The following is a 56,577-nucleotide window of genomic DNA, read 5'->3' as shown; positions in this document are numbered from 1 at the left end:
TTACAAATAACGATGAAGCGCTTCATATGGTTGAAAAAACGCTTATTCAAATGCGTAAGGGAGGTATTTTTGACCAAATAGGCTGCGGCTTTTCAAGATATTCAACTGATAACCTCTATCTGACGCCTCATTTTGAAAAAATGCTTTACGACAACGCTTTGATGATTATTTCATATTCAGCAGTATATAGCATAACAAAAAATAATATTTATCTTAACACTGCTGAAAAAACAGCGGATTATGTACTAAGAGAAATGACGTCTACCGAAGGAGGATTTTACAGCGCGCAGGATGCCGACAGCGAGGGTGTGGAAGGAAAATATTATACGTTTTCTTTAAAAGAAATTTTATCTGTGTTAGGTGAAGAAGGCGGCAGAAAATTCGCCGGTTTATTTGATATTACAGAAGCCGGCAATTTTGAATCTGGGAATATTCCAAATCTTCTTAAAAGCAACGATTTGACAACAGACCTCAGCGAAGAAATCAAAAAGCTTTACAATTACCGTAAAAACCGTATGAAGCTGCGCATTGACGATAAAATTCTGGTTTCATGGAACTCTATGATGATTTCTGCTTTATCTATTCTTTACAGAATATCCGGTAATGAAAAATATCTGAACGCAGCGAAAATATCCCAAAAATTTATAGAAAACAATTTATGTAAAAATAAAAGGATATATACAAGCTTTCGCAACGGAAACCGTTCCGGCAAAAGCTTTCTTGACGATTACGCTTATTATATTTCGGCGCTGACAGAGCTTTACAACTCAACTTTAAACAAAGATTATCTTAATAAAGCAGAATTTTTCTGCTCAGAAGCCGTAAAGCTTTTTGCAGATAATAAAAACGGAGGATTTTATCTCAGTGAAATAAATAACTGTGAACTCTTTATTAATCCAAAGGAGACCTTTGACGGAGCAGTTCCCAGCGGTAATTCGATTATGGCATACAACTTTGTCAGATTATATCAACTGACAGAAAAAGATATTTACAGAGATTTAATTGAACGTCAAAATAAATTCATGTCCGTATCCTCCCGGAATTATCCCGCAGGTCACTGTATGTTTTTACTTGCTAAGCTTATTTACGAAAATCCTCCGGAGCATATTATCGCTGTTGTGAAGGAAATGCAAGATATCGAAAAAATTAAAAAAATCCCTAAACTCCTTATCAATATAATACCAATAACTGAATGTGAAAATTATCCATTATTAAATGACAAAACGACCTACTATATATGCAAAAACCATGTTTGCCGCCCGCCTTCCAACCAAATTGACCATTGACACAAGAAACTGCTCGTCAGGTAATTAAATAAATGATTTTCCGGTCGCTTATAAAATATAAAAACGCTTACAAAAGAGCTGAATACTCCTTTGTAAGCGTTTATTAGTTTACTGTGGTTTTACCAATATACAATATACTATTTATACCTATAGCTTTTTTAAATATTTTCACTGCTTGATTTTTCGTCAAATCCGTAGCCTTCAGCCGGAGGAGTTACGTTGTCGAACGATCCGCCGTTAGGAGGCGTCATCCCTTCGGGATGAGTAAAACCGTTATCAGGCATTTCACCGTTTTCAGGATCAAAACTTCCGTTATTACCTGGCATACCTCCGCGGCCAATTCCCCCCATTTGACCAAAAGTTCCTGTTCCCGCTTGAGTTACGGCTGATTCGGCTGTAACAGTTTCAAGCAATGTTCCGCCTGAATATTCTCCTCCGCTGTAAAGACCGTCTTTTGCAGTTCCGCTGCTGCTTCCTCCGTAATAAATACTGTAACTCTCGCCTTGTATTATATCCGGAGAGCTTATTATCACAGACGAAAATTTCTTAGACGGAGAATACGTTATTATATTTTCACCGTTTTTATTCTGAACGCAAACTATCGTCCCTGCGTCCAATGATTGTTCGAACCCTACGACAAGAGACGGCTGAGTTGACGTGTCGGACGGAAACTCCGCCATACCCGAGCTTCCGGCAGCTATTAAAATGCCCCCGCTGACATTTATTTCCGTACCTGAATCAAGCGCGCCGTTTCCATCGTTTACCGGTCCGTCAACAATGACGGTTCCACCGCTTATATTCATAACGCCGTTTGAATCAAGACCGTCTCCGCCTGCGTTAACATAAATATAACCGCCGTTTATGTTTAAAATACAATTTTCAGACACGTCGCCGAAGCCTTTGCCGATATTCTGACCGCTGCTTTCAGCGTCATCATCAGAAGATCCCTCGCTCGCGTTAAATCCATCGTCGCTGGCAGTTACGCTGATATTACCGTCGTTTATAGTAATAACCGTTCCCTCCAGTCCCTCGTAGGACTTCAATACAGAAATCTCGCCCCCGTTGACAGTCAGTTCTCCGTCAGCATGTATACCGTCGTCACCGGAAGAAAGATTCAACGTACCGCCGTTTATTTCTATATTTCCGTTGGAATGCACTGTATCGTCCGTACAGTCGGCTGTAATTGTTCCATCGTTTATAATAAGCTTATTTCCTGCTTTAACACCCTTTTCACTGTCCTCGGTTTTATTGGAATTTCCTTCAGACGCTCTTCCGAAACCTCCGCCTATCTGATCGAACGAAGCCGCGTTAGTATCTCCTGAGCCGTTACCTGTTTTTATATCAAACGTTCCTCCGTTTATAATAAGCTCCGTTTCAGCCTGTATAGCGTCCGAAACGGCAGTTATATTAAATTCCCCGCTTTCTATAGCGATATACCCTTTTCCGTCTTCTTCGGCATTTGAGGATTTCAGACCGTCGCTCTGCGACTGAGCATTTATCTTAGCTTCCATGATCGCAAGGGAATCCTTTCCCTTAATTGAATTTCCTACAGATGTTATATTTATTACCGAATCCTTAATACGCAGATCATTTTTGCTTGTAATTCCTTCATTGTAATTAGCGGTTATATTCAAAGTTCCCCCGCCGTTTACAGAAAGATCGTCCTTACTGTATATAACCGCGTCCGGCTCATTTTCCTCGCTGTTATCATATACATAATCGGCAGCGTCGCTTAAATTATTCTCACTGCCTTCTGCAACTGTTATGACCGCTTTATCCGCATTTTCTATATATACCGCAGACGAAACGGAATTAGATATTTTTACTCCGTTAAAAACCAGATGAACCTTATCCTTAGTATTTACATAAATCTGTCCGTCGTAAAGCGTACCGGAAAATAAAAATGTCCCTCCGCTTTCTATAATTATTCTACCGTCTGAGAATTCTGAACCGCCGCCGTTTATATCTGCGCTGTCTCCTGTAAATGATATGACGGCCGTTATATCATCATATGTATCGTTCAAATCATCGCTGTCAAAATACTCCGAGCCGGTTTCCTTATTATTGCTTTCTGCGGACAACGCAGAAGCATTTTCCGCAGAAAGTACGGAATCCGCTTCAGAAACAGAGCTTTGACCGCTGCCGCCTTCTTCACATCCGGTCATCGAAAACGCGCAAATAATAAGCGTTGAAATCACTATCGCCAGTTTTTTTAAATTGTTCATAAAATCACACCCTAAAATATTATATAATAATATTCCCCCTGTGATTTATCTTTATCTGTATTTATTTTCACATATAATTGTGGTTATTATGTGAAATAAACAAGTATAAATACGGAAAATATACCGGGAGAGCCGCCGAAGCTTATTAAATTGTTTCTAAACTTGACAATTCTCAGATTATATGTTATATTATATTTTGAAAAACAATTGTATTTCATTGGTGGACTGATTAAATTATATTATACGTTCAATAGGAGTTATAATGAATAAATCTCATTTGATAGTTGTTGATTCTTCAGTATTGCCTGAGGTTATTTTAAAGGTTCTTCAAGTCAAAAAAATCATGGCTAATAAAGAGGCTAAAAGCTCAGCCGCCGCCTGCAAGCTGGTAGGGGTATCCAGAAGCGCTTATTACAAATACCGCGACTGCGTTTATTCCTATGAGGAAAAGCTTATGCAGAAAATTATCACTCTTTATATGCTATTAAAGGACGAACCCGGAGTACTTTCAAGCGTATTGGTTTCACTGCACAACCTCAGCGCAAATATACTGACTGTCAATCAAAGCATTCCTATTGACGGCGTCGCAACAGTTACAATATCCCTAAGGCTAAACGAAAGCTTTGAGGAAGCGGTCGCTATGAAATCAATTATCTCTGAATTAAGAGGCGTTGTAGATATACAGCTTCTTTCAGGCGAGTAAATATTATTGGAGGGTACTATGTTAAAATTTGCAGTTTTAGGTTACGGCGTTGTCGGATCAGGTGTAGTGGAGTTGTTCTATAAAAACAAAAGCAAAATAGAAAAAAAAGCCGGTCGTCCAATGGACGTAAAATACATTCTTGACATAAGGGAATTCCCTGATAGTCCATACAAAAATAAATTTGTTAAAACCATAGATGAAATTATAAACGATAATGAAATAAAAGCTGTGGCTGAATGTATGGGCGGAGTAGAGCCCGCCTATACATTTTCAAAAAAATGCCTTGAAAGAGGCATAAGCGTTTCAACTTCAAACAAAGAACTGGTTGCCGCAAAGGGAGACGAGCTTCTGGCAATCGCAAGAGCAAATAACTGCAATTATTTCTTTGAAGCAAGCGTTGGCGGCGCTATTCCGATTATAAGACCTCTTCATAAATGCCTTGCCGCAAACGACATTGACAGCGTCGCAGGAATACTAAACGGAACCACAAATTTTATTCTCTCAAAGATGATTTACGACGGTATGAAGTTTGAGGACGCACTCAGACTGGCGCAGAAGCTTGGATATGCTGAAAAGGATCCGACCGCAGACGTAGAAGGCCATGACGCATGCCGCAAAATATGCATTATATCGTCTCTTGTCTACGGAAAGCACGTATATCCTGACAGCGTTCATACTGAAGGCATATCTGATATTAAGCTTGAAGATGTTCAAATCGTCAACAAATGGGGTGGCTCAATCAAGCTTATTGCAAAGGTATCCGCTGTCGGCAATGGAAAAATACTTCCGATTGTAATGCCCATGATTGTTCCGTTCGACAATCTTATTTCAAGAGTGGACGACGTTTTCAATGCTGTATTGGTAAGCGGCGACGCAATAGACAAAACGCTGTTCTACGGCAGAGGCGCAGGTAAGCTGCCTACCGCCAGCGCCGTTTTAGGCGACGTTATAGATTCGGTCAAACATGATAAAACCGTATTCTCTCAGTCATGGGAACCGGCAGAGGACAATTCCTTTATAGAGGATTGGCATAACTTTAAGGCTCCGGTTTATTTCAGAGTTGAAAAACCTGAAAATATACTTGATATAATTAAGAATTTTGAAAAAATAAACGGTATAGCCGGTCAGACAAGCTTTATCACCTCAGAAATGACGCTGAATCATGCCTATGAATTAAAGGAAAAGCTTGAAGCAAATGGAGCGGACGTTGTATCAATGATACCTGTCCTAAAATAATAATGTAATAATTTTATAACGGCACCGTCTGAAAAGCGGTGTCGTTTAATTTAACAATAAAGGAAAGATAAAATGAAACGTATAGTAGCCGGTATACTTGCTCATGTTGATTCAGGTAAAACCACTCTTTCAGAGGCCATGCTCTACCATACAGGAACTATAAGAAAGCCCGGACGTGTAGACCACAGGAATACCTATTTAGACACCGACCGTATTGAAAGAGAACGAGGGATCACTATATTTTCAAAGCAGGCAATTATAAAGCTTGACAACGCCGAAATAACCTTGCTCGATACTCCCGGACATGCTGATTTTTCAACGGAAACCGAAAGAGTTCTCCAGATACTTGATTGTGCGATACTTGTCATCAGCGGCACGGACGGTGTTCAGAGTCATACTGAAACCTTATGGCGCCTTCTTACACGTTATAGCATACCTGTATTTATTTTTATAAACAAGACCGATATGCCGGGAATAGACCGTAAAAATATAATAATCGATCTGAAAAATAAGCTGGATTATAGGTGCGTCGATTTTGAAAATTCTGATAAAAACCGCCTCTATGAAGAACTTGCCGAATGCGACGAAAGTATTATGCAATACTATCTTGACAATGGAAATGTCAGAGAAGAGGACATTTTAAACGCTGTCAGAAGTAGAGAGCTTTTTCCATGCTGCTTCGGCTCAGCTCTTAAATTGAACGGAATCGAAAGCTTTATGGAAATATTCTGCCGATATGCGCCATCCTCCCCCAACTCTGAAAGCTTCGGAGCCAAGGTGTTCAAAATAACCGAAGACGAATCCGGAAACCGTCTTACACACCTTAAAATAACCGGAGGAAGTCTTAAAGTTAGATCGGCCGTTCACGGAGTTTCTCAGGACAAAAAGGATTGGGAGGAAAAAATTAACCAGATACGCATTTACTCCGGAGAAAAGTTTATAACCGCAAATGAAGTTTACAGCGGAACAGTCTGTGCAGTTACCGGACTTACCAAAACATATTCCGGGGAGGGCCTGGGCATGGAAGCTGATTCCGACGATCCCCTGCTCGAGCCTGTGCTTACATATTCTGTAAAACTGCCGGACGGAACAGATCCTCATGCAGTTATAAAAAAGCTGAGAAAGCTTGAAGAAGAGGATCCCCAGCTTCATATAATCTGGAACGAACAGCATAAGGAAATACATATACAGCTTATGGGCGAAATTCAGCTTGAAATCCTTAAAAACATTATTTACGAAAGATTCGATATAAACGTGCAATTCGGTCCTGGAAGTATTGCGTATAAAGAAACTATCGCAAATAAAGTTGAAGGCGTTGGGCACTACGAACCGCTGCGTCACTATGCTGAAGTACATCTCATTTTGGAGCCTCTTAAAAGAGGAAGCGGACTTATTTTTTCAACAGACTGCCGTGAGGATTTACTGGATAAGAATTGGCAAAGACTTATTATTTCACATCTTAAAGAAAAAACGCATATAGGAGTATTAACAGGATCGCCTATAACAGACATGAGAATAACCCTGGTTTCCGGACGGGCTCATGCCAAGCATACTGAAGGCGGAGATTTCAGGCAAGCAACCTACCGTGCAGTACGTCACGGTCTTAAATGCGCGGAAAGTATTCTTCTTGAGCCCTGGTACAGTTTTAAAATCGAGCTTCCCTCCGAAAATACCGGACGGGCTCTTTCAGACATTCAGCAAATGAACGGCAGTTTTGAAACGCCGGCTTCTAACGGGGAATTAACTGTAATATCCGGCAGCGCTCCGGTAGCTTCAATAAGAGATTATCAAAACGAAATAAAAGCATATACCCGTGGAAAAGGAAAGATTTATTTATCTTTCAAAGGCTATGAGCCGTGCGTAAACTCCGAAAGGGTAATTGATGAAATCGGCTACAACAGCGATTCTGACACTGAAAACACTGCGGATTCTGTTTTCTGCTCTCACGGCTCCGGACATGTCGTAAAGTGGAATGAGGTTTATGATAATATGCACCTTGAACGTTACCTTAAAATACATGACAGCTCTTCAGACATAGATATTTTGAAAAAAACGGAAACCTACTATTCACGTATTACAGACGACAAAGAGCTTATGGAAATCTTTGAGCGAACCTACGGTCCCGTACGCAGGGATAAAATACAAGCGTTCAAGCGCAGAAGAAAAAATACTGCGGAAACGGATAACAAGAAAATAAAGCCTGTTCTCAAAGGACCGGAATATCTGCTTGTTGACGGCTATAATATTATTTTTGCATGGGATAATTTAAAGGGTATCGCAAAAAATAATCTTGACCTTGCAAGAAGTCAGCTTATCAATATCCTATGCAATTATCAGGCGTTTAAGCAATGTGAGCTTATATTGGTTTTTGACGCCTATAAGGTCAAAGGCAATACCGGTGAAATAGAAAAAATCCATAATACAAGCGTTGTCTATACAAAGGAAGCGGAAACAGCCGATATGTATATACAAAAGGCGACAAGTCAGATAGGAAAAGACAGGAAGGTAAGAGTTGCAACGTCAGACGGTATGGAGCAGCTTATTATTCTGGGAAACGGAGCCTACCGAGTTTCCGCATCTGAATTTTATGAGGAAGTAAAAACTGTGGACAAAGCGATCAGGGATTTTATTGAAAACCAGAAGTGACTTAGGCGAATTTTACAGATTCTACAGTGTGAACTATCCGTATTAATATAAATAATACAATCTTTGCCGAAAGCTATTGACAACATATTTGAATATGGTACAATAAGGATAAACTAATTTAAAACATAAAAACAAATATGGAGGCAGCAGAATGACCAAAAGGAAAAAAATAGCTATTATATCCGCAATAACTATTGCTTTAATTACCTTAATAATTATCATTTTAATAGTAGCTTTTAAAAAGGACGACGACGGCAAAGGAACGGCATATGTAACTTCCGTATCCGAATGCAATACCGCGTCTGCCTTTTCAATACCCGGTAATCGTTTTGCCGGAGTTGTTGAGGCGCAGAGAGCCGAGGAAATTAAAGTTGATTCTGAAAAAACAGTAAAGGAAATATTTGTTAAAGAAGGCGATTCCGTTGAGGAAGGAGACGATCTTTTTAAATACGACTCTGAAGCTATGAAGCTTGAGCTTGAGGAAGGTCAGATAGAAGTTGAGCGCATGGAAAATGATATCGCTTCTTACAATAAACAGATCAAGGACTTGGAGAACGAGAAAAAAAATGCCGGAGCCGACGCCCAGGTTTCTTACACTACGCAGATACAGGCATTACAGACGGATATCGCAAAAACGGAATACGATATAAAGGTAAAGAATATTTCTCTTGAAAAGCTTAAAAATTCAATTGAAAATTCTGCCGTTAAAGCTACGTCCTCCGGAACTGTTAAATCGCTAAAAACAACAGAAGAGCTTCAGGAGTCCGGCGCAGACGTTATAATGACTATAACCGCGTCGGGCAGCTTCAGAATAAAGGGCAAATTCAATGAGCAGAATATGGGAACTATTACTCAAGGACAGGCTGTAATAATAAGATCAAGATTAGACGATTCCATTACATGGAACGGTTCGGTATCGGAAGTGTCAAATGAACCTGAAGCTAATAACAGCGGCGTAATTGTCGAAGGCGGATCGGATAGTGAAACAGCCTCCTCAAATTATGCTTTTTATATTGATCCTGAAAATACTGACGGACTTGTTTTAGGTCAGCATGTTCTTATTGAAATTGATTACGGTCAAAGCAATGCGGTTGAAAAATCGGGTATATGGCTTTACAGCGATTTTATTGTTGATTATGATACCGACAAGCCTTATGTATGGGCGGCAGACAAGGATAAAAGGCTTGAGAAAAGGTTTATAAAAACAGGACAGACAGATGAAATAAACGGAGACTGTGAAATAGTTTCCGGACTGGGAGAAAATGATTATATAGCTTATCCTTCCGACGATCTTGAAGAAGGAATGAGGGCAGTTACAAATATAGATGATGTAGATAATTCCTGGGACGCCGATCCCGGAGATGAAAATGCTGTAGAACCAGAGGTCGGCGACGGTATTGACGATGGCTTCAACGTTCCCGACGCGGACGCAGAGGGTGAAAGAGCTGACGACGCAGACGACGCTGTTGACAAAATCGCAGAATAGGCGGTGTTTTTATGATTTTAGAGTTGCAGAGTATTTATAAGGACTATTTGCAGGGAAAAGACGCCGTTTCGGTTTTAAAGGATATCTGTCTGTGCGTCGACGAAGAAGAATATGTCGCTATAATGGGACCGTCAGGCTCGGGCAAATCTACGCTTATGAACATTATTGGATGTCTTGACAAACAGACCTCCGGTATATTCTTATTTGACGATATAGATATTGCTGAATGCAGCGATAAAGAGCTGTCTGAAATCCGTAACAGAAAAATAGGATTCGTTTTTCAAAACTTTAATCTTCTGCCAAGAGAATCGGCTATTGAAAATGTAGAGCTTCCTCTTTTATATGCCGGAATCAAGAAAAAGGAACGTCGTGAATTAGCCGAACAAGCGCTTATAAAAGTAGGACTTAAAGACAGAATGACGTTCAGACCGACTCAGCTTTCCGGCGGTCAGAAGCAAAGAGTAGCAATTGCAAGGGCAATTGTAAATAACCCAAGATTACTTCTGGCAGACGAGCCTACCGGAGCGCTGGATACAAAATCCGGCGAACAGGTAATGGAAATTTTCAGAGAGCTTAATTCAGAAGGCGTCACAATAGTTATGATAACTCATGAACGTGAAATAGCCGAGCACGCCAGACGAATAATGACCATACGCGACGGAGAAATCTATAACGACAGCAATGGGGGTGGAGTAAAATGAAAACTGCCGAAAAGGTCATTATTGCAGCCGTTTGCGCAGCAGTCGCCGCAAGCGGTACATTCGGAGGATATAAATACAATCAGATAAGAAAGAAAAATAAAGCGATAGTTGACGTTACACCCGTAAGCAATATGTCAAACAGCTACTGGGGAGATAATCTCGAACTACAAGGAACTGTCAGCTCAGGAGACGTACAGAAAATCATGCAGGACGAATCGCAGCTTGTCGACAGTATACTTGTTAAAAAAGGCGACGCTGTAAAAAAAGGCGACACGATTTTAAAATATGACATGACGCTGCTTGAGCTTGACGCGGCGCAAAAGAAAAACGATCTTGCCGTAATAGACGATAATATAAATCAAGCTAATAAGGAAATCAGACGTCTTCAGAATCTTAAGCCTTCCGAAGCAATTCCTCCCATGCCGGAGCCCACCGAACCTCCTACACAGCCGCGTCCGACAGTTCAAACCGTCAAAGCCATTAAAGATACATCAAATGTGATATCCGGAAACGGAAGCGCTGATGATCCGTTTATCTTTAATTGTTCCGGCGACACTGTCGTATCCGCCTCTTTTCTTAATCATCTTAGATCGTCAAAATCATACGCAGATTTTTATATATATGAAAACGACATTCTTATATATGCTTGGAAAGTAAATGGCAGCGATATAACAGAGGAACAAACGGAAGACTGGACAGTTGGAAAAAACGTTATTGTAAACGGCAACGGCAGTATAACAGTTGATTTTTCCAAAAAGGTATTCGGTACTCTTCAAACCTATTCTACCGAAGACGATTACCCACAAGAACAATTTGACAACAGCATTTCACAGAGTGATTACGAGCAAAGCTATATAAAATCCGGTTCAGATGATTACATTTATTCAAAGGCTGAAATAGCAAAAATGATTTCTGATAAACAGGACGAAATAAAGAAATTAGAGCTTGATAAAAAGTCGGCTGATATAGCGTACCGTCAGGCTCTTAATAAAAAGGAAAGCGGACAGGTAAAAAGCAGTATTGACGGAATCGTTACAGAAGTCAATATGGGTACGGAAAATGCCGATTCTACTTCTCCCCTGGTAGTCATTCAAGGCAGCGCAGGCTTAAGCGTTACTATTTCAATAGGCGAGCTGAATCTCGATAAGATAGCAGTCGGAGATATAGTCAATATTACCTCCTACGATACCGGCGCTATGGCAGAAGCAGAAATAACATCTATAGATATGACGCCGGTTTCATATACGTCGGAAAACTGGAATGAAAACCCTAACAGCAGCACATATAGCTTTAAAGCAAAAATCACAGAAGATACCGAGGGCTTCAGCGTTGGAAACTGGGTAGGGGCAACAATTTCAGAAGCCGAAGAAAACGGCAGTCTATATATCCCACTGCACTATACCCGTGAATTAGACGGAAAGTATTACGTAATGAAATCCGATGACAACGGCAAACTTAAAAAGCAGTATATTAAAACGGGTAAAATTATTTACGGTAACGAAATAGAAATAAAAGGCGGACTTTCAAACGACGATACAATATGCTTCCCATACGGCAAAAACGTCAAGGAAGGCGTTAAAACCCGTGTAATCGACGAAGTAAAGTGGTAAGGAGGCAAAATATATGTTTGAAAATATCAGATTATCATTTAAAGGGATTTTTTCTCATAAAATACGTTCTCTGCTGACCATGCTTGGTATAATCATTGGAATTGCCGCTATTATAGCAATTGTATCTACAATAAAGGGAACGAACGAGCAAATTAAAAACAATCTGATCGGCTCAGGAAATAATACAGTTAAGGTTCAGCTTTATCAGGGAGATAGTGTTTTTGATTTTCAATATCAGGAAATTCCCGCCGGCATACCGGTAATCGAAAGTGAAACTAAGGAAAAGCTTAAAAAGCTTGACGAAGTAGAAAAAGTTACTTTGTACAGACAAAGACAATACTGCGACAGCATTTTTTATCTTAACAATCAGCTTTCAGGCGGAACTGTAATAGGGGTAGACGAAGACTATTTTTCAACAATAGGATTAAGAATAAAATCCGGTAAGGGATTTTCTGTGAAAGACCATAGCCAAAATCAAAAGGTCGCTATAATTGATACTAATGCTGAAAAAAGCTTATTTCTGGGAGAAGATCCGATAGGCAAATCAATAGATATAAGCGGAGAGCCCTTTACTGTAATCGGCGTAGCGGTTCAGAGCAGCAAATTTGAGCCTGTTATAAATTCAATTGAGGATTATTACACATATATGACTAATTCAAGCGGCCAGGTATTTATTCCCTCGCAATCATGGCCGATTACCTTTGGTTACGACGAACCTCAAAGCTGTGTTGCAAAGGCTTCCGATACGGACAGTATGACGGCAGCAGGTAAAAAAACCGCCGATATTCTCAATGCAAATCTAACAGTAAACAGTGAATCTAATATAAAATACAAAAGCGAAAGCCTTCTTGAACAGGCAAAATCCATGCAGGATTTAAGCTCTTCAACCAACAGCATGCTTATTTGGATAGCAAGCATTTCATTGCTGGTAGGAGGAATTGGAGTTATGAATATCATGCTGGTTTCCGTAACGGAAAGAACCAGGGAAATCGGATTAAAAAAAGCTCTCGGTGCAAGAAAGCGCCGAATACTCGGACAATTCCTGACAGAGGCCTCGGTGCTGACAAGCATAGGAGGAATAATAGGGGTCGGAGCCGGTATAGGCCTGGCTCAGATAGTATCAAAATTTGCAGAAGTACCTGTCGCAATAAGCGGCGTTTCCATTGTTATTTCAGTAGTATTTTCAATGGCTGTGGGTATAGTTTTCGGTCTTATTCCATCTGTAAAAGCGGCAAATCTTAATCCTATAGACGCTTTGAGGTATGAATAAATAAAACTATCTGAACGCCGATATCAGTACAATTAGCTTTATAATTATAAAAATAGCTTCACAATTATAAAATTGTGAAGCTATTTTTATTACATTATCAATATACTCCAGCCCGTCTATGCCAATTCCAGCCGGACGTGGTCGTGCTGGATATTATACTGCCCTCCACAGCCTCTCTGCCGTTAATACTTTTCGAATTTCACATAAATCCCTCTTAACTTAACGCTTTTTCACCAAATCGGCAATGTCATTTTCATCGTCAACCTGCAAGATTCTATTCTCCATTTTTTCACTTGCTTTCTTCGAATTCTCGCCTAAAAACGAATCGTCACCTTTTCTTGCGGAGCTTTAGCTCAATATTTGCCATTTCCGCTGCTTCCTGAATCAATCCTGCGGCAAAAGCGCTTTTCTCTTTAAGCGTTCGCGTTCTCATTTCAGAATTACTTTCGAGCCGTTCGATCACATTGCGCAGCTCCTGTAATTCCAAGAGGTTTACAGCCACACAAAAGAGCGTCTTTTTCCGGCCGTCATTATATCCAGACAGGAGAATGTTCAGTATTTTTACTTTCTCTGCCTGCTCTGCATTGTAGGCGTCTATTCCAATCTGCCTGGCCTTTGCCAGATCATTTTTCCGGCGACGGGCAGTAATAAATGAGTCATAATCCTCTATATGCTCATATCTCCCGCAAGGGTATTTGCCGCATTGAAAACAATATTCTACGCCGCCATGCTCCATACTGCACCTTGCAATTTTACAAGACTGGTTTCCCTCCCCGCCACCGCAGCCCGGACAATGTTTACTCAAAAACATAGGGCACAGCCCGCAATTCAATCCGCAGAGGGACAGTAATTGATTTTGTCTGTTAAATCCCTTCATAATACCTCATGCGCCTCCATTTAACTAAATATCTTGTCCAAACGCCCGAAATTGCTTATGCCATGACGAAAAATAACAATCTATGTAAAAACTATATTTTTAGATTTACTAATGCTTCAGAATTGTTTTCAATTATTTTTCCGACTATTTGACATTGCTTTATATTTTCACAGTCTCCACAAGTTTCAACGCCTTTGTCAAGCGCACATTTTCTTATCGGACATAAACTACTGCAAAACGGCGTTTTAACGTCGTCTGTACGGCAGCCCATGCAATTAATCATATCGGCGGTAATCGCGACTCCGTTTAATTCGCTCCAAAGTTTTGCGGTTTTTTCACGCAGTTCATGATTATCCTTCAGCGTTGCAAGCCTTGCGTCGCACTTTTCACAGTCAAGTCCGCAGTAAGCGATAAGTTTTCTCATTTTTGTTTCCTCCAAACGTTATTGTAAATACATATCTGAGACTTATATTTTATAAATTTATCTGACGGAATCATTTTCGCCGTATTTTTCTTTTACCGTCAGAAAATATATACCGTGCTTCAGCTTACCCTACAGATTGTAGAAAATTAACACTACCCGTTCTCCTCAGTTATTGATCAGAATAGTCGTTAACGCTTTGTGCGGCTGCCCGATAAATAAGAATCTGTCAAATTATAAAGTTGGCAATTCCATATATTAAATGGCAAACTGTAAAAATTGAAATTGGAATAATTGCTATTTTATTCTTTCTGTCAATAGCATACGCTAAAAATGCCAAACATGGAGGAACGGTCAAGCCTAATATAACAAACGCATTTACAACACCAATATAATAAACAATCCAACTTATAAAATACATAAAACAGCAAATGATTCCAGTTATAATTAACGGTGATATACAGATTTTTTTACATTCTCTATTTCTAAAAACACACAGAATAGTAATCATCAATACTTGGCATATTGAAGCCACTGAATCAAGTGTTTCCGTAATTGAATCCATTCTCAATACATCGTTTGGCGCCGGAGCAGCAAACCAAATAAAATTAGGTATCATGATAATTAAGAATAGCAATAAGCAACCAACGTCAAAACCGAACTCATATTTTTTTAGCATCTAAATACCTCGAAGCCTTCGATTTCTATATTAAAATTAATTTATTATTTCATTTGCAGGTTCGCCATAAACCTGCTCCAACAGCATCCGCCAACAACGCAAGATTATCTTCTTCCGCAAGCCAAGGGGGTAAAGTCAAATGCCTTCATTCGGCCAAACCTTTCGTAAGTCTTTTATTTCTTTTAATTCTCCTAAATTTACCATAGTACTATTCCTCCATTTTCAATATTCACTTTTGTACTTTTGACATCAATACTACGGTCTCCACATGGCTCGACAGTACACTCTGTACGTCATATCTGCCACGTGCACTTTATAACGTTTGTTTTTTTCTATCGTTAATTTATGTGTACTGTGAAAAAGTGTACACGAACTCGTTTGTCAGTTCTCTTTAAAATTGTCTGTACATGCTTTATCTCAGTATAATCTGTATCCACGTCTACTATATCAGTTTCACGTAAATAAGGAAACTCATACTCGTTTAAATATTTGATAAACTTCTTGTGAAATTCATCAAAACCTGCCATTGTAGCATAAACCAAAATAACAGCATATGGGCAACCATTAGGATCATAGTTTTTCAGTACCTTGTCAATATGTATGCTCAGCTCATTCTGATCTAACGATGATAATTTTAATGCTTCAATCATAACAACTGGCATCCCATCTTTAAGAAGCTGAATGTCAATAGAACCTGCATCTTTTCCGCTAACTGAATCACCTTGTCTAGTTTGGTCTACCTTCTCATACTTCATACCAAGCATGTCGCGAATAAAATCATTCATCTCATTTTCTTTACTTGTATGTGTATATGTATGATTTTTCTGAAGGTTAACAACACTCATCAATATATCTTTAACCAGCGCTTCCTCATCAATTCTTACATCGCTAATCTCTTTTTCAATAACTGTGGGTTTATATTCATCAAGCTTTTTGTCCAGTGCTAGTAACTTAGACTCAACATCATCGAATTTCTTCTTATCTCCGAGTCCTGTAAAGTGTTGTAGTTTGTGAATTATTTCCGCAACAATTGTTTCCTCTCTCAACGCAGACAATTCAATAATAAGCTCATCACGCCATCTAATAAATTTGGAATCCTTATAAATCATCTCTACACCCATCGAGGCATTAGTTCTCTTACGTTCTCGAAAATCATATCCTGAAAAAAAGGTAATATCTTCATTTGAAAATCTCGACCTTATCTCTGGGATTTGATTAATTAATTCTCTTATTTTATCCGGTTCAAACATGCAACTCCTTCTTTCTGGAAATCTTAATAAATTTCACGTTTCAATCTTTCAATCAAAGTGATGTCTGCTGGAAGCCATTGTACGCTATCTAACTCATCCTTACTTAACCATTTAGCATCTTCTGCCTCTTTAAGAACAAGTTTTCCTTCAATCACCTCGCACCAGAAACAATCCATAGACAAGTGGAAAGCAGGATAATCATATTCGATGGTACCAATCAATTCTCCAACCTTAATGTCAGTTTCCAGTTCTTCTTTTATTTCTCTGACGAGGGCCTGCTGAGGTGTCTCGCCGGGTTCTATTTTTCCACCCGGAAACTCCCACTGGCCCTTAAATTCACCATAACCTCTGGCTGTGGCAAATATTTTATCTTCACAACGGATAACCGCCGCTACAACTCTAATTGTTTTCATCATTGCCTCATTAAATAAACTCTAATAGCTTATTGTTCATACAGAATTCATAACCCATCTTCTTAACGCCAACCTTATCAAATTCCACAGCAATTGAGGCCCCTTCAATAGCAGTAATAACACCAACTCCGAAGGTTTTATGTTTTACCTGTTTTCCAACAATATCCGCTGGAATAACCACAGGTGGCTTTGGTTCAGGCTTAGGAATGACGGGCTGTACGACAACCGGTACTTTTCCTTTATTCTTTTTCTTATCTGCCACCATTTTCGCATATTCTGCATCTACATTTTTACCACGAGACTTATAGTCCTCCATATCCTTAAAGACAAACATCTGTGGCTTCTTAACATCATTATCCGGCACAGGACGAACAGGGAACATCCAAACTCTTCTGTCATTTCCATCTTCACCAGGCTGAATTTCAGTATAAGGTTTACCTACAAGCTCTATTCTGCCGCAATAAACATATTCGCCAGCGTCCATAACCTCAAACAGGTGAACATCAACACCATTTCTTCCGCACTCAGCTAATGTTGCATTCTGGGCCCAGTTAATATCCTGGTCACCGGATTTTCCCATACCTGTGTAATGAAGAACTCCTCCGATCCACTTATCGTGGTAGATTCCCTTTGTATAATCAGAGACGATAACGAGCGTATTGGTAGTTCTTGAACAGCGCATTCCGCCCATGTTACCACACTTAAAAGTCTCAACAACATCTGCGTTCTTTAAAATCTGTCCTATTTTTAATCCTGGATCGAATGCCATTGTCCATACCTCCTATACTTTTAGAATTTAACTCCAGCTCTTGGTTTTAAGCAATTCTGCAATCTGCTCAACATCAGGCATTTCATCAATTCCTAAAAGGGTAGATAAATCAAAAATTCTTGTTCCCATCGAACCGCCTGATGTTATCTTCTTAAAGTCAGTTTCATAGAACTGCTCAACGAAGAAGTATCTATGTTCTATGGTTCTTAAATCATATCCATGCGAATCACCATCGGCCATTGCTTTTGCAATCATCTGCTTACGTTCATCTGTCAGCTCACCAAATTCAGGTGTATATTTAACTCCTGTTTCAGTTTCAATTGCTGTAATACGAGCGCATATTTTTCCGATAGCACGTACACTCTTTTGCTTATATAAGCCGAGATAATCATGAGCCCTAAAACCACGCTCAGCCTTATCATAATAAATATTGTTGTTGATATTAAAATCAATCGTTGTGCCAGCAAGCTGCATACGCAGATACTTCCAGGAATCTGATACTGGAATTAATCCATCTTTATAGCAGTAGTTTAAGTAATCCTCTAATACATCCTGCATTTCATAATCTCTATCATCAATAACATCTCGAATGGCGTTAGCCATCATTTCAAATGTTGTGTTGATATGCACTACCGGGTAAGTTTGAGTCTCATTATATTCCTTTAGCTGCTTTTCAAAATCAGCCAGCTTTTCATCTGCCATCAATTCTGAAGCAAGCGTAATCATTATCTTGTTCTTTTCCTCGCCAAAGGACTTCAAATGTCTCATTAGCTGGTCAGCATAGAACCAATCTGTCAGCTTAGTCTCTACCACAATTTTGAAGCCTTCCTGAGTTATCGTTGCGTCAGGTATGCTGTCTACGCTCTTTTCCTGTAATGTGAAAACCAACTCTGGTTCAAAGGAATCAGCAAAGTATTCTGATTTCAAAAATCTGAAGAATTTATCTGATGAATAAGAATATAAGCGTGACAGAAGCAACATTGTGTTGGCTGTAGCCACGTTTTCTTTTTCATGATATCTCTGAAAATAATGTATCTTCATTGTGGTAGTTCACCTCCAAAACCATTATCTATTTAAGTACCACACAAAGTGGTCAAATTTTCTTTTTCTATTTTCTACAGTTATACCAAGCTCTTCTAGCTTGCCGGTTATGTAGTCATTGTAGGCCTTATAATTGAAGCTATCCTGCCATTTTTGAATCTGGCCTTTCGTCACATCCGCAAAGTATTTAGGAAGGTATTCCTTCAACACTGTATCCAAAATTGAAAAGTCATCCCTTCCATACAAATTGCTGTTATGATAGCAACAATATTTTGAAGCAAATGAAAATAGGTTTATTCTTCCATTGCTGCGTGCAATGATGTTTACAACCTCTGGATCACCATTTTTTATTCTTTCATCCACATCTGGAATAGCCGCTATAATATTAGCCAGCTCTACCATGCTGATTTTACTCTTGTGCTGGGATAAGTGCGTTGAATTAGTAATGTCTATTAACCCAATCTTCATCGCCACTACATCCGGATCTGTATTTGACGGAAACTTTTTCAAGCATCTTGTTATTAATTCATTTTCCGGTCCATAATTATCCGTTCCTTGGACTAGCGCTTCTATTTCTTCGAGTGTTTCATCTGATATAACGTCACCAGAAACATCGCGCATTTCTTTTTTATTAGACGTAGCAGTTTTTTCAGGAAGCTTAACTTCTTCACCGGACAGTGAATAATACGATGGATTGCTTCCAGAACGAACAACTATGCCCTTATCCACCAGTACCTTGAGAGCCGCATAGATATTAGGGCTGTGATTTTTATCACCATAGATAGCTTCCGCTAAAGCACCCTGTGTCATTGTCTTATTTAAATTAAGCAAATTTACAATATCTTCTTTTTGGCTCATTAGTGCACCTTCTTACTGTTCTTTGTTTTTTTATATATTTTCCACTTTTAACTCTCTGGTCGTCTGGCTTTTCCGCATCAGCAGGAATGGCCCAATAGGAGCCAATCTTCATTGCACCTGGAATACGACCTTCTGTACACAACACTTGTATTCTTCTAATTGAGATGCCCCATCTATCGGCTGTCTGTCTAATTGATAAATATTCCATTCTTGCACCTACTTTTCTTTGCCTACGGTTACTTTATATATTATATACCAAACCACGAACAAAATCAATCCCTCCTCAAAGCGACAAAACGGCAAGCTCGAAAGCCTGCCGCCACGTTCTGTTTCTTATCGCTCTATATCCAAGTCTACACCTGCTTTGAAGCAAACTGTAAATTTATCTTCATACACCTTTATTTTCTCGATATATTTCCTTACCATTGACTCATCATATTCTGTCAGTTCATGATTTGCTGCTTTTAAGAAATCTTCTAATTCCTTGATGCGTTTTTTAAAGCCTTCTGTTTCTGCCTTTGCCACCAGAAGCCCTTGCTTTTTATCTCTAAGCAGGTCAATCTCATCAGCCAAAGCCGTATAATCCTTTTTTGCATGAGCCAGTTTCACCAGCTGCTGTTGTTTTTCAGAAAGCACCGTATTTATCTTTTCAAGTTCGCCGGAATTGTCGTCTGCCAGTGCTATTTCAATATTCTGCATCAAAATATTCAGTGTTGATGAAGAACTTCTTACAAGAAGGTTTATGGCTTTTACCGTAGCTTGCTGCAGCTCTATTTCTTGAACAGTCGGCGCATCGCATATCGCCGGGCCATTTTCTACCCTTGTACAGCAACGCCATACGATAGAATGCTTACCTCGATTATTCCAGGCAATTCTGCGGTAAATATCGCCGCACTTTGAACAGGTGCAAATACTTGAAAGTGCGTATTTGCTGGAGTAAACTCGTTTCTTTTTATTCCCTCACCGCTAAACAGGTTGGCTCTTCGTACCATTTCTTCTTGCACCTGGGTGAAAATATCTCTAGGAATAATTGGCTCCTGGCTATCCTTTACGTAATACTGTGGAACAGAGCCATCATTCTTAATTCTGGTCTTTTCAATAAAATCCGTTGTAATAGTCTTTTGCAGAAGCGCATCACCCATGTATTTTTCGTTCTGTAAAATGCCCTGCACTGTACTGAGATGCCATTTATATCGTTTTCCACCGATCTTGATTTTATCTCGCTCAAGGCCACTGGCTATATCTCTAAAGCTGGCGCCTTCTAAGTATTCTCTAAAAATACGCCTTACTATCTTCGCTTCTTCTTCATCAATAATCAAATTTCCTTCCTCGTCCTTTGTGTACCCAAGGAAGTGATTGTGGTTGATCTGCACCTTTCCATCTTGGTAACGAAACTGCAAACCTAGCTTTACGTTCTGAGAAAGGGAAGCTGATTCCTGCTGGGCCAAGGAAGCCATAATCGTGAGAAGCAGCTCACCGCTGGCCTCCAGCGTATTGATATTTTCCTTTTCAAAAATTATAGCGATATTCTTTTCCTTGAGCTGCCTTACGTACTTCAGGCAATCGATGGTGTTTCTGGCAAATCGGCTGATGGATTTTGTTATTACCATATCGATTTTACCGGCCATGCAATCCTCAATCATACCATTGAAGCCTTCACGCTTCTTAGTGTTAGTTCCAGAAATACCATCGTCAGTGTAAATGCCAGCAAGCTCCCATTCTTTATTTCTTCCTATGTAATCGGTGTAATGCTGCACCTGCACTTCATAGCTACCAGCCTGCTCATCGCTGTCAGTACTAACTCGGCAGTACGCTGCGACTTTTAGCTTTGGTTTTTCTGCAGCTTTTGCAATTCTATTGCCGGGCCTTTTTCTGGCCGGAATTAAGGTTACGTTCTCATTCATGTTTTTCCTCCTCGATTAACCCATAGGCGTATTCCGCCTGCTGGTATGGGTTTTCATAGCGCTGTTGGACTTTTCCAATACGGTATTGAATGTTTTCTGCAACAGGCGTTTGCTTTATATAATCTCGAATACGGTTCTGTGACCTAGCATTACTGTTTCGCTGCTCCTGCACCTTCTGGAAAAGCTCATCATCTATAAGCTGCGGATAATACTCATCGCCCAGGTAAACTTCATTTCTTAGAAGCCTGCCAATGACGGAGTGTGTCTTGTCAATTCCTACCTTAACCGCTGCTGCCCTCATAGAACCGCAATTCAAAAATTCTATAAAAAGTTGTCTTACTTTCTCTGCAATCGACTCATCAATAACCGCTTGACCTTTTTCTATTTTATAGCCGTATGGCGTATGCGTCATATTCACACCAACCCTTCTGTCAGCTTTAAGCCGCACTTTAATTCAAAGAGCACTTCACTTCTAGACTGAACAATGATGCGCTCGATGTAATCCTGCATTAAGGCGTCATCGTAATCTATGACATTGTTTTTCTTAGCCATAAATCGAAGTAGCTTCTGGGCCTCTTCTAAATGCGTCAAATCACCATTGACGCTTTCGGAAATGAGGTCTTTTTCTTTACTTAGCCTGTCCGCTTCAATCAACAACGAATTTCTCTCTGCGTGGTAAAGCTCAGGTTCAATGTATCCGGCGCTCATAAGGTTTACCATTACATTTTGCTGCTCCAGATTTTTCTCAATCTGCGTTTCCAGCTCTAGTACCTGGTGCAATCGATCTTTGTTATTGGTGCCTTTGAGCCCGGCCACAAAAGGCTTTAACACCTGTTCATGGCAGGCTTGCAGTTTTTTCATCATTCGTACCAGCGCCTTTTTAATATCCTCGTCCTTGATATAAAGCATGCTGCAGGAAGCCTTGTCTTTGATATGGCTGCAACAGGTCCAGGCAATATAATCGCCGCTTGGTTTGTAGTGGGTTCTGCGCTTAAAGGTAGCGCCGCACTCACCGCAGATGATTTTTCCTGATAAGGCATATCGGTTCAGGTATTTTGCATCACCGGCCTCGATGCCTTTTTCTTTACCGCGCTGGGCCATAACCTCTGCGGTCATTTCAAAAACCTCATGGCTGATAATCGGCTCATGGTGATTTTTGCACATATACATGTTTCGCTCACCATAATTGGTATGGCGATTGAAATTATCGTCCGTATAAGTTTTCTGGAAAACAACGTCGCCAGTGTATTTCTCATTTTTCAAGATTCCCTTAACCGTTGAGGAATGCCACTCGTTTCCACGCTTCGATGGAATGCCGGCTTCGTTCAACCATTTTGCAATGATGTATGAGCCCTGGCCGGAAATGGTACGCTGGAAGATTTCCTTCACCACCTCAGCCTCCTCAGGCACAATCACCATCTTACCATCAACGTTTTCATAACCGTATGGCGGATAGCTGATAATAAAGGTACCTGCTTCGTAGCGGTGTTTAATGGACCATTTGCTGTTTTCCGAAATGGATCTGGACTCGCTTTCTGCAATCGAGCTTAGAATGGAAAGCATAAGCTCTGAGCTCATGTGCTCGGTGTCGATGTTTTCCTTTTCAAAATACAAATAAATGCCAAGCTTTGAAAGGCTATGCACCATTTCAAGGCAGTCGGTTGTATTTCTAGAGAAGCGGCTAATGGACTTTGTTATTACACGGTCAATTTTGCCGTCTTCACAATCCTTCAAAAGTCTAAGCAGGCCGTCACGTTTTTCTACCTTAGTGCCGCTAATTCCCTCATCTATGAGAACACCTTTAAGATACGAAAGAAAAGTGGAGTTGAGGTGGAGCTGAGGAGTATTTTAGGTGGAGCTGCGCCTTTTACAAAAAACCGAGAGATTTTCGCAATGAAAACCTCTCGGTAATGTAAAATACAATTAAGTTTTAATTTGGGGTTGTTTTATAGGAAAAATGCCGTGAATTTTACGCCGCTTTTTGTATTTTCCATTTTATATGGGATACCGTGATGACCTAAGATTGTTTTTGTGATATACAATCCCAAACCGCTTCCTCCGCTATTTCGATTACGGGATTTCTCCACCCGATAAAAAGGCGTAAACAGTTGTTTCAAATCTTCCTCGACTATATGAACACCTGAATTTTCCACTGAGAATATGCCGTCCTGTAATGATACTGTTACCACAGCGCCTATCGGGGAATAAGCCGCAGCGTTGCCGATGACATTGGTAAATACTTTCTCAATTAGCCGACCATCGCCCTCATAATGAAAGTCGGGCTGTATTTCCATATTCAGTTCCATTTCTTTATCTTCCATTAGACCACTATTTTTTCGGCAGACATTTTGCAGCATCTGACTAATATTTAGGTCGGAGCGTACAAGCTGAAAATCGCTGCCGCCCATCTTTGCCGATAACATAATTTCTTTCACGATATGCTCCATATCACCCACCGTTTTCAGACAGTGGCGCAGATAGGTATCTCTGTCCTTATAATCGCCAACCTTGTAAAGCATTCCTTCCAGTTCGCCTTTAATAATTGCAATCGGAGTTTTCAGTTCGTGGGAAACGGAAGTAAAGAAATCAATCCGTTGTTTTTCCTGCTCCCGTTCCTTCTCAATATCCTGCTGTAATTGCTCGTTTGCTGTTTGCAGGCTGTCAAGAGCAGCACTTAACCGCCCCGACATCTCATTCAGACTGGTTGCTAAAACGCCGATTTCGTCTTGCCGCTTTATATCGCATTTCCAAGTCATATCAAGCTGTGTCATTCGTCTGGCGACACTGCAAATATCCACCAATGGCTTTGAAAAATAGCGGGAGCAAACGAAAGCTCCGATAACAGAAATAAGAAGTATCATCACGGCGATAAAGGGCAGGAGCTTAATTAAGACATCATAAGACTGCGTTACAGCTATGAGAGAAACAATAGCAGAAAGTCGGTAAGTCTGTCCGTTCTGCACAAATGTTGACGAACAGCTCATCGACAGAGACGATGAGAATATGTCCGCACCATCTTCTGCATTAGCGAAATTTACTGAGAATACGCTATTTTCATTTTCGTCAGTGATTTCAACGGTGGCATTGTTCTTCATAGAGAACTCAAGGATGCCGTCAGAGCTTTCCTCCCAACCGTATTGCTCTAACATTTCCACCATTCCATAGAAATCTGATGTGACCTGATGCTCAAGCTCTGTCTGGTAATTCTTAGGGAGAAACACCATTACCATACTATAAATGATGATGCAGCAGCCTATAAGCAGTACCATCATACTGATGAAAGTTTTTGCCTGAATGCTTTTACTGATTTTCTTTCTCAATTTTATATCCCACTCCTCTGATTGTTTCTATGTAATCCACACCCAATTTCCTGCGGATATTTTTAATGTGTGTATTTACAATCTTTACATCTCCGAAGTAATCATAGCCCCAGATTGTATTAAGCAGATTATCCCTTGTAAACACACGTCCCTGATTTTCCAAAAAGAGCTTCAATATCTCAAACTCCCGTGTTGTGAGGGAAATACCCTCTCCGTTTACAAGGACGTTAAAACTATCAATGTCTAAGGATATTTCCTTGTAGTGAATTACGGTATTCTCGTTCTGGTTTCCTTTTTCCGTTCGGCGCAATACCGCTTCTATCCTGCGTATTACAAGGGGCATAGTAACTGGTTTAGTGATATAATCATCTGCCAATACATCAAATCCTTTTAGCTGGCTGTCATCATCGTCCCGTGCGGTCAGCATAATAATGGGAACTTGGCTTTCTTTTCTAATCAGCTCGCAGACCGCAAAACCGTCAATTTTCGGCAGCATTAAATCAAGCAGCACCAAGTCAGGATTACATCGGTGGAATTTCTCAATCCCGTCAAGTCCGTCATCAGCTAAAATCGTGGTATATCCTGCATCCTCAAGAAACGCTTTCATAACATTTTGTATTGCTCTTTCATCGTCTATTATCAATATTGTTTTTGACAACATAAAACACCTCCATTTACAATTTATCAGAAGAATGTGGAGTTACGGTGGAGTTGGCACATTTTTTATTTTCTTTTTTTCGGGCGTCACTTGGCTTGCTCGCCTTTTTCGGTATAAGCCACACTCGGCTAATATTTATTGCTCCGTCAATTCGGTTTTCCTTACACAGCCGTTGTACCCAGCGCAGGGATACATTACATCTTTCAGCGGCTTCCTGTGCTGTCATATATTCAAACATAAGTGACCTCCCAAACATAAATATATACATTATAGCCATTTAAACGAACAGTATCAAGTATGCAAGTATGAACTTTCTTTTCTTCTAACAAGAAGTATTATCTCTTGTTACAGGCAATGACACTTTCTTTAATAGGAAGTGAGATTTCTGTACAATATAAGAAAAGAAGATTTAAGGACAGGTGGTGAGTAGATGGACGGCAGAGAAAACAAATTCGGTATTGATTTTGCACCGATAGGGCAGGCAATTAAAAAAGCCCGTATCGCACAAAATATGACGAGAGAACAATTAGCAGGTATCATAGATTATTCCGTCCGCCATGTTCAGTCCATTGAAAATGAAGGGCAGTTTCCAAGCATACAGCTTTTTATATATCTTGTCCGTATGTTTCATATTTCGTTAGATGAGTTTATTTTTGCTGACGAAAAAGCAGAAAAGACTTCTCAACGCAGACAACTTGATGCGGTACTTGATAAGCTTGATGACAAAGAGCTTGCAATCATAGAAGCAACCGCAAACAGTCTATGTAAGGCAAAAGAGCCAGAGGAATAACCTCTGGTTTTTCTTTTGCCGTTTTTTAATAGGCAGGGATACCATATCCATAGATAGAGCTGCTGCCGACAGAATAGCTTCTCTGCTTGCAGGCATCATCAGAATTGCCCTCAACCGTATAAACTGTACCGTTTTCGCATTTCTCCACAATGCCTGTGTGGTCGATTGTACCGTCATTATCCCAATCAAAAAAGATAATACTTCCTGCCGATGGCTCATAATCCCGACCCTGCCATTGTCCGTTGCCCTTAAACCAATTCACACCGTCCGAACAAAGGGCATACTTCGGTATGATTCCGCTTTCCAGATAACCGCACTGCTCGGCACACCAAGATACAAAACAGGCACACCATTCCACACGGCTGTCAAAACCGTACCACGACCAATAAGGCTGACCGCCCTCATTGCCAAGCTGCGTTAGGGCAACCTCCACAATGGCTTGATTGCCGCCGCCCGTAAATGCCCGTCCGTATGGATAGTAACGCAGGACGTGGGAAACATACTGCGTATCCCCGTAGCTGTCCCACCCTAAGCGTTCTGCCTGTGTGGTAGAGAACTCTACCGCATTGGCATAGGAATATCCTCCATAGTTGGTTTTCGCCCACGAGATATAGCCGTTGCCGAAATTGTAGCCCTGCAAAGCAAGTTTGATACGCTCCATATCAATCGGGTTTTCCACCTCCGCATCACTCAGGCAGGCGGCTAAATTCTGGATACCTACATTGATGGAATACTCTGGGTCAGTAATGCCGTTTGGCGTATTCGGGTAACGGGTATTGTATCCGCACTCGGAAGCCTGCATCGGGTCATTTCCACGCCCTCCAGATTCCTGCATCATCACCGCCTTAATCAGCTCCGTATATTCAGAAATGCCGTGCTGCCTTGCATACTGCTGTATCAAAGGCTCATAGGCTTCCACCTCGGCACTGACTGGCGTATAGGAGTTGCTGTTGCCGCCACCGCCGAATAAGGATACCGCACAGCCAAACAACACGATGATAAGGATAATCAAAACCGCAACCCAACCGCCTGCAATAATAGCAGAAATCAGAGCCTTTGTGCCTGCGATGATTGCCTTGACAGCGGCGATAGTCGCCCTGACCGCCGCCTTTGTTGCTTGGGCGGTAGCCTTTGCCGTTGCTTTCGCTGCCTGTGCCGCCTTTTGTGTCGCCTTGACCGAAGCCTGTGCAGTTTTCTGTGCCGCTTTTGCCGAAGCCTGCGTGGTCTTAATCGCAGCCTTTGAAGTGGAATGAGCCGTTTTGACACCTTTTTCGGCTGATTTTACCGTACCTTTGGCGGCAGTTTTGACCGTTTTCCCTGTGCTTTTGGCAGACTGTTTTATCGTCTTTTCCACCTGCCGCTTTGTCTTTATGGTCGGAGCAGGGGTATCGGGAATAACGGCACGGTTAGCCGTACTTTGACGGACGGCAGAGCCGCTTCGTACAGAAGCCGCCTGTACCTGTTTCTGCTCGGCAGCTTTCATTGCCCGTTTGGTCTTAAAATCGGCAATCTTATCCTTTGCCTTAACAACATTTTTCTTTGTGGTCTGCACACTTTTCTGACCCTGCTTATTGAATTGGTGGATGCCCTCGTCCTTGATACGGTCAGCCGCATAGGACACCTTATCGGAAGCATACTCAGTAGCAGAGCTTTCCTCCGCATAATAGCCCTGTTCCGCCTTATCCTTTGTCTTGGCATAGGCAGATTTCATACGCTCGCCTGCAATAGCCGCCTTGTCAATGGTCTTAATCGTACCCTTGACCGCATCTCTGGTCTTTATATTCGCCATACAAAACCTCCTTTCCCAGAAGTTTTGCGGTCATATCAAGCTACCTTTTTTGCCACCACCACAAGCCTGCCATTCTGGGCAGAGTATTCACAGGTGGAAAGGGTAATCAACCTGTCGCCGTATTCTGCGTTTACACCTGTGTCATACAGGGCAAGCTCCTTACACTTGGCGATATACGCATCAAAGGCTTCTTCATTCTCTGCATCCACAAAATCGTAGTAGCGGAAGCCCTCGGAGCTGTACACCACCGTCTTGAATACCGCCACGATTTCATATTCCTCCTGCTCGGTCAGCGTATCAAACTGAATGGTCTTGTGCTTTTCATAAAAGCTCTTTGCCTTGTAGTCCTCCAACGCTCCGAACATCTTGCCGCCCTTGATATGATGACCGTAAATCACAAGGTTGTCGCTCTCTGCGATGTTGCAGTTTTCTTGGATATACGGCGTTCCCAAATCACTGTACGCCTTTTCAAAATTGTGCTTCAAATAGAAGTTCGGCTCATTGGGGGTCTGCATTACGGGGTAATTGATCTTCGTGCCGGCAATGGAAATCCAACCTACCATATCCTCATTTTGCAGATACAGTTCCTTATATTTTGCAAGGACATCTTCGCCCTCACTGACAGGCGTATCCTCTGGGATTGCTTCTTCGGGAGCTTTTTCTACAAGCTCCGCCATCTGTTCAAACGCTTCGGTCTGTTCCTCCACCTGTGCATAGTGGTGGTAAATCTGAAAGCCGCAAAAAACCGCCGTACCTAAAAGGCATACGGCGGCAGCGATACAAATCTGCATTTTATATTTTTTCATAAGCTTATCCTTTCTCATCTTGAATGTTCCGTCTGCTGTTTCGGGGCAGGGAGTTCCCTGCAATACTCAGGATACCTTACCTTGATACCCTCCATAAAATACGGGGCGAACTCGCAGCAGAATAAATCCTCTGGCGTGAAGCTCTTTTCCCGTCCCTCCTCCACATAGTTATTCCAGAGGTTAAAGGCAAGGTGGCAGACTTTGACCGTGCCGCTTGTCTGCCAGCCGCCGTGCATACCCTCTGGCACAATGCAGTCTGTCTTAAAGTCAAACATCTGGCTGATGTTTGCCCTCGTTTCAGCGGCAATACCCATCACATAGAAAAAGGCTCTGTGATAACAGTCGTTTACCCTACATTTCATCATATTTTCCAGAAAGAAATCCCGATGAGCCGCAGAGCGAAATCGGATATTAGACATTGAAAATCCTCCTTTCCTAAACCTCACCGAACTTGGTTGTCATCAGCCTGTAAAGCTCTGTGTTTCTTGGGAACTTGTTGACAAACGGCACAAGGGAGCTGCCGACTTTCAAAAGCCCCTGTCCTGCACCGACATTCGTGATATAGCTCATCTGAAGGTCGGAGATGTTAAGGAGCTTGGCAAGCTCAAGCCTGTCTGTGGACGCTTGATTTAACATAATGATAAACTCGGAGTTTGCAAGCATCGTCCTCGCCGTATGGCTCTGTAGCAGGTCGTCCACATTCTGAGTGATACCCGTACAGTACGCACCATATTTACGCACACGCTTCCAGAGAGTAAAGAGGAAGTTCGCAGAGTATTCGTGTTGGAACAGCAGATAAATCTCATCAATGAAAATGAATGTGTTCCTGCCTTTGGCTCTGTTCTGCGTGATACGGTTTAAGATGCTGTCAAGAACAACAAGCATACCGATAGGCTGTAACTGCTTGCCTAAATCCAAAATGTCATAGCAGATAAGGCGGCTCTTGGTATCCACATTGGTATGCTTGGCAAAGGTGTTGAGAGAGCCGTCCGTAAACAGCTCAATGGCAAGGGCAATTTCCTGTGCTTCTGGCTCGTTCTGCTTTAACAACTCCTCACGGAAGTCCTGCAAGGTGGGCGGCGTTCCCTGATAATTGCCCTGCTGATAGTAGCGGTACACACTCGCCGTACAGCGGTCAATGATGGACTTCTGCTTTGCCCCAAGACTGCTGCCGCCGATGAGCTGCTCGCACAGGGATAAAATAAACTCCGATTTCAAAATGACAGGGTTTGCACCGTCACCGTAATCGGAGTTCATATCCATAGCGTTGATATGGCTTTCACTTGTGGCAGAGATGTGAATGACCTCGCCCTGCATCGCTTTTACAAGGGGCGAATATTCTCGCTCTGGGTCTATGATAATCACATCGGCGTTAGGGTCTGTGAGGATAATATTCGTCATTTCCTCCTTTGCCGTAAAGGACTTACCCGCACCAGATACGCCGAGAATAAAGGAGTTGCCGTTCAAAAGGTGGCGGCGGTTGGCGATAATCATATTTTTTGAAATGACATTCTGCCCGTAATACACGCCGTTTTCGTGATAGATTTCCTGCACACGGAACGGTATAAATACCGCAAGGCTCTCCGTGGTAAGGGTACGCAGGGCATCAATCCTGCGGATACCAAAGGGCAGAGCCGTATTAAGTGCGTCCATCTGCTGATATTTCAGCACCGCAAACTGACAGAGGTGCTTTCTTGCCGTGGTAAGGAGAGCTTCGGTGTCATTGTCAAGCTGCTCCTTTGTTTCCGCCGTATGCACCATCGTCAGCACCGCAAACATCATTCTCTGGTCACGGGTGGTCAGGTCATCTAAAAACTCCTTGCTTTCTTTCCGCTGCTGTTCAAGGTCGTAAGGGATGACCGCCGAAAAATTGTTGTTCTGATTTTGTTTACGCTGCCAGTTCGTGATGTTGGTTTCCACACCTAAAAGACGGTTTTCCACCTCACGCACGGCTTCATCTGTGGGAACGGGAACGACATCCACGGACAGCATCATATTTCTGTTCAGCTCACAAAGCTCGGCTACCATACTGTCCTTGATATAGGCAGCATACTCTCTAAGGAAAATCACACGCCCGTATCGGTTGCCGATTCTGAAATAGTCCTTTTCAAACTCAAAGGTATCAGGGCAGATATGGTCCTTGAAATCGTGACCTTTTCTCATACTCTGCACCATATCAAAACGGAACGCCGTTTCCTCTCCTGTGCGGTAGAAGTCGTGGAAGATACGGAGCTTTTCTTCTGCGTCAAGCTCGGTGCATTTTGAGCCGAGCCGTGAAAAATGTCCGATAAGGTCAGCTCCCACACGGGCAAAGTAGTGTCGTGCTTCTTCGATATTCTTCTTACAGACGGATATGGTCACATACTTATCCTGCACGATGGAATTAGCCCCTGTCGCTTTATCAAGGAGCATTTTGTTATATTCTGTTCGGTACTTATCCAGACCGTCCTCCGCCATAGGGATTAAAATGGTCTGTTCAAAGTCTGCCTTATTCAAGCGGCGGTTGTTGATAGTGATTTTCGTGGTCGCACCGCTGTCGAGGGCATTGAGAAGCTCCGAATACTCAAGGAACATCGCTTCCTTATCCTCACGGCTTGCCACGGCGTAGTTTATATCCTCAAACTTAAAGGTCTTTGCATACTTGTTCTTGCCCACAAGAAAAATGCCGTCCTCCCAGATGGTCTTAATAGGGATAACCGACTGCACCGACTTCGGCACAACAAATTTCTCCTTGTCCTGCTTGAACAGGTTTCTAAGCGTTTTTATCATAGTCTGCCTCCTTACGCTTTTTTGATTTTCTTGGTTTCTTTTTCTCTGTCTTTGCTGCCTGCCGTTTCTGCTTCTTCTGGGCAACAGGCAAGCCTTTCTCACGGGCTTCGATATTTTGCTTCAATGCTTCATAGTAGAGATTATCTGGCAGGAACATCAGCTTTTTCGGCATCAGAAATTCCGACTTAATCCACGCCCAGACAAACTGCTCGGCGGTCATACCGTTGTATTTCACAAAGCCCATCATTGCAAAGGGCGAAGCACCTAAGATACATACCCAACTGAGTGTTTCCGTTCCGAAATGCGGACGGAGCAGGAAAAACAGACCTACCGCCACACCGCAGGCAAGGGCAGAAAAAATGAACTGCCTTAAAGACAGTCCGAAAAACATACTTTCCGTGTAGTTACGGATTTCTTTATTTATTTTGACTTCCAAAAGTTACACCTCCTTTTTTGCACAAAAAAATCGCCACCTTTTATAAGTGACGATTTTCATTCCGATATTCTGCTGTTATTTGATAAGCCAACTGTAATCCTTGCGACAGTCAAGGATATATTCTACATAGACTGTATCATCTTGAATCTGGTAGAGGACAAGATACCACTTCTCAATGAACATCTTATGATATTTATTTGGAGTGATATACAATTCCTCAAAGAAAGGGAAACGCTGCGGCATCTGACACAAAGAACGCAATGCGGTCATAATCTCTTTTTTCTTTGCCGCTGCCGCCTCTTTATTGACCTGTGCCATAAAGCGGATATGCGTTCCTAACATTCTTTTTGCTCTGTCGGAAACAATTACTTTATACTTGCTGTTTGATACCATACGCTATACCTCTGCAATCACTTCATCAAGATAAGCGTCCAGTTCGTCAAGTGTACAGCCGCATCTTCCCGCAAGTCTGTCCTCCTCGACAGCGAGCAGTTCCTCACGGAGCTTCAGCATTTTTTCCCTGCGGTTGTAGGTTTCAATATCCATAACGACCAAATCCCCCTCGCCGTTCTTGGTAAGGAAAATCGGTTCTGCGGTCTTTCGGCACAAATCAGCAATCTCATTATAGTTCTGACGGATGGCTGCGGATGGACGGATATTCATAACGATACCTCCTTTGTTGACTTGGATAGTAGTATTCTATACATATTATACCCGTTTCATACAATCAAGTCAACCGATTCAAAAAAGTTTACAAATACGCCCATCCACAATCAACACCAACTTTCTTTGACATCTCCAGTCGCTATAAATAGAATACTGCGTTTGGGAACATAGGAAAGTCCAGAAATGGTATCTCCGATTTCAAATATTTCGTTGTCGTCAGCCTTTCCAAATTTTCCAACCAATCCCTCCTCCGCAGGCAGGTCATAGGCTTCTGAAGCTTCAATGACTTCTCCGTTCAGCAAGTGGATATAATAAATCTGGTAACACTTTGGTTCTTTCTTCATTTCGATTTTCCTTTCTTTACTTATAATTACAAGCCCATCATTTCACGTACAATACGGTCTGCCATTTTTACCGCACCGACTAAGACGAGCATATTGAAAATCAGCTCCCCGATATAGCTCCACACCATTGATACGGCTGCCAGATTCGGGTCAACGGCAGGGGGCGTGGCGGCAAACAGGGAAAAGATGATACAGGCAAGGACGATGATTGCTCCCTCCAGACAAACGGCGGCATAGCTTTTGATAAAGCTCTTGCCCACACTCTGGCTTGGCTCGCCTGCAAAAGTGGATAAGGGTACGGGAGCGATTGCGGTATAAAGATAGAGTTTAAAAAACCGCCCATACACCGACATAATCATAATGAACGACAGCACCGTAATGAACAGACCGCCGATGAGTGTCACCGCCCATAGAGGAATACTCTCGAAAAAGCCGCAGTCCTCAACAGCGGTCACAATCTCCTGTGGCAATACCGTCTGTGATGCCGTTCCAAATCCTGCGGCATTCATTATGGTGGAAATCACGCCCTGCACAATCTGAAAGAGAGCCATCATCAGCTCCAAGCCGTAAGTCACAACGCCTTTGGCAAGGGCAAAGCGGATAAAGAGTTTCAGTGCGTGTTCGGGTTTCTTGACCTCTGTAAAATTCCATTAGAGAACATATAGAGAAATACCCTCATATCCGAAGATACAAGGGTATTCGTTAAACTATCAAGCACAGAGATATTTTTTCATCTGTGCCTTTATCTTTTCTCTGGCGAGGATAACGGAACGCCTTACTGCCTGCGGTCTGCAATGTTCCATTTTCCCAATCTCATAGAAAGTGTACTCGTATTCGTGGTAGAGCAAGAAACGCCGCTTCTGAATTTCTGGCAAGGTGTTGATTGCCTTGTAGAGCAGTTCCGCCTGTTCTTCCTCGATGATTAACTCATCTACATTCTTTGGAAGTCTTAACGCTCGTCTGTTCAGCGTTTCGTCTTGCACCTCGTTAAACTCCCTATGTCGGTAATCCCAGTTTTCTATTTTCCGTTCATCAAGTTCCAGTCTACGAAACGCCATATAGAAATCATAGGGTACACACAGCTTTTGAATTTTTCCTTGTCCATCCCGAAAACTGATATGATAACTCGTTCCGTTCTCCGTCACTACTTCCCGAAGCCAGTATGTCCTTTTAGGTATCGCCATTGTTCTTTCCTCCTGCTAAAAAATAGGCGAGAGTTTTTTGACCTCTCGCCCAATAGCCCGTAGGAAAGCAGGGATTTCCCCTCAATGCCTAAAGGATTTTAATTTTTCACGCAACCTTTCAAGCCTTTTGTAAATAGCCTTTTCGCTTAAACCTGTTATTGCGGCAATCTCTTTAGTAGAATAGCCCTGTATTTTCAGCAGTACGATTTGCAGAGTATGCTTGTTCACCGTTATCAAGGCTTGATACAGTTCTTCATTCTCGATTTCATCAAGTAACTCAATAACTGTCTTGACCTCCTTAGTGTGTTCCTGCTCGGCAGTGTCCTCTATGTATTCCCCTATATCATTCAAGCGTCTGTAAAATCGTCTGTTAGAATTAAACTCCGTCCTGTCGTAATTGCGGATTTCTTCAATGATATTTTCCGAAACACCACATTCACGCAAAATCTTTTCCTCGGCTTCTTTCCAGAGCCGCCATTTCCTTTCTTCCCGTCCGTGATTGTACGCCACGTCCTTTACCTCCAATCTGAATTTTTTGAAAATCCAGATTGGTCGGCGGCGAACGGCAGCCTACGCCAAAAGCAGGCTTGTCCTGTGTTTTGACAAAATGCGACAAAAGAAAAACCGCAAAGGTTGTCAGACCAGTGCGGCTATGAGATATTAAAGTTCTATTATGTAGATATTTGGCATCTACTTCGAGGGTATAATATCCCCATATAAGAACGAGTATTTTTTTAACAGATTATCTCTATTCCTATCTGATGATATGTAGGTAATTACTGCTTCTAATTAGCAGCGGCGTGGCGGCTTTACACCAACACATAAAAATCCCTCCAAACTCGAAACGGGTTTAGAGGGATAGTCGCTTGAGCGTGACAATACAGCCCACCAAAACACCGTTTTTTTTGTTCGGTGGGCTTGTCCGAATATAAGAGAAAGAGCCGATGACTGAGATTGCTCACAAGTTCATCGGCTCTGCGTCTTTGCGTCTGGCTCTTTGATGACGGTTATATATAGTTCCTTTGCATTTATCAAAGTTTCCTGCTTGCATTTCGGGCAGAAAAGGGGATAGTTTATCAAAACTGTATCTTCTCTAAGCCTGTCACGAGTTTTGCTACCACATATAGGACATAAAATCCATTCTAATTTTTTCACTACAATCGCTTTTCTCCTTTTAGAAACTATCTTAATCCATCTTTCTTATAAACTATATAAGAAAATACAGCAGGAATAGCAATCCAAGTAACCATCGCAACGAGTGTCAAAATTTCAAAACTGTTAATTGCCGCAACACCCGCTATATAAATAAAAGCAAGGGGAATAGAGATATATCCAATAATTCTATGTGCTGCAATCCACGCTTTTTCATCAGTTACCGTCCACGGAAGGCGTAATCCCGTATGCTTGCTAAATGGGAGTTTAGGGGCTATGTTTCCCCCAAATAAAATAACTGCGGAAACAATCATAGCCGCAAAATATCTACCATCGTTATCTGATGAAACAATCCCTGCACCAATTAAAACAGCAATTACCACACATATTAAAAATATGGTAACATTGAAAATAGTAATCGCTTTTAGACTTTTTCCCTTTGGGTTATCATCTGAAAGAGAAGTGAGTTCATTGATATGCCGATACAAAACAAAAACGGCACTTATCATAGAAACAGCCATAAAAATAAGTGAAATAATCTGATTTTCAAATGCAAAAGAAAATATAACGGCTAAGAATGAAAGTAAAATTATTATTCCACGGGATTTATTTGCATTCATTTGATTGTACCTCCTTGATTTTCTGATAGTCAAATAACTCGGACAAATAGACAAACATTTCCTGCATTGCAGAAAGGTTTAAGGAATATATGATTTGGTTTCCTTTTCGTTCCGAAGTAACTATCTCCGCTTTCCTTAATACATCTAAATGTCGAGATATTGTTGGTTGAGCAATATCAAACCGCTTTACAATGTCACCAACACTCATATTTTCCCAACGAAGTAATTTTATAATCTCTCTTCGATATGGATTAGACAGGGCTTGAAAAAATTCATCATTCATAAATAGCACCTCCGCTATATAGCATTATCGCTATATAGATTATAGCACATCGGCTATATACTGTCAATATTAAAAGCAGCAGAGCCTTACACTCTGCCGCCTTTGCTTATGCGTAAATAATCTCTTTTTCCACAATCTCCCTCACACACGCCCGTATATTATTGAGCCTTTGTACCCATAAAAGCTGATTTTCAGCCTTTAGCTGCTCTGTGATACCCTGCGCCTGTTTCATCTGCTCTACCAGCCGAAAGAACAGTTCCTCCGCCTGCCTGTCAATGTCGGCAAGATATGTATTCAGCCTGCCGCTTGTAAGCAGGGTTATGTAGGTGGCTCTGCGGTACTCTTTCAGATACCGCAAGTGCCGCTGTCCCCATACGCCGATAGATATTTCTTTTTCGGTGGGTAAGGCAAGGCGGGGCAGAAGATAATCTCCCTGCTGTTCGTATGTGCCGCCCAACTGTTCAAAGATTGATTTTGTCATTGTCTTTTTACCTCCGTATTTTCAGTTTGACCGTCTTTGCACTAATAAATTTGACAAGCAATTCGTCCACACAGTCCGTGTATCTGCCCTCTGCTATGAGCTTATTTCTCAATTCGTTTAAGCAAAGGATAATCAGCCGCCATTCGTTTTCCTCAAGATACAAATGATATTTTTTCTCTTTCATAGCCCTTTCCTTTCTTCAGAGGACACGTCTTTTTCCTGCAAGGGTGCTTTAAGACCTTTGCCAGAAAGCGGCGTTCCCCTATGTAACCGCCGAAGCGGTAACAGATTTTAATTGCCTGCTCTGTTCCTGCTTCGGTCTGTGTGCGGTCAAACACTTCAATCCGTTCAATCAGGAGATTGAGATTTTCCGCTGTGAGTTCCTGTATGCCTGCATACTCCGCCATTAAATCCGCCCACTTTACAGCGTTTGTCTGATTGTCCTTAACCTCCTGCAACGCCTGTTCCAATGCGTCTATCTGCCCTAAAAGCTGTTCCTGCTCACTCTGGTACTTATCAATCAGACGGGTAAAGTTACCATTGGAGATACGTCCCGAAAGAGAGTCTTCATACAGTCGGTCAAACAGCCTTGTCACTTCCTCATAGCGTTTCCTTGCCTGTTTCAGCCTGTTTTCGTTGCTTTTCCCACGGTTTCCGTCTGCTCTGTCGTTCATCTTGACCGCAAGGGCAACCGCCTTTTCCCTGTCCTCATAGGCAAGAGCAGCGTGATACTGAATATCCGACAAGACCGCTTTGTATAAGTCCTCATAATAAATACGGTGGTCGGTGCAGGCTTTCGTATCGTGGGCATAGGTGGTGCAGACATAGACACGGTTTCTGTCCTTCCCCCAATACCGCAGACCTAACGCCTTGCCGCAAGCACCGCATTTCACAAGCCCTGCAAATGGGGATACAAAATCATTCGTCGTATCACGCCTGCGGCTCTCGATTTTAGCGTTTGCCCCGTCAAACAGTTCCTGCGTGACAAGCGGCTCGTGGGTATTGTCTACCCGTATCTGCTCGGCTTCTGGCACTTTCTTGACCGCATTGACCTTGAAAATGCTCTCCGTCTTGCACATTACCAAGTGACCGAGATAGAGGGGATTGGCGATAATGTTGCGGATAACGGTGTGCGACCATTCGTATTTGTTTTCGGGATTTTCAAACCGTTCGGAATAATCCTTTTCCCCTCGTGAGTGCAGCCACCAAGAGGGGCAGGGTACTTGTTCCTCTCGGAAAGTCTTAGCGATTTTGTGCGCCCCCATACCCGCATTGGCAAGCTCAAAGATACGCCTGACTATCCACGCCGTTTCCGTATCCACAATCAGCTTGTTGTGATTGTCGGGCGCTTTGCGGTAGCCGATAGGGTTAAAGGAAGTGCGGTAAAGCCCCGCCTTTGCCCTTGCACGGATAGAAGAACGGATTTTCCGAGAGTTGTCCCTTGAGTAAAACTCGTTCATCACATTTTTCAGAGCCGCTATATCGTTGTTTTTGTTGGCGGTATCCACGCCGTCATTGACAGCGATATACCGCACATTTTTCATCGGGAAGTAAATCTCCGTGAAGTGTCCCACCTTCAAATGGTCACGCCCCAGACGGGATAAATCCTTTGTAATGACCACATCAATCCTGCCCGCTTCAATGTCATCGAGCATACGGTTGAAGTCTGGACGCTGAAAATTCAAGCCGCTCCAACCGTCGTCCACATAGACCTCCACCACCAAAAAGCCGTGTTCCTTTGCGTACTGCGTGAGCATTGCTTTCTGTGTTTTGATACTTTCGCTGTCGCCTTGCAGCATATCGTCTTTGGATAACCGACAGTAAAGAGCCGTCCGTAATACACTCATCAGCTTGCCTCCTTTGTCTTTGTTCTGTCCTCATTGTATTCGGTATCTTTTACAATCTCAAAGGTGCGGACAGAGGATTTCCCTCTCCGCACTTCCTTCACAAGCAGGGAAATAAACATTTCCTGCATATCTCCACCGCCCGCATAGACCGCCTGCACAACAATGCGGGGGCGTGTAGCTGTTCTCGCCATAGGCAGATATCCTCCTTAAAAACAGGGAAAGGGAATGTGCGGACACACTCCCAATCCCGAAAATCTTTATTCCGATAACTCGTTTTTTAACGCCGCAAAGAGCGTCTGTACCTCTGCTTTCGTCAGCGTAATGCCTTTTCTGCATTTCTCACGGTCAGGGGCAAAGCTGCGGATATCGTATTTTGGCTCTGCGCCGTTCCATGATATGAGGTTGAGTTCCTTTGTATATCCGCTGTCGCTTTTCGATAACACAGCGATTTCTTTTACGATTTCATACTGGATTTCTTTCATTGCAAGACCTGTCCTTTCTGTATTTACCCGCCGAAAAAAGAAACTTTATCGGCTGTCACGGTTTCGTTTTCTCTGCAATTCACGCTCTAACAGACGGATAATCGTATCTGTCATCTGCTTTGGCGTTGTCCCTCTGGGGAAATATTTCCGCAGCTTATCCATTCCGATTTTGACGGTTTCTTTCTGATTTGCCTTTTCCTCCGTCATAATCGCAAAGATGGTATCCATATCCAGCCGCCCCGACTGGCTTAACTTCTTCATCCGCTGTGCCTGCGACAAAGAGGGCGTGGCTTCTTCGCTCTCCATCGTAATCAGCAGGTTTTCCTGTTCCTCTTTCCGTAAAAAGGATAGTTCCACCGCAGGCGTTAAGGAGATTTTGTTCTCGTCCACCATCTGCAAAATCGGCGGTATCAGCTCCGTCAGACGGATAAACCGCTGCACCGTGGTCTTGCCTACGCCGAAGCCCTGCCCCACAATATCGTCCGTCCGCAACTTCGTCCCAAGTTGGGACGAAGTTAAATCGGTACGGTATCCCTGCCGCTTCATCGCTTCTAATTTCATCTTGTAGGCAAAGGCACGTTCGCTCGGCAGGATATTTTCCCGCTGAATATTGCTGTCCACAAGGGTAATAATCGCCCTGTCACGGTCTAAGGGCAAAACAAAAGCAGGGACGGTATCTATCCCTGCAAGCTGTGTGGCACGGACACGCCGCTGTCCCGCAATCACTTCATAACCGTCCCCGTCCTCTTTCGGGCGGGTAATAATCGGCGTTACCATACCAAACTCCTTAATGCTTTCTGCCATTTCTAACAGCAGTTCGTCCTCCACCACCCGAAAAGGATTGTCGGGGAACGGGTGTAAATCTGTTACCTTTAAGACGGTAAATTCCTGTTTCTTCATTCTAAAACCTTACCTTTCTCTTGATTTGTTTCTGCCCGATTTCTGTATTTCCGCCAATACTTCGGGCGGTATCTTTTTGAGCAGGCGTTCCATCTGGCTGTTGGTACGCTGCAATTCAAATATCTTTGCGTTTGCCTTTTGTACCTTTAATTCCTCCGCATACTTCTCGTTCCGCATACGCTCGGCATAGTCCGCCTCCTGCCCGATTTGAGCCTTCAGGCTGTCGATATAGGCGCTCTGCCTGCCGATTTCCCTCGAAAATTTCTCTGCATCGGGCAGCCAAGCGGAGAGCAGTTCCAACGCTTTGTCACGCTTTTTCCCTGCGTTAAAGGCGTTGATATCGGACAGAGCCTTGACGATTTCATCGTACTGTCTGTCCAATCTGCCGCCTAATTTAAAGAGCCAAGTGGAGATATGCTTTCGCTTTGTTTCCATTGAGGACTGACCTCTTTCAAGCTCATTCCACCGTGAGGACATACACTCATGGTAGGCGGTCTGCCACTCGGACAGGCTCTTCTGATTTCCTAAAAAGGCTTTTGCGGAGAGCCTACCCTCTGGCGTTATCGGCACGAAGCATAGGTGCATGTGGGGCGTTTTCTCGTCCATGTGCACCACAGCGGAGAGGATATTTTGTTTGCCAACACGCTTGGAGATAAAGTCAAGCGCCCTCGCAAAATATTCCGTCTGCTCGGCTTTTGGTAAACTGTTCATAAACTCTGGCGAAGCTGTGATAAGCGTTTCCACCATCATCACGCTGTCACGCCGCACTTTACAGCCTGCTTCGGCAATGCGGCGGTTTATCTCTTTTTTGTAGGTGTATCTCGGCGGCGGTATGAGATGATAATTGTTTTTCGAGCGTTCCATGTCAATATCGGGGTTGCTCTTGTAGGCTTCTTTCTTACGCTCATTGTGGCGTTCGCAAGCCGCCACGCCGCCCGCCTTGCGTTTCTGAAAGCGCAAAATCGCATAAGGCATACTCGGTCATTCTCCTTTCTTTTTCGGCGGGTAATCCTCCTCTGGGTGACAGCAATGACAGCAATGACGGCAGTTTTGGGATGCCCCCTGCGGCTGTCACCGTCACCGCTGCGCCGACACGATTCTTGTATCCGAAGCGGAAAGCGGCGGATACGCAGGGCAAAGCCCTGCCACTATAAGGGAGTCCAGAGGGAACGTCTGGCACACGCTCCTTGCCTGCAAGGTGTAGTGTGTTACACCCTGCATACGCTGTCGGAAAAATCTCTGGATTTTTCTGACGCAGGGGTGGCTTTACGAGCCGAGGAAGGCGAGTAATGCCCACGCCTGCACTTAGCGTTTGCGGGGTGTTCTCCCGCAGGGGGATGGCGGTGGGGGTATCCCAATATTGCCGTCATTGCCGTCACCGCTGTCACCCTGCGGGCAGAGCCGCCATTCTTCAATACGCTTACATGACAGGAACAGCAGCAGGGGGTATCCCAACATCGCTGTCATTGCCGTCACCGCTGTCATCCGTCCGTCTGGTCAGCGCAATCTGCCTGCCCTCTTTCCTGCGTCCGTACTGGTAATCAATGCCATTCTCGCAGAGGAACGTGGTGCGGTATTCATTGAGCCACTTGGTAATGACGGCAGGGAAGGTTTCTGTTTCCGCCATAGCCGCTATGAGTTCCGTCGCTGTCCCGTGCCATTCTGTTTTGTCCTGCATAAAATCCACTACCCGAAACAAAACCTTTGGTATGGCTTCTTTTGCAAGCTGCTCCTGCGTCTTTCGCTCCACCAGTTCCCAACTGCAATCACGGAAACGCAGGACAAGCTCCTGATAGGGCGTATCCCTGCCCGTCACATACAGCCTTGCGGTATCGGATGCCCTGTTTTCCCTTTCCAGTACAAAGGTGCTGTCTGCGCTGCCTGTCAGCCCTGTCGTTCCCGATACTTTGTTGAACACATCGCTGTCGTTCTGCTTTCGGATATGGTGGACGGCGATGACCGCAAGGGAATATCTGTCGGCAAACTCTTTCAGCAGGGAAATATCCCCGTAATCACTGGCATAGGCATTGTCCTTTGACGCTGTACGGACTTTCTGCAAGGTATCAATGACAATCAGCCTGCTGTCTGGGTAATCCTTCAGATAATCCTCCAACTGGACGATAAGACCGTCCGTTAATTTACAGCTTGCCACCGCAAAGTGAAGCTGCCCGCTTGCTTCGTCCGTCACTTGGAAAAGCCTGTCCTGTATGCGGGAGAGGGTGTCCTCCAGACAGAGGTATAAAACATCTCCCTGCACCGTCGGCATCTCCCACAGGGGCAGTCCCTGCGATATACAGAGGCATAGCTTTAACATAAGCCAGCTCTTGCCGATTTTCTGTGCGCCGCAGAACAAGCTCAGTCCTGCGGGCAGCAGACCGTCCACCACAAAGGGCGGCTTTTCAAGCGGCTCATAGAGCAGGGCGTCGGCGTCTGTTGTCTGTAGCTTCTGCATGGGCGTCCTCCTTCCGTTCTCTTTTTCTTTCATACTTGACCATAGGCATTTGACCTCCTTAAAATTTTTATATCCCGTTCAAGACAAACGGGATATGTAATACAGCCCTCCCATACAGTTCCACGCCTTTCATGGGCGGCGTTTTCTCTGTCAATGCTGTGCATGGATTAAGCAACGGGCAAGCTCGTATCATCGCCTGCTGTCCGCTGCGGCAGGTATCCCTCTGGTGGCTGCTATAAAATTTTCAAAGTACAAAAGAACGAAAAAAAGACGGGAGATTTTAACCTCTCGTCTAATAGCCCTTAAGGATAGCCGCTTTTGTACTTGCTGTTCTGATTTTTTGAAAAGGAAAAGCACCTGCACCAACCCGTTTGTTTTTTCGGTTGGTAGCAAATGCTCATATTATTTTAAAATTTTATAATCACAAACTTGTTTTTATGGTAAAATAGCAAGGTATAGATATCGACTTCAAAAAGGTAAACAAGAGGGTGAATGAATAAATGATAAACATAGAAAAGTTTCAAGAAATACGTTCGAGTGAGCATTTAATCGTTTTGGATACAAATGTATTATTGGAATTATATCGTCAGCCAGCCAATATTAGCCTAGATATAATAAGTGCGTTGAAAAAAATCCAAAATAAAATCTATGTACCAAGACAAGTATATGATGAATATTTAAAGAATTATCATAAAATATGTGGTGATGAAAAAAAGAAATATAAAAAAGTAACCCAAGAGCTTTCCGATTCCCTAAAAGCCCTCCAAGACGATATTACGAAAAAAATTGGGGAATACCGAAAGCATAACTATACGGATATTTCCAAATTACAGAATAATTTGAATAAAAAAATCAAGGATACACAAAATATCATAACCGAATTTGAAAAAAGCCATCTTGACGAAATTCAATTAAATATTGATTTTTTACAAAATGATAAAGTAAAAGAATTTGTTGATTTATTACAGAAGGAAGGTAATATTGGCGAAAAAATACCATTCTCAAAAAAACTGTTGTTATTACAAGAAGGACAAGTACGATATGATAATTCAATTCCGCCTGGTTTTTGTGATTCTACCAAAAATGGAGAAGCAAAATATGGAGACTTATTTGTATGGAAAGATATAATTACAATTGCAAAAAAGAAAAACTCTAACATCATATTTGTATGTAATGATATTAAAGAGGACTGGTGGGGAAAAAATAAAGATATACTTATTGATTTAAGGCATGAATTGAAGGAAGAATTCAAAGAAACCAATGCTGCTCTCAGTATTAATTTTTTGACTTTAGATAAATTTTTCTCATATTTATCAGAAGAATTAAAACTAGGAAAGTCTAAAAGTGCTTTACAATTATCTGCTTTAGATGATACTAAAGAGATGTTAGCCAACTATGAAGATAGAATATATCAAAGCATCACAGATTATTTATTGACCATAGATATTGAAAAAGAATTAGATGAAGAGTTTTTGGAAAGCGGTGATGAGAATATATATTGGAGCATAGCAGATGTTTCTGTTGAAAAAGAAAACAAAAATATCTTATATTATGTAAATTTAGATATTAGTGTCCTTGCAGATTTAATTTATCAAGAGGATGGCGATTATCCTTATGATGCGGGTAAAATTGCTTTGGCTTTAATTGGAGAAGCGGAAATATCGATGGAAGAATATTCAACAGACAGTGAAATAAAAATTACAAGTGTTGAAAAAAGCGATATCTTGCATATTGAACCAGAAATATGGAATATCGTAAAAAACATGGAAAATAGAAGCTCTTGCAGAAAGATTATTTCCACAAGTAAAAGTCTAATTAAAATTCAAGAAACTACAGAAAAAATAAATGAAAATATAGATATAAATGGATTAAAACAAGCATTACAGCAATATGCAGCATTATATGAAAAAATAGCAGAATCCATTAAACCAATGCAGACGAACGAAACTTTTTCAGAGTTGGCAAAGCAAATTTCCTTAAGCTTTTCCGCAATTAAGCCTTTGCAAACTAATGAAGCGCTTTCAGAATTGGCAAAACAAGCGTCTTTAAATCTATCAGCAATTGAACCTTTACAGGTTAGCGGAACATTCTCAGCGCTAACAAAACAATTGTCAACAAACCAAAAAACAACTATGCCAACAGATGAATCAGAATAGTTTTCTAATGAAATCTTTGGTAATCTAGGCAATTAAGCCATATTGTTAAATCAGCGGATAGATAATGTATGATATACTGTCCGCTGATTTTCTGTGTTCTCAAAAGAAATTTAACTTCGGCAAAGCTGCCGCAGGTTTTCATTACGCCTACCACAAAAAACAGCACAAGCAGGGCAAGACCCACAGCCTGCAATGCACCGTGGATATTCACAATGACATTCCATATCGTACCGCCTTTGAACTGCTCTGGAGATTGGGTGATGAGCTGCCAGATTTCCGCCAGCTTTTCATTCCAAGTATTCAGAGCGTTGACTAAGTTTTGTACTACCCAGTTATCAGACATTCGACCACCTCCGTTCTTAAAATAGGCTTACGGGGTAATCCGCAAAGCGGATCTGCCCCGTAAGCTCTGTCTTGTGTCTTTGGGTTATCGGATATTAGCCTGTAATGAGAGTCAAAATCTCTTTTGCAAAGGTAATGATGACGCCGCCTGCAAGGGTCAGAAAGCCGTTTGCTCTCTGGGACGGGTCGTGCGATTTGAGGGACAGACCAATCTGCACCACACCAAAACCGAGCAGAATCATACCAACAGCACGGATTAAGCCGAAGATAAAGTCGGAAAGGTTGTTGACCACGGTAATCGGGTCATTGGCTGCAAAGGCGGTTGTGGTAAAACAGGTTAAGCAAAGCACAACTGCCGCATACGCAGCCAGAACCTTTTTGCTTTTCTTACCCATCGGCAGCTTGGTGTTTTCCTTGTTCTTGGTGTTCTTTTTGTTAAAAAACTTCATAGATAATTCCTCCTTAAATTTTGAATTGTTCTTCCAAGTCCTCCTCGGACAGAAGCTCATAGGATGTTTTGACAGGCTTCACGCTCACGGCGTTTTCCATCAAAGTGTTGTCAAAGACAAGGGTTGCGACAGCCTGCGTCGGCTCGCCGTGAAGATAAGGCGGCTGTCCTCCGTCGGTTGTCAGTTTCACATTGGGGTGCTTTAAGATGTCATACTTAAAGTCCATAATCGGGCGTTCCCCACGGACAAAAAGAAGTGCGTAGCGGTTATCAAGTATACGCACTTCGTCTGGGGTCAGAAGCTCACGCCCTGACATCTGGTAGTTGGTGGAATAATTCCCGCTGCGACCAGAGCTTTTCCCGTAGGTGTTGGTATCAATGGTTTCCTTACCCAAAAGCTCCGACACATATTTGTGGGTGCTTTGCTCGTTGCCGCCGAGATATAAGAAACTGTCGCAGTTGCCGACAATACTTTCCCATTGCTTTTCAAACAGGGCTTTAAGCTGTGCCAAGTTTTGCAGGATGATACTGACCGACACACCTCTGGAACGCATAACCGAGAGTATCTTGTCAAAGTCATCGGGCAGCGAAACATTTGCAAACTCGTCCATAATGAAATGGCAATGCACGGGCAGGCTTCCACCGTACTTATGGTCGGCAAGATAGAAAAGCTGTTGGAATAGCTGCGTGTATAAAATCGACACAAGGAAATTGAAGCTCGTGTCGTTATCTGGGATAAGGGCAAACAGAGCCACTTTCTTTTCTCCCAGAGAGGGCAGGTCAAGCTCATCGGTAGCGGTTAAACCTGCGAGGCTCGCCAGATTGAATTTTTCAAGCCTTGCCGCAAGTGTTATCTGGATGCTCTTTAAGGTCTTTGCAGAGCCAGAGTGATAATCCCTGTAATACTTTAAGGCGATATGCTCTGGGTTTACCATTTCCAGACGGTCAAACAGTTCATCCAGAGGGCTTACATAGCTGTCATCGTCCTCACGGACTTCGCCTGCACGAAGAAGCTCCATTACCATCGGGAAATTCTGTTCCTCTGGCGGTGCTTCGTATTTCAGATAGAACACAAGGGATAACAGGAGCATACTTGCCGCCGTATCCCAGAACGGGTCTTGGGACTGGCTGCCTTTCGGTGTGGTCGCCTTAAAGAGATTTGTCACGAGCCTTTGCACATCATTGTCGTTCCGAAGATAGACAAAAGGATTGTAGCAATGGCTCTTGTGCATATTGATAAGGTCAAGGACACGCACCTCATAGCCTTTCTTTTCCAAAAGACCGCCGATGTCACGGACAATTTCGCCCTTTGGGTCAAGCACCACAAAAGAGGTGTTGCACTGCATAGCGTTTGGCTTGCAGAAAAATCTCGTCTTTCCTGCGCCAGAGCCGCCGCACACAAGGATATTTAAGTTTCGGCGGTGCTTTTTCCCGTCCAGTCCGATACGGACATTCTGGGTCAGCAACTTATTTGCCGACAGGTCTTTATCCCGATATTTTTTGTTGACTGCCCCTGCGTCGCCCCATTTTGCAGAGCCGTGTTCCTCACGCCTGCGGTAGTTCCTGCGTGTAGAGAGATAAATGCCGATTCCCATACCGTAAGCAAGCAGAAAAATAAGGACAGTTTTTAGGCTGTCCTCACATACCGTTATGGAAAACGGATTCTCGATTGCTTTGGATAAGTTCTGCACTATCTCCACTAAACCTCCGCTGACATAAGGTGCTGTCAGCAGGGCAAACCACACCACAGGAACGATGCCGCAGACCGCAAGGATTAGGCTCGCTTTTCTGTCGTTATCGTTCCTCACGGCACTTGCAGGGTATAACCCTTACCTTTCGTGTGGGAGCGTGAGCCACCGTTTCTATCAGCTCGTCCACAGGGTCGGTGGGGCGTTCCTCCCGTACTTGCTGATTCCGCAGGGCGTTTAAGGCATTTAAAACGATATTTTTATCGTACCTGTCAAGGGCGATGTGGTATCGTTCTTCTTTCATAGGCTGCACCTCCGATTACCGTTCCTGCTCTTTGGTTCTGGCAGGCTTGTTCTTTTCCATACTCTTATACATTTCCGACTGCACCTCGCCTAAAACATCACGCATAGAGCCAAGCTCCCCCTTAAAGTCCTGCGTTTCCATTTCGGCATATTCTTTGGGAAGTCGGTCAAAGTTAAAACCTCTGGTATCCACGCCGTAACGGGAGCTGACCATATAGGCAACGCAGTAGGCTTTGAAGTCGGAAGCATCACGGCTTTCATTATGCTTGAAATCAAAGACCGCCGCAGCCACCTCCTTTGACATACTGACGAATAGCTGTTCTTCATTTAAGCCTGTGCGGATAAAGATGGTCTGCTGTCCGCTGTCATAGTAGGCAGGCAGCTCCAGATTGTCCATCGGCTGAAACGGAACGGGGCTTGCGTCAATCATTGCGGACACAAGCTCACGCATTGATTTCGGCTCTGGAGCTTCCTGCCTGTCTTTTGCAGAGGTTTCGGAAATGTCATAGACAGATTTGGCGTTATAGGATACCGCCTTTGTGCCGTCATCACGGGTGTATTCCTTGCTCGGCTCAAGGATAGTGACTTTCTGTGCGTCCTTATTCACATAGACACGGCTCTGTTTCCAAGACGCCTTATCTTTAAGCTGTGCGGCTTCAGGCATCTGTGCCGATACCAGAATGGCGTTGTTGACGGAATAGCGGTCAAAGCGACCCTGCACATCAAGATACTGACGGAAGCTGTCGCCGCCGACTGCCATTTCTGAACAGGTGTTATCAATCAGCTCATAGGCTTCCTTTCGCTCCGCCTGTTTCTGTGCCGCCCACTGTGCTTTGTCATACGGCTTATTCCCGCCGCTGAACACATCATAAATACTCATTTATCTTGCTCCTTTCGATTTTTTAGGGGTCTTTCTTTTCGGTGGCTGCTTATGCTCGGTCTTGCCGACCTTGCCTTTTGCCCTGTCAGAAGCTCTGCTTTTGTCCTGGGCAACAGGGGCGTCGGCTTCCTGCTCTTTGCGGCTCTCCTTGATTTTCCGCAGTTCCTCTCTGACCGAAGGCTTTTCTTCCTTAGTCATAGTAGCCCCCTCTGCGGACTTGCTTGGCTTCTCGGAGAAAGGCTCGGACGGAGGGGATTTTTCTGTCTTTGCCACCGAGGGGTTTTCTGGGGTGTTTTCCTCCTTCTGTGTCGGCTTGCCCATCAGAGCATCGAGCAGCTTATCTTTCTCCGCCTTTTCCTGCACACCGATGTCTGGCTCTGGCATATCAGTTTTTTCTTCCTTACTTTTCTCAACCTCCGTCACAATGGAAGCGGTATCCACCGAAGCAAGGTTGAAGCGTTCCACAATACGGCTGATTTTCGATGCGTCCTCGGCACGGGCAATCACATCCACCTCCGCATTAGGGTCTTTGTTTTTGCGGTCTGCCAGAACGCAGTAGAGAACGCCGTATTTTTTCGCCTCCTGCGTAAAGCGTTTCAAGTCCTCATTCTTCACGGTAAAGACTTTCAGCTCCTTGCCAGAACGGAGCATATTGGTAAGCCTTGCTTTCCCTTTGGTTTTCTGTTCCTCTTTGAGAATGGAGTACAGAAGCACAGCGATATTCTTCGCACCTGCACCTGTCAGTTTTGCGGCAACCTCAAATCCCTCTAAGCTCATTCTCACGATTTGTTCCGCCGCATCGCCGCCTGTGTTCATTCTTCATCAGCTCCTTTCGTTTGATTTCCTGTTCATCTGCCCGCACTGCCTGCAATTTTTCTTTGAGCGTACCGCTGCGGGCGGCGATACCCTCACAGAGCCTGACCTCCTTTCTGATTTCTCCAAGCCTTTTTGAAATGTCGGAAAGCTGAGCCTTGACCGCTTCTTTTTCTTTGCCGCTTGACTTGCGGGAGAGGGAATAAAGCCCCTTACGCTGTTCGGTCAGCTCATTTTTCTCTGATTCCAAAGAGCCTTGATATGACAAAAGCTGCTCTGCGGTGTCAATGTGACAGCGGCAAAGCAGCCTTGCTTCTTTTGTGATAGCGTCCATCTTCATAAGGTCGTCCTTGAGAAGATAATGGAGCTTCGCATAATTCTGTTTTCTGCCTTTGGGCAGGATACCGAGCTTATAGCAGTAATGGAGATACAGCCCACGCAGACCCCCGATTTTTCTTGTGCCAGACAGAGAGCCTTTGACACGGCACACCTTGACCTGCTTTGTCGGCTCGGCAAATCGGTTAAACTTAACGGCATAGGAGTTTTCACGGATACGCTCCTGTATCCTCTCGTTGGTGTAATCCTCTCCGAGCCGATACAGCCGCTTTGGTCTGTCCCATCCCTTACAGTAAATCGTCCAGTATTTGCGGTTGGGATTAAAGCTGCACTTGTAGCCCATCTCTGCCATCAGACGGTCAAAGTCTTTGAGCGTAAATGATTTTGCGATAGCTTCATCAACCGCCTGCCTTGCCACATTATCTCTGGTCGGGAGTCCTTTCTTCTCCGCCTGATAGAGAGCGTATGGCTTTTTCCTGCCGCTTGGGTGTTCAATCACGGACAGGGCATACTCACGGCACAGCTCATCGGAACGCTTACGCAGAAGCCGCAGGTTTGCTTTGTTGTCGTGGTAGTGCTTGCCGTCTGTAAAGGAAACGGAGTTGACTACAAAGTGGTTGTGCAGGCACTCGGTATTTAAGTGAGTGGCAACAATCACTTGGAATCTGTCGCCCCACATTTTCTCGGCAAGCTTCACGCCCACCTCGTGGGCAATCTCTGGCGTGACCTCTCCATGTTTGAAGCTCTGAAAACCGTGGAAGCAGACAATCTCACTTTCATCGCTCCATTGGGCTTTGGCAATCAGCATTTCATCCCTTGCGGTTGCCACATCACAGTTGACCCCCGTGACAAAAAACCGCTTTTCCGTTTTGTCTTTGTTGGTGGTATATTCCATCACATCCACAAGTGCCTGCAAGTCTGCTTCGTTGTATTTTGGATTGGCGGTCTTTTCTGGATTCTCGGCATAGTCGATGGGGTGGTCGAGCCTGCCTTTCACATCCCACAGCTCACAGACCGCCATTAATCTGACTTTCCTTTCGGAAGCAGATATTTTTTACGGACATCTATCTGGAACTGCCGCCACTTTTTCGCTTCCTCATTCAGCATCGGCGTATCCACAAAGCCGAGGGTGTTTGCCTTGACCGCAAGCTGGTTGATACGGTTGCCGATGGCGGACAGCTCACGCATTATCTGATAGAACTCTGGGTCTGGCTTCTCACAGAGCCGATACCCTTTGACCATTGCACGGAGCAACGCTTCTTTGGAACGACCAGAGCGTTTTACAAGGGTCTGGAGATACTCTGCTTCTTCCTCATTCAATCGGAACAGTACCTGCACATTTCGTTTTCGCATTTTCCACTTCCTCTCACTTGGAGAGCCTGTTTATCTGTAAAAGGCACATCACAACAACGCCTGTCAGACTGCCGAGTGCTGTGCCGATGATGAAAAACAAAAGCTCGCTCATTCTTAAAAACTCCTTTCTTCTGTCTGCCGTGCTTTTCACGGCATAATGGGATACCCTTGCGGTATCTCTTTAAATTGGGGTATTAGGGGCATCCCCTAACAAGCGAATTTGTTTCCAGACAGCAGTCTGGATAACCAAATTCAGTGCTTGGTAAGACTTATTCTTCACAGTCGTCCTCATACATACATTCTCCACACACGGAACAGTAATAAGGACAGTCCGAACAATCCTCCATCTCAAGACCGCCGTCCTCGTCCGCATTTTCTTCACAGCCGTCCTCCAAAGACTCGGTAATATTTGCTTCGCCGCAGACAAAATCGTCATCGGTAAAGTCAATAAGGTCGGTATCAAAAAGGACAATTTCGGTCTTTTTCTTGGCTTCTTCTGGGGTGTCTGCATAGACGGAGATGGTCTTTTCATAGTGTCCACGCAGGGTAACAGAATACTTTTTCATTGGGCAGTTTCCTCACTTTCATTCTTAAAATTGATTTGGTTTCTTGGTTTATGGGCTGCAAAATTAGCGGGCATCGCTCCTTTCACGGCTCTGTTTTCGCTGTTCCAGACCTAAATAGGACAACAAAAAATCGTTGAAGTCCTTACCGACAGGCGGCGGAGCGTCAACGATTTTGTAATCCTTATTCAGCAGTTCTTTGAGGGCGGCGGTACAGAGCCGACCTGTTTTGTCATTGTCCAGATGCAGGACAATGGTCTTGATATGGGGATTGGCTTTCAAAAATGTGGTCAAGGCAATCGGTACTTTGCTGTCCTTGATTTCTTTCTTTGGCTGATACACGCCCGAAAGAGAGAGCAGATGTTCTTTTCTGTAATCCTTTCCCTCACACTTTAAATAGGTGGCATAAGAGAGTAAATCAATGGCGGCTTCAAACAAATGCACCGATACGCAAGGTTCTCTTGCCAGAAGTCGGAACGAATACCGCTTGTCGCTGCCCGATGCGTCGCCTTTAAAGGAGCTGCCTAAAGTGCTGCGGCAGGCGGCATACTTAGGCGTTCCGCTTTCATCTTTCCCTACAAAAACAGCGTTGTGGTAGTCGGCACTTTCAAAAATCGTGCCGTCTGCAACGCAGTCCTGTATGAGCTGATAGTCAATGCCACGCCCGAAAAGATACCGCATCACTCGGTCACAGTTCTTGTTTTTCTTTGGCAGAAGCAGCTCCTTTGGCTCATCTTTCTTAACAGCAGGGGGCGGCGATATCCAATCCCTGACCACGCCTGTGAGTTGCTCCACAGCTTCCACAAAGGAATACTCCTTGACCTTGATAAGATAATCAAGGGCGGAAACGCCGCCGAAGCCTCTCGACCACCAGTACCATTTGCCGTTGGAAATCTTCAAGCTGTCGTGTTCTGCGGTGCAATAGACATTGCCTGCCACACGCTTTAGATTGCTCGGCTCATAGTTCCGAAGATAGGTCAGCAAGTCCATCTGCCGTGCCTGCTCAATCACGGCAGGGTCAAGCTGCACATAGGGTCTGTTGCTTCTCAATGGGTAAAATCACCTCCTTAAAATAATCGGGTAGGAGGTAGATAATTATTTTATCTACCGACCTCCCACACCACCGTACGTACCGTTCGGTATACGGCGGTTCCTTAGTTTTCACGTACTATTAGATAGTAGTCAAGCATGGACGTATATCCGAGCTTGGCTATTATTTTATTTGTGATTACCGTATTTAACATTTCTGCCATTCTCCAATAACCACATCTGCTATTTGCTAGTTTTATTGCTCGCCAATGTTCCAGTTTCAACTTTCTCAGAATGCGGTATCGGGTCTTCACTTTCTTCCATTGTTTCCAATAAACCGCTCTTATTCTTCGTCTCGCCCATGCGTCTGTTTCCACTAAAAGTCCTTTCATGTCCGCAAGTTTGAAATATTCTACCCAACCTTTCACATACTGTTGGTATTTTTCTTCTCTCCTTGCATTACTCATTCCATTGCTTTTATTTGTCAGTTCTCTGATTTTATTTTTCATCTTGGCAACTGATTTTGTATGCACCCGAAGTCTGCATTTTCCTTGATAGCTGTAAAAGGCATATCCAAGATATTTTACTTCTCTGATATGAGCCACTGTCGTTTTCTTCCGATTTACTTTAAGGAATAATTTTTCCTCGATGAATGGGAGAATTTTTTCCAATGTTCTTTCTGCACTTTTCCTACTTTTACAGAATATCATACAGTCGTCCGCATAACGGACGAATCTATGTCCTCTGCGTTCTAATTCCGTGTCCAGTTCATTGAGCATGACATTACTAAGTAATGGACTGAGTGGTCCGCCTTGTGGCATACCGATTTCTGTGCGTTCAAACATTCCCTTTGCCATAACTCCCGCATTGAGATATTTGTGTATCAGTGAAATCAATCTGCCGTCTTTAATTGTTCTTGACAACACCTCTATTAGCTTACTTTGGCATACGGTATCGAAAAACTTTTCCAAGTCCATGTCCACCACGTATACATAACCATCGTTTACGTTCTTTTGACATTGTCTTAGGGCGTCGTGTTGTCCTCTTTTTGGGCGAAAACCAAAACTGTTTTCTGAGAATTGCTCCTCATAGATTGGCGTAAGTTCCTGTGTAATTGCCTGTTGGATTACTCGGTCAATCACCGTTGGAACTCCAAGCTTTCTAAACTCGCCTTTTGTTTCTTTGGGTATCTCTACCCGTCGAACCGGATTTGGTTTATATTTGCCAATCCTTATCTCTTGGATTAAGGCAGTTTGGTTTTCTTTCAGGTAGGGCAGAAGTTCATCTACCTGCATTCCGTCAATTCCACCTGCTCCCTTATTTGATTTCACACGCTTATATGCTTTGTTAAGATTATCTTTACGCAAAATCAATTCCAACAGATTGTTCGTCCAATAGCCTGTGATGATACCGCTCTTTTCAGTAATCTTAGAATAGTCGAACACTTCTGCATTCTCTTTCTGTTCCGCAGATACCATTTGCAGATAGTCCTCAATATGAAGTTGTCTGTTCTTAAATCTATTTTCAGTTACATTCATTAGCTTGTATCTCCTAAAGTTCAGCCCTTCGCCGATGTTTGCAACCATCGGTTTACTATGGCTTCTGCTGACTTCTCGCCATTCGTTGTTACTCACGGATTTCATACTCTGTTTCCATCCGCTGACGAGACCTCCCTGAGTACCACACGATTCTTTCTCTCCATATATCTGCCACATTTACTACAGTTAATTCCGAGTAGTTATTGGACTTTGACTTGTTTCGCAATCTTATCCTTAACTGTAGCCTGATGTGATTTCTGTTCGTCAGACCAGAGATTTGCCTCCGACTTCCTCCAGATTCCCCTCACGTTAATCATAGTTCATCTATGAAAAGGACACCCTTGTCTTTGGCTATGTCTTTCCCACTACTAGGGCAGACTAGGGACTTTCACCCATTAGAAACGTGCACCGTCAGGCACACGAAAAAGCCGAGGGATTTTCCGTTAAGAAAACCTCTCGGCTATGTAAAAGATACCTTTATTTTGCTATTTTCAAATTCATAAATTCTTCTTTCGCTTTCTTGGCTACATCAAATTTTCCATCCCATTTCTCACGAATTTTTGATTTTTTCAATACTTGTGAAAGTGTGTAATCATCAAAATATGCAATTTTTTGGGAAGTATAATACTTCTTACAATAGCTTTCATATAAAGAAATTACCGCAGTTTTACATTCTTCTGGCTCAAAATCTGGGTCATATCTCCTAAGAGCTTTCTCCAAATCTTCAGCCAGATAGTATAAATCGGGCGGATAAGTGCTATAAACAATTTCACCTTCATGCTCAATCGGAACAGGTTTTGGGTCAATATTATTGTTTTTGAGCGTAAATTCAAAATAAGAAAATAAAATATCAGATTTAACTGATATATCATTATATGTGCTGACCTCTTTGTATGCCAATAAAAGAGTATTTAATTTTTCTCTCTCTTTTTTGCTTAAATATCTTGCACTATATTCTTTTGAAATCTCACATAATACTCCATAATTCTTTCTTGAATATCCCTCGGCTAATAACCTTACTATCGGATGAATAACAGACATTTTCAAATTATTTCTGTTTCCTTTATGATAGTAAGCTGCCGAAATTACCAATGAAATGATACCCGACAATAAAACTGTAAAGAGAGTAAACATATTTGTGTACCAGTTTGTTGTAAACCATTCAATAAAATTCATTTTCTACTTCTAATCCTCTCTGCTGTAATGAAAATAATATAACATAAATCCATAGCCTTTTCTACCTCTAAACTATGTAAAAACGGCATTAGCTTCACGCCAATGCCGTCCATTTTACAGTAAATTCATTTTCTTGAGATAACCTACACAATCACTACAGCCTTTGAAATAGACTTGTTTTTCTTCCAGTTCAATGAGCCTATTCCTGTTGGAAAGCACCTGTATCAGTGCCGTACATTCCTGCTCGGACAGACCACAGGGGTTGTCATAGTCTATCACTTGTCTGACTTTCGGATAGAGCCGGTACAGCTCATTGTTTTCTTCGGTCAGTTTTTTGTGTTCCGCATCGCTGACAGCGTAGGTGGAAACACGGCTCAAATACTCTGCAAATTCTCCGCTGTATGCTTCAAAAAAGGTGTCAAAGTTCAGTTTCTTTGCCATATCATTACCTCCGATTTAAACCTGTTGGCTCTATTATACAGCCGCCGTTTTCTGAATACAAATCTGCAAATACGGTTATCTCTCCCGATTGGCACATTTTCTTTCGGGCGGCTCATCGCCCTGCTCTGGCTCTGTGTCAAGGGCAGATGTGTCCTTTTCGTCCAGATTCAGCTCGATGTTAAGGGCGTTCAGCCTGTCGGTTTTCTCTTTCAGCTCCTCCTCAAAGGCAAAAGGCTTCTCAACCTCAACCTTTGCATTTTCAAGCTGTGTGACGATTTCCTCCTTTCTGGTCTTTGCGGCTGTAAGCATTACAGAAAGTCTTGACAGCTCGTTCTCAATTCGGGTTAGATTGCCGAGAGCGTCCGAGCCTAACTCAACCTTGTGCCTGCTCTTTCCGCAGAGGTTTAAACAGTAGTTTGAATTAACAGGGTCGTAATAAACCTCCAACTTGAAGCCACGGTAACTGCCGATTTCGGCAGGCTTTGACTGCGGATTTTCCTTGCAGAGTGCAAGAAGCATTTGTCCTGCGTCAGCTTTTTCGGTGTAGGTCACGCCCTGCAAGGTCATCGGGCAGAACTTATCCTCGCCCTGCGGTTTGTGCTGTTCGGCAAGGGCGGTATCTGCTTCATAGCCTGTAATGCGTTCCTCATACTCCTTAATCAGCTTCGGGAACTGCTGTAAGATTCTGTCCTCAAGGTCGTAATGCTCGGACAGATAGCTCTGCTTTAACACTCTAAGCTTCGATACCTGTATATCCAAGTCCATTTTTTCCTTGAAACGCTCATCGCCTGTGGCAAGCATTTTGACCTCCGCAAAGGACAATGCCACCTCGTCCACATCTTCGGCAGAACGGACAGGGCTTTTGCTCGTCATTATCTGGCTGATAAATTTCTGCTTGCTCTCTACAAGCTGATAGAGGTAAGCATCAAAGGTCTGTTCCGTCACATAGCGGTAAACCTCAACCTCTGGGAACATATTGCCTTGTCTTTCGATACGCCCCTGCCTTTGTTCAAGGTCAGAGGGTCGCCACGGACAATCTAAATTGTGGATGGCAATAAGGCGGTCTTGGACATTCGTGCCTGCCCCCATTTTCGGGGTAGAGCCGAGTAGCACACGGACTTCACCGCTTCGTACCTTTGCGAACAGTTCCTTTTTCT

63 protein-coding genes and 2 pseudogenes (2 of these 65 cut by a window edge) are annotated in these 56,577 nt (G+C 43.1%); 10 read left to right on the top strand and 55 right to left on the bottom strand.

What is annotated here, in order from left to right:
* Positions 1-1,286: the 3' portion of a thioredoxin domain-containing protein gene (locus ACYQ0N_RS04295; protein ID WP_460161956.1), read on the top strand. The gene continues 649 nt to the left of window position 1, outside the view; only the last 1,286 of its 1,935 coding nucleotides appear in the window; the start codon falls outside the window, past its left edge; its stop codon occupies positions 1,284-1,286.
* A gap of 158 nt (positions 1,287-1,444) precedes the next feature.
* Here the strand turns inward: ACYQ0N_RS04295 and ACYQ0N_RS04290 are convergent, their stop codons facing one another.
* Entirely contained in the window at positions 1,445-3,511 is a 2,067-nt protein-coding gene (locus ACYQ0N_RS04290) for a carbohydrate-binding domain-containing protein (RefSeq protein WP_177531588.1), read from the bottom strand.
* 262 nt (positions 3,512-3,773) lie between these two features.
* On the opposite strand from ACYQ0N_RS04290, the gene ACYQ0N_RS04285 reads away from it, so the two are divergent.
* From ACYQ0N_RS04285 to ACYQ0N_RS04255, 7 genes are all read left to right on the top strand, one after another.
* Positions 3,774-4,214, top strand: coding sequence for an ACT domain-containing protein (locus ACYQ0N_RS04285; protein WP_177531589.1), 441 nt, complete (start codon positions 3,774-3,776; stop codon positions 4,212-4,214).
* An 18-nt stretch (positions 4,215-4,232) separates the two neighbouring features.
* Positions 4,233-5,450 carry a homoserine dehydrogenase gene (locus tag ACYQ0N_RS04280; RefSeq protein WP_460161955.1) on the top strand — a complete coding sequence of 406 codons (1,218 nt, stop codon included), beginning with the start codon at positions 4,233-4,235 and terminating at the stop codon, positions 5,448-5,450.
* A gap of 72 nt (positions 5,451-5,522) precedes the next feature.
* Positions 5,523-8,096 carry an NYN domain-containing protein gene (locus tag ACYQ0N_RS04275; protein ID WP_460161954.1) on the top strand — a complete coding sequence of 858 codons (2,574 nt, stop codon included), beginning with the start codon at positions 5,523-5,525 and terminating at the stop codon, positions 8,094-8,096.
* 151 nt (positions 8,097-8,247) lie between these two features.
* Positions 8,248-9,582 (top strand): efflux RND transporter periplasmic adaptor subunit, encoded by a 1,335-nt coding sequence (locus ACYQ0N_RS04270; protein WP_460161953.1) that lies wholly within the window; start codon positions 8,248-8,250, stop codon positions 9,580-9,582.
* An 11-nt stretch (positions 9,583-9,593) separates the two neighbouring features.
* Positions 9,594-10,283 (top strand): ABC transporter ATP-binding protein, encoded by a 690-nt coding sequence (locus ACYQ0N_RS04265; protein ID WP_460161952.1) that lies wholly within the window; start codon positions 9,594-9,596, stop codon positions 10,281-10,283.
* Positions 10,280-11,893 (top strand): HlyD family efflux transporter periplasmic adaptor subunit, encoded by a 1,614-nt coding sequence (locus ACYQ0N_RS04260; protein ID WP_177531593.1) that lies wholly within the window; start codon positions 10,280-10,282, stop codon positions 11,891-11,893. Before ACYQ0N_RS04265 ends, ACYQ0N_RS04260 begins: the two co-directional genes overlap by 4 nt.
* A 13-nt stretch (positions 11,894-11,906) precedes the next feature.
* Complete coding sequence (locus ACYQ0N_RS04255; RefSeq protein ID WP_177531594.1) at positions 11,907-13,163, top strand: ABC transporter permease; 1,257 nt, start codon at positions 11,907-11,909, stop codon at positions 13,161-13,163.
* 328 nt (positions 13,164-13,491) lie between these two features.
* On the opposite strand, the gene ACYQ0N_RS04250 is transcribed toward ACYQ0N_RS04255, so the two are convergent.
* From ACYQ0N_RS04250 to ACYQ0N_RS04175, 16 genes are all read right to left on the bottom strand, one after another.
* Positions 13,492-14,040: a DUF3795 domain-containing protein gene (locus ACYQ0N_RS04250; RefSeq protein ID WP_460161951.1), complete on the bottom strand. Its 549-nt coding sequence runs from the start codon at positions 14,038-14,040 to the stop codon at positions 13,492-13,494.
* A gap of 91 nt (positions 14,041-14,131) precedes the next feature.
* Positions 14,132-14,464, bottom strand: coding sequence for a DUF3795 domain-containing protein (locus ACYQ0N_RS04245; protein ID WP_460161950.1), 333 nt, complete (start codon positions 14,462-14,464; stop codon positions 14,132-14,134).
* Between the two features lie 226 nt (positions 14,465-14,690).
* Positions 14,691-15,140, bottom strand: a complete 450-nt coding sequence (locus tag ACYQ0N_RS04240; RefSeq protein ID WP_177531597.1) for a hypothetical protein — start codon at positions 15,138-15,140, stop codon at positions 14,691-14,693.
* 338 nt (positions 15,141-15,478) lie between these two features.
* The gene (locus ACYQ0N_RS04235; RefSeq protein WP_177531598.1) at positions 15,479-16,390 is read right to left on the bottom strand and encodes a hypothetical protein; all 912 of its coding nucleotides are present in this window, start codon (positions 16,388-16,390) and stop codon (positions 15,479-15,481) included.
* Between the two features lie 23 nt (positions 16,391-16,413).
* The gene (mutT, locus tag ACYQ0N_RS04230; RefSeq protein WP_177531599.1) at positions 16,414-16,803 is read right to left on the bottom strand and encodes an 8-oxo-dGTP diphosphatase MutT; all 390 of its coding nucleotides are present in this window, start codon (positions 16,801-16,803) and stop codon (positions 16,414-16,416) included.
* Positions 16,804-16,813: 10 nt separating this feature from the next.
* Positions 16,814-17,572, bottom strand: coding sequence for an SRA domain-containing endonuclease (locus ACYQ0N_RS04225; protein ID WP_177531600.1), 759 nt, complete (start codon positions 17,570-17,572; stop codon positions 16,814-16,816).
* A 27-nt stretch (positions 17,573-17,599) separates the two neighbouring features.
* Positions 17,600-18,613, bottom strand: coding sequence for a hypothetical protein (locus ACYQ0N_RS04220; RefSeq protein WP_177531601.1), 1,014 nt, complete (start codon positions 18,611-18,613; stop codon positions 17,600-17,602).
* A gap of 24 nt (positions 18,614-18,637) precedes the next feature.
* Complete coding sequence (locus ACYQ0N_RS04215) at positions 18,638-19,471, bottom strand: hypothetical protein (protein WP_177531602.1); 834 nt, start codon at positions 19,469-19,471, stop codon at positions 18,638-18,640.
* A complete protein-coding gene (locus tag ACYQ0N_RS04210) occupies positions 19,437-19,679 on the bottom strand; it encodes a helix-turn-helix domain-containing protein (protein WP_177531603.1) in 243 nt (80 codons plus the stop codon). The genes ACYQ0N_RS04215 and ACYQ0N_RS04210 overlap by 35 nt, the downstream gene beginning before the upstream one ends.
* A gap of 125 nt (positions 19,680-19,804) precedes the next feature.
* Complete coding sequence (locus ACYQ0N_RS04205; protein ID WP_460162172.1) at positions 19,805-20,344, bottom strand: recombinase zinc ribbon domain-containing protein; 540 nt, start codon at positions 20,342-20,344, stop codon at positions 19,805-19,807.
* Positions 20,287-21,375 (bottom strand): recombinase family protein, encoded by a 1,089-nt coding sequence (locus tag ACYQ0N_RS04200; RefSeq protein ID WP_460161949.1) that lies wholly within the window; start codon positions 21,373-21,375, stop codon positions 20,287-20,289. The genes ACYQ0N_RS04205 and ACYQ0N_RS04200 overlap by 58 nt, the downstream gene beginning before the upstream one ends.
* Positions 21,368-21,787: a recombinase family protein gene (locus ACYQ0N_RS04195; RefSeq protein WP_177531617.1), complete on the bottom strand. Its 420-nt coding sequence runs from the start codon at positions 21,785-21,787 to the stop codon at positions 21,368-21,370. The genes ACYQ0N_RS04200 and ACYQ0N_RS04195 overlap by 8 nt, the downstream gene beginning before the upstream one ends.
* Before the next feature lie 2 nt (positions 21,788-21,789).
* Complete coding sequence (locus tag ACYQ0N_RS04190; protein ID WP_460162171.1) at positions 21,790-23,166, bottom strand: recombinase family protein; 1,377 nt, start codon at positions 23,164-23,166, stop codon at positions 21,790-21,792.
* Positions 23,167-23,321: 155 nt separating this feature from the next.
* Positions 23,322-24,695, bottom strand: a complete 1,374-nt coding sequence (locus tag ACYQ0N_RS04185; protein ID WP_460161948.1) for a sensor histidine kinase — start codon at positions 24,693-24,695, stop codon at positions 23,322-23,324.
* Entirely contained in the window at positions 24,676-25,353 is a 678-nt protein-coding gene (locus ACYQ0N_RS04180) for a response regulator transcription factor (RefSeq protein ID WP_460162170.1), read from the bottom strand. The genes ACYQ0N_RS04185 and ACYQ0N_RS04180 overlap by 20 nt, the downstream gene beginning before the upstream one ends.
* Positions 25,354-25,369: 16 nt before the next feature.
* Positions 25,370-25,591, bottom strand: coding sequence for a helix-turn-helix domain-containing protein (locus ACYQ0N_RS04175; RefSeq protein ID WP_460161947.1), 222 nt, complete (start codon positions 25,589-25,591; stop codon positions 25,370-25,372).
* Positions 25,592-25,783: 192 nt separating this feature from the next.
* Here ACYQ0N_RS04175 and ACYQ0N_RS04170 point away from each other — a divergent pair, with 192 nt between their 5' ends.
* A complete protein-coding gene (locus ACYQ0N_RS04170) occupies positions 25,784-26,143 on the top strand; it encodes a helix-turn-helix domain-containing protein (RefSeq protein WP_460161946.1) in 360 nt (119 codons plus the stop codon).
* 25 nt (positions 26,144-26,168) lie between these two features.
* Here ACYQ0N_RS04170 and ACYQ0N_RS04165 read toward each other — a convergent pair whose 3' ends face one another.
* The 23 genes and pseudogenes from ACYQ0N_RS04165 to ACYQ0N_RS04055 all read right to left on the bottom strand — a co-directional run bounded on the left by ACYQ0N_RS04165 (position 26,169) and on the right by ACYQ0N_RS04055 (position 42,354).
* Positions 26,169-27,932 carry a lysozyme family protein gene (locus tag ACYQ0N_RS04165; RefSeq protein WP_460161945.1) on the bottom strand — a complete coding sequence of 588 codons (1,764 nt, stop codon included), beginning with the start codon at positions 27,930-27,932 and terminating at the stop codon, positions 26,169-26,171.
* A gap of 35 nt (positions 27,933-27,967) precedes the next feature.
* Positions 27,968-28,738, bottom strand: coding sequence for a class B sortase (srtB, locus tag ACYQ0N_RS04160; RefSeq protein WP_460162169.1), 771 nt, complete (start codon positions 28,736-28,738; stop codon positions 27,968-27,970).
* A gap of 14 nt (positions 28,739-28,752) precedes the next feature.
* Positions 28,753-29,157 carry a DUF6075 family protein gene (locus tag ACYQ0N_RS04155; protein ID WP_460161944.1) on the bottom strand — a complete coding sequence of 135 codons (405 nt, stop codon included), beginning with the start codon at positions 29,155-29,157 and terminating at the stop codon, positions 28,753-28,755.
* A gap of 16 nt (positions 29,158-29,173) precedes the next feature.
* Positions 29,174-31,507, bottom strand: coding sequence for a VirB4-like conjugal transfer ATPase, CD1110 family (locus ACYQ0N_RS04150; RefSeq protein ID WP_460161943.1), 2,334 nt, complete (start codon positions 31,505-31,507; stop codon positions 29,174-29,176).
* Positions 31,491-31,943 (bottom strand): PrgI family protein, encoded by a 453-nt coding sequence (locus tag ACYQ0N_RS04145; RefSeq protein ID WP_460161942.1) that lies wholly within the window; start codon positions 31,941-31,943, stop codon positions 31,491-31,493. Before ACYQ0N_RS04145 ends, ACYQ0N_RS04150 begins: the two co-directional genes overlap by 17 nt.
* A gap of 75 nt (positions 31,944-32,018) precedes the next feature.
* Positions 32,019-32,336, bottom strand: a complete 318-nt coding sequence (locus ACYQ0N_RS04140; RefSeq protein ID WP_460161941.1) for a type II toxin-antitoxin system RelE/ParE family toxin — start codon at positions 32,334-32,336, stop codon at positions 32,019-32,021.
* Between the two features lie 3 nt (positions 32,337-32,339).
* Positions 32,340-32,606, bottom strand: coding sequence for a type II toxin-antitoxin system Phd/YefM family antitoxin (locus ACYQ0N_RS04135; RefSeq protein ID WP_460161940.1), 267 nt, complete (start codon positions 32,604-32,606; stop codon positions 32,340-32,342).
* Positions 32,607-32,716: 110 nt separating this feature from the next.
* Positions 32,717-32,953, bottom strand: coding sequence for a hypothetical protein (locus ACYQ0N_RS04130; RefSeq protein ID WP_460161939.1), 237 nt, complete (start codon positions 32,951-32,953; stop codon positions 32,717-32,719).
* Between the two features lie 26 nt (positions 32,954-32,979).
* A pseudogene (locus tag ACYQ0N_RS04125) lies at positions 32,980-33,600 on the bottom strand (VirB6/TrbL-like conjugal transfer protein, CD1112 family); the annotation flags it as partial.
* 63 nt (positions 33,601-33,663) lie between these two features.
* Positions 33,664-34,137, bottom strand: coding sequence for an RNA polymerase sigma factor (locus tag ACYQ0N_RS04120; RefSeq protein ID WP_460161938.1), 474 nt, complete (start codon positions 34,135-34,137; stop codon positions 33,664-33,666).
* An 81-nt stretch (positions 34,138-34,218) separates the two neighbouring features.
* On the bottom strand, positions 34,219-34,647 hold the full coding sequence (locus ACYQ0N_RS04115) for a sigma-70 family RNA polymerase sigma factor (protein WP_460161937.1): 429 nt from the start codon (positions 34,645-34,647) through the stop codon (positions 34,219-34,221).
* Between the two features lie 456 nt (positions 34,648-35,103).
* Positions 35,104-35,292 carry a cysteine-rich KTR domain-containing protein gene (locus ACYQ0N_RS04110; protein ID WP_460161936.1) on the bottom strand — a complete coding sequence of 63 codons (189 nt, stop codon included), beginning with the start codon at positions 35,290-35,292 and terminating at the stop codon, positions 35,104-35,106.
* Positions 35,293-35,318: 26 nt separating this feature from the next.
* Positions 35,319-35,909, bottom strand: coding sequence for an SdpI family protein (locus tag ACYQ0N_RS04105; RefSeq protein ID WP_460161935.1), 591 nt, complete (start codon positions 35,907-35,909; stop codon positions 35,319-35,321).
* Complete coding sequence (locus ACYQ0N_RS04100) at positions 35,896-36,192, bottom strand: autorepressor SdpR family transcription factor (RefSeq protein WP_460161934.1); 297 nt, start codon at positions 36,190-36,192, stop codon at positions 35,896-35,898. Before ACYQ0N_RS04100 ends, ACYQ0N_RS04105 begins: the two co-directional genes overlap by 14 nt.
* 106 nt (positions 36,193-36,298) lie before the next feature.
* On the bottom strand, positions 36,299-36,673 hold the full coding sequence (locus tag ACYQ0N_RS04095) for a TnpV protein (protein WP_460161933.1): 375 nt from the start codon (positions 36,671-36,673) through the stop codon (positions 36,299-36,301).
* 7 nt (positions 36,674-36,680) lie between these two features.
* Positions 36,681-36,857 carry a hypothetical protein gene (locus ACYQ0N_RS04090; RefSeq protein ID WP_460161932.1) on the bottom strand — a complete coding sequence of 59 codons (177 nt, stop codon included), beginning with the start codon at positions 36,855-36,857 and terminating at the stop codon, positions 36,681-36,683.
* Positions 36,826-38,520 (bottom strand): recombinase family protein, encoded by a 1,695-nt coding sequence (locus tag ACYQ0N_RS04085; RefSeq protein WP_460161931.1) that lies wholly within the window; start codon positions 38,518-38,520, stop codon positions 36,826-36,828. Before ACYQ0N_RS04085 ends, ACYQ0N_RS04090 begins: the two co-directional genes overlap by 32 nt.
* The gene (locus ACYQ0N_RS04080) at positions 38,520-38,711 is read right to left on the bottom strand and encodes a hypothetical protein (protein ID WP_460161930.1); all 192 of its coding nucleotides are present in this window, start codon (positions 38,709-38,711) and stop codon (positions 38,520-38,522) included. The genes ACYQ0N_RS04085 and ACYQ0N_RS04080 overlap by 1 nt, the downstream gene beginning before the upstream one ends.
* Before the next feature lie 66 nt (positions 38,712-38,777).
* Entirely contained in the window at positions 38,778-39,002 is a 225-nt protein-coding gene (locus tag ACYQ0N_RS04075; RefSeq protein ID WP_460161929.1) for a YdbC family protein, read from the bottom strand.
* A 45-nt stretch (positions 39,003-39,047) separates the two neighbouring features.
* A complete protein-coding gene (locus ACYQ0N_RS04070) occupies positions 39,048-39,902 on the bottom strand; it encodes a ParB/RepB/Spo0J family partition protein (RefSeq protein WP_460161928.1) in 855 nt (284 codons plus the stop codon).
* Between the two features lie 9 nt (positions 39,903-39,911).
* A complete protein-coding gene (mobV, locus tag ACYQ0N_RS04065; RefSeq protein WP_460161927.1) occupies positions 39,912-40,877 on the bottom strand; it encodes a MobV family relaxase in 966 nt (321 codons plus the stop codon).
* A 233-nt stretch (positions 40,878-41,110) separates the two neighbouring features.
* Positions 41,111-41,272 (bottom strand): hypothetical protein, encoded by a 162-nt coding sequence (locus ACYQ0N_RS04060; RefSeq protein WP_460161926.1) that lies wholly within the window; start codon positions 41,270-41,272, stop codon positions 41,111-41,113.
* Positions 41,273-41,322: 50 nt separating this feature from the next.
* Positions 41,323-42,354 (bottom strand): AAA family ATPase, encoded by a 1,032-nt coding sequence (locus ACYQ0N_RS04055; protein ID WP_460161925.1) that lies wholly within the window; start codon positions 42,352-42,354, stop codon positions 41,323-41,325.
* Positions 42,355-42,854: 500 nt separating this feature from the next.
* Between ACYQ0N_RS04055 and ACYQ0N_RS04050 the strand changes: the two genes are divergently transcribed.
* Entirely contained in the window at positions 42,855-44,510 is a 1,656-nt protein-coding gene (locus ACYQ0N_RS04050) for a PIN-like domain-containing protein (protein ID WP_460161924.1), read from the top strand.
* A 109-nt stretch (positions 44,511-44,619) separates the two neighbouring features.
* Here ACYQ0N_RS04050 and ACYQ0N_RS04045 read toward each other — a convergent pair.
* The 15 genes and pseudogenes from ACYQ0N_RS04045 to ACYQ0N_RS03975 form a co-directional block, all read right to left on the bottom strand.
* A pseudogene (locus tag ACYQ0N_RS04045) lies at positions 44,620-44,853 on the bottom strand (hypothetical protein); the annotation flags it as partial.
* A 94-nt stretch (positions 44,854-44,947) separates the two neighbouring features.
* Positions 44,948-45,301 (bottom strand): glutamyl-tRNA amidotransferase, encoded by a 354-nt coding sequence (locus ACYQ0N_RS04040; RefSeq protein WP_460161923.1) that lies wholly within the window; start codon positions 45,299-45,301, stop codon positions 44,948-44,950.
* 13 nt (positions 45,302-45,314) lie between these two features.
* Positions 45,315-47,108: a VirD4-like conjugal transfer protein, CD1115 family gene (locus ACYQ0N_RS04035; protein ID WP_460161922.1), complete on the bottom strand. Its 1,794-nt coding sequence runs from the start codon at positions 47,106-47,108 to the stop codon at positions 45,315-45,317.
* On the bottom strand, positions 47,095-47,292 hold the full coding sequence (locus tag ACYQ0N_RS04030) for a hypothetical protein (RefSeq protein ID WP_460161921.1): 198 nt from the start codon (positions 47,290-47,292) through the stop codon (positions 47,095-47,097). The genes ACYQ0N_RS04035 and ACYQ0N_RS04030 overlap by 14 nt, the downstream gene beginning before the upstream one ends.
* Positions 47,293-47,307: 15 nt before the next feature.
* On the bottom strand, positions 47,308-48,171 hold the full coding sequence (locus ACYQ0N_RS04025) for a hypothetical protein (protein ID WP_460161920.1): 864 nt from the start codon (positions 48,169-48,171) through the stop codon (positions 47,308-47,310).
* Complete coding sequence (locus ACYQ0N_RS04020; protein WP_460161919.1) at positions 48,172-48,987, bottom strand: PcfB family protein; 816 nt, start codon at positions 48,985-48,987, stop codon at positions 48,172-48,174.
* On the bottom strand, positions 48,929-50,341 hold the full coding sequence (locus ACYQ0N_RS04015; RefSeq protein ID WP_460161918.1) for a relaxase/mobilization nuclease domain-containing protein: 1,413 nt from the start codon (positions 50,339-50,341) through the stop codon (positions 48,929-48,931). The genes ACYQ0N_RS04020 and ACYQ0N_RS04015 overlap by 59 nt, the downstream gene beginning before the upstream one ends.
* Positions 50,341-50,673, bottom strand: a complete 333-nt coding sequence (locus ACYQ0N_RS04010; protein ID WP_460161917.1) for a plasmid mobilization protein — start codon at positions 50,671-50,673, stop codon at positions 50,341-50,343. Before ACYQ0N_RS04010 ends, ACYQ0N_RS04015 begins: the two co-directional genes overlap by 1 nt.
* Positions 50,674-50,686: 13 nt before the next feature.
* Complete coding sequence (locus tag ACYQ0N_RS04005; protein WP_460161916.1) at positions 50,687-50,785, bottom strand: DUF3789 domain-containing protein; 99 nt, start codon at positions 50,783-50,785, stop codon at positions 50,687-50,689.
* A gap of 157 nt (positions 50,786-50,942) precedes the next feature.
* Positions 50,943-51,239 (bottom strand): hypothetical protein, encoded by a 297-nt coding sequence (locus tag ACYQ0N_RS04000; RefSeq protein ID WP_460161915.1) that lies wholly within the window; start codon positions 51,237-51,239, stop codon positions 50,943-50,945.
* A 63-nt stretch (positions 51,240-51,302) separates the two neighbouring features.
* Positions 51,303-52,286, bottom strand: coding sequence for a DUF3991 domain-containing protein (locus ACYQ0N_RS03995; protein ID WP_460161914.1), 984 nt, complete (start codon positions 52,284-52,286; stop codon positions 51,303-51,305).
* A 104-nt stretch (positions 52,287-52,390) separates the two neighbouring features.
* The gene (gene ltrA, locus ACYQ0N_RS03990; RefSeq protein WP_460162168.1) at positions 52,391-53,803 is read right to left on the bottom strand and encodes a group II intron reverse transcriptase/maturase; all 1,413 of its coding nucleotides are present in this window, start codon (positions 53,801-53,803) and stop codon (positions 52,391-52,393) included.
* A 477-nt stretch (positions 53,804-54,280) separates the two neighbouring features.
* Positions 54,281-54,979 (bottom strand): hypothetical protein, encoded by a 699-nt coding sequence (locus ACYQ0N_RS03985; RefSeq protein ID WP_460161913.1) that lies wholly within the window; start codon positions 54,977-54,979, stop codon positions 54,281-54,283.
* 114 nt (positions 54,980-55,093) lie between these two features.
* Positions 55,094-55,420, bottom strand: a complete 327-nt coding sequence (locus ACYQ0N_RS03980; protein ID WP_460161912.1) for a DUF6664 family protein — start codon at positions 55,418-55,420, stop codon at positions 55,094-55,096.
* Between the two features lie 75 nt (positions 55,421-55,495).
* Positions 55,496-56,577, bottom strand: the 3' portion of a protein-coding gene (locus tag ACYQ0N_RS03975; protein WP_460162167.1) for an LPD25 domain-containing protein. It continues 5,032 nt past the right edge of the window; 1,082 of the gene's 6,114 nt are visible here — the last part of the coding sequence; the start codon falls outside the window, past its right edge — the gene reads right to left on this strand; its stop codon occupies positions 55,496-55,498.

The organism is Ruminococcus sporogenes (assembly GCF_054655175.1).
This window is presented reverse-complemented; position numbering and strand designations above follow the sequence as displayed.

What these genes read in the sequence shown, in the direction of transcription:
- ltrA (WP_460162168.1), bottom strand. Translation starts at nt 53,803, where the DNA reads ATGAATGTAACTGAAAATAGATTTAAGAACAGACAACTTCATATTGAG.
- ACYQ0N_RS04085 (WP_460161931.1), bottom strand. Translation starts at nt 38,520, where the DNA reads ATGAGTGTATTACGGACGGCTCTTTACTGTCGGTTATCCAAAGACGAT.
- ACYQ0N_RS04265 (WP_460161952.1), top strand. Translation starts at nt 9,594, where the DNA reads ATGATTTTAGAGTTGCAGAGTATTTATAAGGACTATTTGCAGGGAAAA.
- ACYQ0N_RS04200 (WP_460161949.1), bottom strand. Translation starts at nt 21,375, where the DNA reads ATGAATGAGAACGTAACCTTAATTCCGGCCAGAAAAAGGCCCGGCAAT.
- ACYQ0N_RS04290 (WP_177531588.1), bottom strand. Translation starts at nt 3,511, where the DNA reads ATGAACAATTTAAAAAAACTGGCGATAGTGATTTCAACGCTTATTATT.
- ACYQ0N_RS04225 (WP_177531600.1), bottom strand. Translation starts at nt 17,572, where the DNA reads ATGGCATTCGATCCAGGATTAAAAATAGGACAGATTTTAAAGAACGCA.
- ACYQ0N_RS04120 (WP_460161938.1), bottom strand. Translation starts at nt 34,137, where the DNA reads ATGGCGATACCTAAAAGGACATACTGGCTTCGGGAAGTAGTGACGGAG.
- ACYQ0N_RS04250 (WP_460161951.1), bottom strand. Translation starts at nt 14,040, where the DNA reads ATGAAGGGATTTAACAGACAAAATCAATTACTGTCCCTCTGCGGATTG.
- ACYQ0N_RS04155 (WP_460161944.1), bottom strand. Translation starts at nt 29,157, where the DNA reads ATGTCTAATATCCGATTTCGCTCTGCGGCTCATCGGGATTTCTTTCTG.
- ACYQ0N_RS04285 (WP_177531589.1), top strand. Translation starts at nt 3,774, where the DNA reads ATGAATAAATCTCATTTGATAGTTGTTGATTCTTCAGTATTGCCTGAG.
- ACYQ0N_RS04255 (WP_177531594.1), top strand. Translation starts at nt 11,907, where the DNA reads ATGTTTGAAAATATCAGATTATCATTTAAAGGGATTTTTTCTCATAAA.
- ACYQ0N_RS04245 (WP_460161950.1), bottom strand. Translation starts at nt 14,464, where the DNA reads ATGAGAAAACTTATCGCTTACTGCGGACTTGACTGTGAAAAGTGCGAC.
- ACYQ0N_RS04175 (WP_460161947.1), bottom strand. Translation starts at nt 25,591, where the DNA reads ATGTTTGAATATATGACAGCACAGGAAGCCGCTGAAAGATGTAATGTA.
- ACYQ0N_RS04165 (WP_460161945.1), bottom strand. Translation starts at nt 27,932, where the DNA reads ATGGCGAATATAAAGACCAGAGATGCGGTCAAGGGTACGATTAAGACC.
- ACYQ0N_RS04005 (WP_460161916.1), bottom strand. Translation starts at nt 50,785, where the DNA reads ATGAGCGAGCTTTTGTTTTTCATCATCGGCACAGCACTCGGCAGTCTG.
- ACYQ0N_RS04270 (WP_460161953.1), top strand. Translation starts at nt 8,248, where the DNA reads ATGACCAAAAGGAAAAAAATAGCTATTATATCCGCAATAACTATTGCT.
- ACYQ0N_RS04235 (WP_177531598.1), bottom strand. Translation starts at nt 16,390, where the DNA reads ATGTTTGAACCGGATAAAATAAGAGAATTAATTAATCAAATCCCAGAG.
- ACYQ0N_RS04150 (WP_460161943.1), bottom strand. Translation starts at nt 31,507, where the DNA reads ATGATAAAAACGCTTAGAAACCTGTTCAAGCAGGACAAGGAGAAATTT.
- ACYQ0N_RS04080 (WP_460161930.1), bottom strand. Translation starts at nt 38,711, where the DNA reads ATGGCGAGAACAGCTACACGCCCCCGCATTGTTGTGCAGGCGGTCTAT.
- ACYQ0N_RS04015 (WP_460161918.1), bottom strand. Translation starts at nt 50,341, where the DNA reads ATGGCGGTCTGTGAGCTGTGGGATGTGAAAGGCAGGCTCGACCACCCC.
- ACYQ0N_RS04025 (WP_460161920.1), bottom strand. Translation starts at nt 48,171, where the DNA reads ATGAGTATTTATGATGTGTTCAGCGGCGGGAATAAGCCGTATGACAAA.
- ACYQ0N_RS04050 (WP_460161924.1), top strand. Translation starts at nt 42,855, where the DNA reads ATGATAAACATAGAAAAGTTTCAAGAAATACGTTCGAGTGAGCATTTA.
- ACYQ0N_RS04095 (WP_460161933.1), bottom strand. Translation starts at nt 36,673, where the DNA reads ATGACAAAATCAATCTTTGAACAGTTGGGCGGCACATACGAACAGCAG.
- mobV (WP_460161927.1), bottom strand. Translation starts at nt 40,877, where the DNA reads ATGCCTTATGCGATTTTGCGCTTTCAGAAACGCAAGGCGGGCGGCGTG.
- ACYQ0N_RS04210 (WP_177531603.1), bottom strand. Translation starts at nt 19,679, where the DNA reads ATGGAATATTTATCAATTAGACAGACAGCCGATAGATGGGGCATCTCA.
- ACYQ0N_RS04100 (WP_460161934.1), bottom strand. Translation starts at nt 36,192, where the DNA reads ATGAATGATGAATTTTTTCAAGCCCTGTCTAATCCATATCGAAGAGAG.
- mutT (WP_177531599.1), bottom strand. Translation starts at nt 16,803, where the DNA reads ATGAAAACAATTAGAGTTGTAGCGGCGGTTATCCGTTGTGAAGATAAA.
- ACYQ0N_RS04010 (WP_460161917.1), bottom strand. Translation starts at nt 50,673, where the DNA reads ATGCGAAAACGAAATGTGCAGGTACTGTTCCGATTGAATGAGGAAGAA.
- ACYQ0N_RS04260 (WP_177531593.1), top strand. Translation starts at nt 10,280, where the DNA reads ATGAAAACTGCCGAAAAGGTCATTATTGCAGCCGTTTGCGCAGCAGTC.
- ACYQ0N_RS04055 (WP_460161925.1), bottom strand. Translation starts at nt 42,354, where the DNA reads ATGCAGAAGCTACAGACAACAGACGCCGACGCCCTGCTCTATGAGCCG.
- ACYQ0N_RS04275 (WP_460161954.1), top strand. Translation starts at nt 5,523, where the DNA reads ATGAAACGTATAGTAGCCGGTATACTTGCTCATGTTGATTCAGGTAAA.
- ACYQ0N_RS04170 (WP_460161946.1), top strand. Translation starts at nt 25,784, where the DNA reads ATGGACGGCAGAGAAAACAAATTCGGTATTGATTTTGCACCGATAGGG.
- ACYQ0N_RS04280 (WP_460161955.1), top strand. Translation starts at nt 4,233, where the DNA reads ATGTTAAAATTTGCAGTTTTAGGTTACGGCGTTGTCGGATCAGGTGTA.
- ACYQ0N_RS04020 (WP_460161919.1), bottom strand. Translation starts at nt 48,987, where the DNA reads ATGAACACAGGCGGCGATGCGGCGGAACAAATCGTGAGAATGAGCTTA.
- ACYQ0N_RS04030 (WP_460161921.1), bottom strand. Translation starts at nt 47,292, where the DNA reads ATGAAAGAAGAACGATACCACATCGCCCTTGACAGGTACGATAAAAAT.
- ACYQ0N_RS03985 (WP_460161913.1), bottom strand. Translation starts at nt 54,979, where the DNA reads ATGAATTTTATTGAATGGTTTACAACAAACTGGTACACAAATATGTTT.
- ACYQ0N_RS04075 (WP_460161929.1), bottom strand. Translation starts at nt 39,002, where the DNA reads ATGAAAGAAATCCAGTATGAAATCGTAAAAGAAATCGCTGTGTTATCG.
- ACYQ0N_RS04000 (WP_460161915.1), bottom strand. Translation starts at nt 51,239, where the DNA reads ATGAAAAAGTATTCTGTTACCCTGCGTGGACACTATGAAAAGACCATC.
- ACYQ0N_RS04195 (WP_177531617.1), bottom strand. Translation starts at nt 21,787, where the DNA reads ATGACGCATACGCCATACGGCTATAAAATAGAAAAAGGTCAAGCGGTT.
- ACYQ0N_RS04090 (WP_460161932.1), bottom strand. Translation starts at nt 36,857, where the DNA reads ATGAAAGAGAAAAAATATCATTTGTATCTTGAGGAAAACGAATGGCGG.
- ACYQ0N_RS04060 (WP_460161926.1), bottom strand. Translation starts at nt 41,272, where the DNA reads ATGACGGCAATATTGGGATACCCCCACCGCCATCCCCCTGCGGGAGAA.
- ACYQ0N_RS04135 (WP_460161940.1), bottom strand. Translation starts at nt 32,606, where the DNA reads ATGAATATCCGTCCATCCGCAGCCATCCGTCAGAACTATAATGAGATT.
- ACYQ0N_RS04040 (WP_460161923.1), bottom strand. Translation starts at nt 45,301, where the DNA reads ATGAAGTTTTTTAACAAAAAGAACACCAAGAACAAGGAAAACACCAAG.
- ACYQ0N_RS03980 (WP_460161912.1), bottom strand. Translation starts at nt 55,420, where the DNA reads ATGGCAAAGAAACTGAACTTTGACACCTTTTTTGAAGCATACAGCGGA.
- ACYQ0N_RS04215 (WP_177531602.1), bottom strand. Translation starts at nt 19,471, where the DNA reads ATGAGCCAAAAAGAAGATATTGTAAATTTGCTTAATTTAAATAAGACA.
- ACYQ0N_RS04140 (WP_460161941.1), bottom strand. Translation starts at nt 32,336, where the DNA reads ATGGTATCAAACAGCAAGTATAAAGTAATTGTTTCCGACAGAGCAAAA.
- ACYQ0N_RS04220 (WP_177531601.1), bottom strand. Translation starts at nt 18,613, where the DNA reads ATGAAGATACATTATTTTCAGAGATATCATGAAAAAGAAAACGTGGCT.
- ACYQ0N_RS04070 (WP_460161928.1), bottom strand. Translation starts at nt 39,902, where the DNA reads ATGAAGAAACAGGAATTTACCGTCTTAAAGGTAACAGATTTACACCCG.
- srtB (WP_460162169.1), bottom strand. Translation starts at nt 28,738, where the DNA reads ATGAAAAAATATAAAATGCAGATTTGTATCGCTGCCGCCGTATGCCTT.
- ACYQ0N_RS04130 (WP_460161939.1), bottom strand. Translation starts at nt 32,953, where the DNA reads ATGAAGAAAGAACCAAAGTGTTACCAGATTTATTATATCCACTTGCTG.
- ACYQ0N_RS04105 (WP_460161935.1), bottom strand. Translation starts at nt 35,909, where the DNA reads ATGAATGCAAATAAATCCCGTGGAATAATAATTTTACTTTCATTCTTA.
- ACYQ0N_RS04240 (WP_177531597.1), bottom strand. Translation starts at nt 15,140, where the DNA reads ATGCTAAAAAAATATGAGTTCGGTTTTGACGTTGGTTGCTTATTGCTA.